The organism is Actinokineospora enzanensis DSM 44649, from assembly GCF_000374445.1.
Lineage (GTDB): Bacteria > Actinomycetota > Actinomycetes > Mycobacteriales > Pseudonocardiaceae > Actinokineospora > Actinokineospora enzanensis.
Map to the genome: position 1 here is coordinate 229693 of NZ_KB894407.1, position 57041 is coordinate 286733.

Consider the following 57041-nt stretch of genomic DNA (forward strand, 5'->3'; position numbering starts at 1 on the left):
AGCGCATCGGCGGGATGCCGTCGGCGAAGATCTTCACGCCGTTCACGTTCAGCCAGCGCGGGTCGCCCTGCGGGGCGGGGGAGCCGAGGCCGCGCTCGAAGTCGGCCAGCGTGCTCGGCCCGTCGAGCTCGCCGAACAGCCGCAGCACGGTGACCCGGGCGCGCAGCAGGCCCTCGGCGGCCAGCGCGGCGTACTCGTCCAGGACCGCGGCGGAGAAGCAGCCGGTCTGCCCGGCGTCCTCGCCTGGGCCGAGGCCCGGTTCGGTGTAGCTGGTGATGCCCAGCTCGGCGACCACGTCGCCGGTGCGCAGGATGGCCGCCCGGCGCGCCTGGGCGTCGGGCAGCAGCGGGCCTGCCGGTGCCTCGCCCTCGATGCCCGCCATGCCGGTGAGCAGCGTGTTCGGCCACATCGCGCCCAACCAGGCGCCGTGCAGGTGCGAGTCGTTGATGCCGGGCAGTACCGTGCGGCCGTAGAGGTCCACCACGTGGGTCTCGGGGCCGACGAGGTGGTCGACGTCACCGACGGCGACGATCTCGCCACTCGCGACGGCGACCGCGGTCGCCTCGGTGTCGCGGTCGTCGAAGGTGAGCACCGTGCCGCCGGTGAGTACGAGATCGGCGGTGGAAGCTGTGACCACGGTGTCCTCCGTCAACGGATGTAGATGATGCGGCCCCAGTATAGGTGCCACGTGGGATATCTCCCGGTTTTTCGTCTATGTATGTAGACTAAACCAATCTCATCACCCACCACTAGCCGGCAAGGAGTGCCCCGTGGGCGATTCCCCTCGCATCCCGGTCCGCCAGCTCGGCCCCGGCGGGCCGACCGTCTCGCTGTTCGGGCTCGGGTCGTGGAACACCTGGGACCGGATGGAGTTCGAGGACGCGGTCGCGCTGCTGCGGCGCGCGGTCGAGGCGGGCGTCACGCTGTTCGACGTCGCGCACTACAACATGGGCCCGCACGCCGAGCAGGCCCGCACCGACATCATCTTCGGCGAGGCCGTCCGCGCGGCGGGCATCGCGCGCGACGACTACCACCTCTGCGGCAAGCTGTGGTTGTGGGAATACCCCACCACCACGTTCGAGCAGCAGATGGTCACCTCGCTGGAGCGCATCGGCATCGAGCGCGCGGACAGCGTCGTGGTCGGCGACTACATGTCCCCGCCGGACATCCCGGCAATCGTCACCGACGTCGCCGAGCAGATCGAGAAGGGCCGCTTCAGCGTCTGGGGCGTGAACAACTGGATCGCCGCCGACCTGCAGACCGCGCTGGACTTCGCCGCGAAGGAGGGGCTGACCCCGCCGAGCTTCGCCCAGCTGAAGTACAGCATCGCCCGCCGGACCATGGCCGAGGGCCCGTACTACCAGCCGCACTTCACCGAGGGACGGCTGGTCATGCAGGCCTCGGACATCTTCGAGGGCGGCATCCTGGCCGGGCGCAAGTTCCCCGAGCGCAAGATCGGCGCCGACCCTGGCGGCATCCGGGACGCCATCCGGGAGGCCGCCGACGTGGTGGCCGAGGTGGCCGCCCGGCACGACGCCAGCGCCGCGCAGGTGGCGATCGCCTTCTGCCTGACCAACCCGGCGGTGGCGAACGTCCTGTTCGGCGTGAGCCGGATCGAGCAGCTGGAGGACAACCTCGGCGCGCTGGAGCTGGTCCGCGACCACGGTGCCGAGCTGAAGGCCGCGCTCGATCCCCTGTGGGCGGACAAGGCGGTCAACGCCGACGGCTCCTGGATGTAGGAAAGCCCGTCGCCGACCGGTGCCCACCGGGAGCCTCCCCTCGTTGTCGGCCCGCGATGTCCGGCCGTTCGTCCTGCCGGAATCCTGCCGGACATCGGGCGGGTCGGCACGGAGGGGTCCTGGGTGGGCGGAGTACCCGCAGCCTCCTCTGTGGAACGCGGGGTCCGAACCTGGCGACCATGTTGTTCTACCCGGGAGACATGGTGTTTACATCGTCTCGCGGGTGTCGCATGGGGACTCGGGGGCAAACGAAACGGGTGGGGTGGTCCGGTGCGGACCACCCCACCCGTTTGCTTCGCCGGTGAGGAACCTCGGAAGTCTTGCCCTGGCGCGGGTTCTTAAGGAAGCGTCATGGCTGCGTGATCCGGTCGAAGAAAGACTCCAGGTGTTGGCGTTGCAGCTTCCGGGTGGAGTAGCGGGGACCGACCAGGCTCATCACGTTGGCACCCACGTTGATCAGCACCATCTCGTCGACTAACTGCTCGTCCGGGGTGTCGGTGTGGATGTCGCCCTCGGTCCGGCCGCGCCGGATGTACTCGTGCAGCAGCGATCGCCAGGACCTCAGGTGTACCAGGTAGCGGTCGTGCAGCCGCTTGTTGGACAGCGACATCTCCCAGAACGCCAGCAGCACCCGGCCCGCGGTGATCCGCTTGGCGTCCAGCGGCATCGTCGCGGTGCACAGCGTGCGCAGCGCCTCCAGGCCGGACTTGCCTGCGGTGACCGCCGTGATGTGCGTGTGCATCATCGACAGCGCGCGCTCGAAAGTGGCCTCCACCAGCAGGTCCTTGCTGGCGAAGTAGCGTTTGAGGGCGCCGTTGGCGAACCCGGCCGCCTCGGCGATCTCGCGCATCGTGGCCGCCTCCAGCCCACCGCGCACGATCAGGCCCCAGGTCACCTCCACGATGTGCGCCCGACGCTCGTCGTGGTCGATGACCTTGGGCATCGTGCTCCTTAGGGTGTAGCGTCTACACGTGTAGTGTATCCGACGAGGTGGGGACGACCGGGCGGAACCATGCCGCCCCGGGCGACCATGATGACGCCTGGGCGCGATCATGGCGATGATTCGCGCGATCGCGTCGGGATTTCGCCGACACTGTGACGGTATCGGGAGAACGTCGTCTCCAACACCCCTTCGCCACTGGTCAGGGCCGGGAGACGGCGTTCAAGGCGGTGCACCTCGGCGGCCGGGATCTCGCCGGTGAGCACGGTGGACTCGCCCTGTGTGGCGGGTGGTCCGGGCACCGCGCGCAAACCGGTCAGCACCGGCAGCACCGCGCCGAGCGCGTCGGTGGGGATGTCGAGTGTGAACCCGTGAACGGGTTCCTCGACCCGCGTCCCGGCCGCGCTTAGCGCGCGGGCCAGCAGCAGCGCGGTCAGACCGCGGAAGTCCCCTGCGGTACTGGACATGCTCTTGTCGAACTTGGCGCCGGAGTGGCTTTGTCTGGCCAGGTAGCCGCACTCGGTCAGCACCACCCGGCAGTCCGGCACCCGCCAGCCGTGCGGGCCGCGGCCGAGGCCCACGCGGACGGTCTCCTCGATCGCGGTGAAGAACGCGGGCGGCATCGAGCCCGGCTCCACTTCCAGGTCGAACCGCATTCCACTGTCCACAAGGGAGGGTTCGACCCGGATCCCGACGCAGGCCAGGTACGGGTTCGTCTCCGCGTGCAGCCGTTCCGCCGCGTGGCCGATGCCGATGAGCCGTTCGATGTGGATGGTGGTGGTCTCCCGGAAAGCGACGGCCACGCCGAACTCCTCGGCCAGGGTGGCCTCGATGACCTCCTTCTGCACCTCGCCATAGAGCGAAAGGCGGATCTCGCCCTCGTCCTGGCGCAGGTCGACCAGCGGATCCTGTTCGGCCAACCGGGTGAGCGCCGCGTGCACCCTGGCCCGGTCGGCCGGGTTCCGGGGCACCACCGCGGTTTCCAGTGTGGGCGGGGCGAAGTGGTGTTCGGCCAGGTGCGGGGGCCGGGCGCCGACGACGTCGCCGACGCGGACATCCCCGAGGCCCCACAGTTTCCCGATCCGCCCGGCATCCAGGGCGTCGCGGCGGGTAGCGGTGCCGCGGTCGAACACGTCTATCCGGGTGACCCGGTTCGGCCGCCCGGGGTGTGGCTCGCCGACGCGGTCGCGGGTGCGCAGTGTGCCCGCGAACAGCCGCAGGTACGCGATCTTCTCCCCGGCGTCGCCGCGCTCGACCTTGAACACCGTGCCGGACAGCGGCGCCGTCGGGTCGCCCGCGGCGGCGGGCAGGAACTCGCGGATGCCCGCGCACAGGTCGTCCACGCCCGCGCCGGTGGCGGCCGAGCCGAAGTACACCGGGTGCGCCGCCGCCGACCGGACCTTCGCGGCGAACCGGGCGCGCAGGTCGGGGTAGTCGGTGGTGCCGTCGAGGTAGTCGGCCAGCAGCGCGTCGTCGGCGAGCACGTCGACCAGGTCGGGGACGAGGTCGTCGAGCGGCCGCGGTCGTCGGTCGGCGCCCGCCGTGCCCTGGGCCTCCGGTACATCGATGGCGACGGCGGCGGGGGTGAGCCGCGCCCGGATGGCGCGCAGCACGCGCTCGCCGTCCGCGCCCCGGCGGTCGATCTTGTTCACGAACAGCAGGGTGGGAATGCCCAGCCTGCGCAGGGTGCGGAAGAGGACGCGGGTCTGCGCCTGGATCCCCTCGACCGCCGAGACGACCAGCACGGCGCCGTCCAGCACGCCGAGCACCCGCTCCACCTCGGCGATGAAGTCCGGGTGGCCGGGGGTGTCGATCAGGTTCAGCACCCGCCCGCCGAGCGCGAACGACACCACCGCCGCCTTGATCGTGATACCGCGCCGCCGCTCCAGCTCCAGCGTGTCGGTGCGGGTACTGCCGTCGTCGACGCTGCCGACCTCGTCGATCACGCCCGCCGTGTACAGCAGGCGCTCGGTCAGGCTGGTCTTGCCCGCGTCAACATGGGCGAGCACGCCCAGGTTCGTCATGCCCATCGGTCCTCGTGTCCAGGATGTTCGAAACGGTGGTCGCGACTGACGCGACAGCCGTGCGGACGCGGTGGATCACAAGGGCAGGACGGCGCATGGGCACTCCACGGAACTGGTCACTGGTCGGTGTATTCCCGACCAGCACAACATTGTCCGCGCGGCGGTGGCAACCCGATTACCGGTCGTGGTCGCCATCCGGGTGTTCGTTAACCTGGCCCGGTGGCGAAATTGGGGTTCACCTGCTCGTGCTGCGGCGAACGGCACGACGACCTGCCGTTGGCGTTCGGGGCGCCCGCGCCCGCGTACTGGATGCCGGAGCACGCGGAGGATCCGCGGTCATCGCTGGATTCGGACCTCTGTGTGATCGAGTGTGAGCATTTCTTCGTGCGGGCCACTATCGAGATCCCGATCCGGGACTCGGCCGAGGTGTTCTCCTGGGGCGTCTGGGTGTCGCAGAGCCAGGAGAGCTTCGAGCGGGTCGTCTCCCGTTGGGAGAGCGAGGGGCGCGAGCACGACGAGTCGACCTTCGGCTGGCTGTCGTCGGTGCTGCCGATGTACCCGGAGACCATCGGTCTGGCGACCCGGCTGCATCAGCGCCCGGTCGGCGAGCGGCCGGTCGTGCAGCTGGAGCCGACCGACCACCCGCTGGCCGTCGAGCAGCGCGAGGGCATCACCCGGGACCGGGTGGTCGAACTCGTCGAACTGCTGCTGCACCCGGCCGGTTCGGCGGCGCCCGACGGCACAGCCGGGAGCTGACCGCCTGCCCGGACCGGCGGCATGGGCTCAGCAGCCGATGCGGATGTCGAGGATGCGGACCGGGTGCTTGGGGGCGCCGTCGGTGGCGCCGTCCGGGGTGATGCCCGCGGCCACGATGCGGTCGAGGACGTCCATGCCGCGGGTGACGTGGCCCATGACCGTGTACACCGGGCTGATGTCGGCGACGGAGTGAACGATGAACCACTCGCTGCCGTTGGTGCCCGGCCCCTGGTTGCCCATGGCGATGGTGCCGCGTGGGTACGTCTCCTTGCCGGTCACCTCGTCCGGGAACTTGTAACCCGGGCCGCCCTCCTCGGCACGGTGGATGTCGCCGCACTGCAGGACGCCGAGGCGGGGGCTGTCGGTCAGGCGCCAGCACTGGGAGTGGTCGTAGAAGTCGGACCGGGCCAGGTGCACCAGGTTGTGCACGGCACAGGGGGCGTTGGCCCGGTCGAGGACGAGCTGGATCGTGCCGTAGTTCGTGCGGATGCCGGCATAGACCGTGCCGCGCGCCTCCGCCTTGCCCCGGGGCGGGTGCACCGGTCGGGCCGCGGGGTTCTCCGGGGTCGGGGTGAACTCGCAGTGGACGTGGTGGTCGCGGGAGGTCTCCTGCGCGCTCGCGGTGGGGGCAGGCAGGGCGCTCGCGGCCAGTGTCGCCGCCGTGCTCAGGAACAGGGTGGTGGACAGTCTGAAGGATCGCCTCATCCCCGCGACGTTAGCGGCTGGTTGCCCGCTCTCCCAAGGGGACGCTAGAGTCGACGTCGTGACTGCCGGGTCGGCCTTGGGCCACGAGCGAGAGAGTCACCCGGCCGTCGCGTGACCGCCGGGCGGGCCCGTGGCCCGCCGCGCACGCGTTTCCGGGACTTTCCCACACCACCGCGTCGAGCGTTCCCGCTCCGCGGTATCCACGCGACTTCCGGCGCTGCCGCGCGTCGCGCACACCACCCACATCCCGCGTCCCACCGCGCGCGTTTCCGCTCGCGGTGCGCTGGACGCTGCCCATGAACGACCCATGACATCAGGAAAGAGCGCATGCCCAACGACTTCAACCAGTCCGTGATCGACGAGTTCCGCGCCAACCGCGGCCGCGTGGGCGGCTATTTCGAGGGAGGCCGACTGCTGTTGTTGACTACCATCGGCGCCCGCACCGGGGAACGGCACACCACCCCACTGGGATATCTCACCGACGAGACCGGTTCGCGGGTGTTCGTCATCGCCAGCGCGGGCGGATCGCCGAAGAATCCCGACTGGTACCACAATGTCCTCGCGGACCCGGCGGTGACGATCGAGGACGGGATCTTCACCCACCCGGCGCGGGCGAGTGTGCTCGCGGGCGCCGAGCGGGACGAGGTCTTCGCCCGCGCGGTGGAGGCCGATCCGGGGTGGCTGGACTACGAGTCCAGGTCCGGGCGCGCGCTGCCGGTCGTGGCGCTGGCCGTGCGGCCGGGGCCGCCCACCGCCGGGTCGCTGGGGGAGACCCTGGTGCTGCTGCACGACTGGTTCCGGCGCGAGCTGGAACTGATCCGGGCCGAGATCGTGCGTTCCGGCGCGGTGCTCGGCGCGCAGCTGCGGATCAACTGCCTGGTGCTCTGCCAGGGGTTGGGCAACCATCACCAGGGCGAGGACCAGGCGTTGTTCCCGATGATCGCCCGGCAGCACCCGGAGCTGGCGGACGTGGTGACCCGCTTGGGGGAGGAGCACGCGAAGGTCGCGGAGACGGTCGACCGTCTCCGCGACCTCCTGCGCGGCCGGGACACCGCGACCCTGCTGCCCGAGTTCGATCGGCTGGCGGCCGAGCTGACCGCCCATCTGTCCTATGAGGAGGAGCAGCTGCTGCCCGCGCTCAGCTGAGCCGCGGCCACACCGGGTCCGGGATCTCGCGGTCGAGCACCGGGGCGACGTCCGAACGGAACAGTTCCAGGGTGTCCCGGTGCTGCCGCGCGGTCAGCCCGTCCCGGTCGGCGCTCAGGTGCAGCACCTGGTGGCCGAACTCCTTGTGGTAGCGGCCGATCTTGTCGATCGCCTGCTGGGGGCTGCCGATGACCGCCGAGCTGCGTTCGACGAAGTCCTCCAGCGTCGGGAACACCGGTTCCACGCCGAGTCGCAAGTGGAGGTTCAGCCTGGCCTCGTAGATCGGCCGATAGGTGTCCAATGCCTCCTGGGAGGTCCGCGCCACGTAGAAGCCCGCCGTGCCCGCTCCCACCAGGGCGTCGGCGGGCTTGTGGCCGTGGAACTCCCAGCGCTCGCGGTAGTACCGGATCAGGTCGGCGTAGGGCTCGATCGGGTTGGTCACGTTCGCCGAGAACAGCGGGTCGCCCCATTTCGCGGCCAGTTCCACCGAGTCCCGGCTGGTCGCGCTGCCGTGCCAGACCCGGATCGGCCGCTGGAACGGCCTCGGCCACACCTCAGCGTCCACAAGCGACGGTCTGAACCGGCCGGACCAGGTGACCCTGTCCTCCCGCCAGAGCCGCCGGAACAGCTCGTAGCCCTCGGCGTTGCGCGCCCACTGGTCCTCGGGCGTGACGTGGAACAGCTCCCGCTGGGCGCTGCCGTTGCCCTTGCCGATGATCAGTTCGAGCCGTCCACCGGACAGGTTGTCCAGGGTCGCGTAGTCCTCGTAGGCGCGCACCGGGTCGAGCAGGCTCAGCGTGGTCACGCCGGTGAACAGCCGGATGCGCGAGGTGCGGGCGGCGATGTGGCCGAGCACGACCGGCGGCGAGGAGGAGATGAACGGCCGCTCGTGCCGCTCGCCCACCGCGTAGCCGTCGAAGCCGAGCTCCTCGGCCAGCACGGCGCTGTCGACCACCTCGCGCAGCCGGTCGTGGGTGCTGGCCTGGATGCCGGTGACCGGGTCGGCGGTGTGCGTGATCAGGCTGATGAGCAGGTACTTCACCGTGGTTCCCCGATTCCCAGGTGATCGCGCAGGGTCGTGCCGGAGTACTCGGTGCGGAACACGCCGCGTTCCTGCAACAGCGGCACGACCTTGTCCGCGAACTCGTCCAGGCCGCCGGGCGTGACGTGCGGGACCAGGATGAACCCGTCGCTCGCGTCGGCCTGGACGAGGTCGTCGATCTGGCCCGCGACGGTGGTGGGGGAGCCGACGAAGGTCTGCTCGCCGTTGACCTGGATGATCAGCTCGCGGATGGAGAGGTTCTTCTCCTCGGCCAGCGCCCGCCACTCGCGGCCCTTGGCCACCGGGTCGCGGTGCATGCGCACGCTGGCCCGGCCGCGGGCGATGGTGTGCTCGCCGACGAGCGGGTCGAAGTCCGGCAGCGGGCCGTCCGGGTCGTAGGCGCTCAGGTCCGCGTTCCACAGCTGTTCCAGCAGCTTGATCGCGGTCGGCCCGCTGACCTGCTGGTGGCGCACCACGTCGGCGCGCTCGCGGGCGTCGGCGTCGGTGTCGCCCAGCACGAACGTGGCCGCGGGCAGCACAACCAGCTGGTCGGGCGTGCGGCCGTACCCGGCCAGCCTGCCCTTGACGTCGGCGTAGAACGCCTGGCCCTGTTCCAGCGACCCGTGCCTGCTGAAGATGGCGTCGGCGGAGGAGGCGGCGAACTCCCGGCCCTCGTCGGAGTCGCCCGCCTGGAGGATCACCGGCCTGCCCTGCGGGGAGCGCGGCACCGGGAACCGGCCCTCGATGTCGAAGTGCGCGTCCCGGTGCCGGAACGCGCCCGCGTTCCCGTCCCGGAGGAACACCCCGGACTCGCGGTCGGCCGCGACCTCGTCGCCGCGCCAGGAGTCGAACAGTTCCGCCGCCGTCGACAGGAACGTCCTGGCCCGCTCGTAGCGCTGGTCCTGTGGCAGGAACCCGCCCCGGCGGAAGTTCTCGCCGGTGAACGCGTCCCACGAGGTCACCACGTTCCACGCCGCCCGCCCGGCGGACAGGTGGTCGAGCGAGGCGAACTGCCTGGCCACCTCGAACGGCTCGTTGAACGTGGAGTTGATCGTCCCGGCGAGTCCCAGCCGCTCGGTCGCCGCGGCGAGCGCGGCCAGCACGGTGAACGTGTCGGGCCTGCCCACCACGTCCAGGTCGTAGATCTCCCCGCCCTGCTCGCGCAACCGCAGCCCCTCGGCGAGGAAGAAGAAGTCGAACTTGGCCCGCTCCGCGGTCTGTGCCAGCTTCACGAACGAGCTGAACTCGATGTGGCTGCCCGCCGCCGGGTCGCTCCACACCGTCGTGTTGTTCACGCCGGGGAAGTGCGCGGCCAGGTGCACCTGCTTGATCGGCTTGCTCATCTCGCCCTCTCCTCAGGCCGCGTAGCGGTTCGCCGGGCGGGACAGGCCGAGCAGCCCGCGCAGGGTGGAAGCCTCGTAGCCGGTGCGGAACCGGCCGCGCCCGCGCAGTTCCTGGACCAGGCCGCCGGTGATCCCGGCCAGGTCGTGCGGGACGGCTCCCGGTCGCAACCGGAACCCGGACAGTCCCGTGGTGTGCCAGTCGAGCACCAGGTCCGCGAGCTCGGCGGGGGTGCCGACGAAGATCTCGGCGTCCGAGGCGTACCCGGCGCCCGCCAGGTCGTCCAGGCGGTTCTTGTGGTCCCGGGCGGCCGTGCCGGTCTCGCCCAGGAAGACCACGAGGTCGGCGAACACGTGCAGGGTCTCGTGCTCGCGTCCGGCGGCGGCCTGCTCGGCGCGGACCTCGTCCAGGATCCGGGTGGCGTCGGCGCGGTCGGTCGGGGTCACGTGGACGAGGTCGGCGGCGCGCGCGGCCAGCCGGGTGGGGATGATCGCGTGCGAGAGGGTGCTCACGATCGGCTGGCCCTGCGGCGGGCGCGGGGTGATCGACGGGCCCTTCACCGCGAACCAGCGGCCCGCGAAGTCGATGTAGTGCAACTTGTCCCGGTCGACGAACCGTCCCGTGGCCACGTCCCGGATCTCCGCGTCGTCCTCCCAGCTGTCCCACAACCGGCGCAACACCTCGACGTAGTCCGCGGTCTCGTCGAACAGGTCCGACAGCGGGCTGGTCTTGTCGCCGTGGTGCGCGTCGGCGAGGTCGGTGGCGCCGATGTCCCGCCTGCCGAAGTGCCGGTTGTCCGCCTGCTCCCAGGCGATGCGCACCCGTACGCCCGCGCGGCCCGAGCTGACGTAGTCCAGGGTGGCGATCGCCTTGGACAGGTGGAACGGCTCGGTGTGCGTGGCGACCGCGGTGGGGATCAGGCCGATGTGCGAGGTGAGCGGCGCCACCCTGGCGGCGAGCAGTACCGAGTCCACCCGGCCCTGCACCCGGTCGGTGTTCCCCCGTTGCGACGGGTTGAACGGGTCGTGCTGCAACGCCAGCGTGTCCTCGAAGGTGACGAAGTCCAGCGCGGCGGCCTCCGCCGCGCGCACCTGTTCCACCCAGTACCGGGCGGTGAGCACCTCGTCGGGGCGAGCCTCGGGCAGGCGCCAGGCCGCCGGGTGCCACCCGGCGGAGTCCAACGCCACGGCGAGATGCGGTCCGGTGGTCACCGGCGGCTCCCTTCCTCGTGATCGGCCGTGACCGGATTGTGCGCCGGTGGACCGGGTCGAGGTCGGGATGGCCAAGTGCTGGGACGGCGCCGAAACCCGGGAATATTCCCGGGGTGGCCGCTCCGCTACAGCGACAGACCTGCGTACAGGAGGGTGCCGGGGCGTGCGGGGTCGGCTACGAGTACGACGCTTTCGCCGGGGCGGGGCACCGAGATGCGCGGGACGGCCGTGCGCAGTCGCACCGGGTGGCGGTAGCCGTCGACCCGCAGCACGAGGTCGACCACCGGGTCGTACTCGATGGCGTGGCCGGTGTCCATGACCCCCTCCACGCGCGCCAGCGTGGCGGGCACCCCGGACGACAACAGCTGTTGGGCGGTCCGGTTCGCGCCCGGCGCGGCCGCGTCGATGGCGATCGCGCCGCCGCCGAACCTGTCCGCTTCCTGTCGCGCGCGGCCCTTGCCCTTGCCGAACAACCCCATGGCTCTCCCTCGACTCGCCGTCCGACCACAGTGGCCCGACCGGGTCTCCCGCCCGGCCGGGCCGTGGTCCGGACCACAGCGCCTGTTCGGCAGCAGCCTACGACGTTCGCGTGGCGAACAGAGGTGGGGTGGTATTCGGTGATGTCCGGCGGGTGTCGTTGTGGTGAACGGGATCCGGGAGTCCCAGTTGGACCCGTCGCCGGTAATATTCCGTACAGCGTCCACCTGGCACGGCAGGCTCAGCCCTTGACCGATCCGGCCAGCCCGCTCACCAGCCGACGCTGCACGAACACGAAGAACACCAGCACCGGGATGGTCATCAGGGTGGCGCCCGCCATGATCGCGCCCCAGTCGTTCTGGTCCGGCCGCACGAACACCTGCAGGGCCAGCGGCAGCGTCTGGTTCTCCGCCGCCGAGATGATGAACGTCTTGGCGAACAGGAAGTCGTTCCAGGCGTGGATGAACGACAGCACGCTGGTGGCCACCAGCCCCGGCGCGACGAGCGGGAACAGCACCCGCCACAGGAACCGGAACCGGCTCGCCCCGTCGAGGGTGGCGGCCTCCTCCAGCTCCTTGGGCACGGCGGCGACGAACCCGCGCAGCATCCAGATGGCGAACGGCAGGCTGAACGCCAGGTGCACCAGCACCAGCGAGCCCAGGTGGTTGAGGCCGAACGCGGGCACCGACTGGCCCACCGAGCGCATCAGGAAGAACAGCGGCACGGTCAGCGCCTCGACCGGGACCATCTGGACCACCAGCAGCATGATCAGCATGGTGGTGCGGCCGCGGAACCGGAACCGGGTCAGCGCGGCCGCCGCCAGGAACGCGACCAGCATGCTCAGCAGCACCACGGCCAGCGCCACGATCACGCTGTTGAGGAAGTAGCGGCCGAAGTTCTGCACGGTCAGTGCCCGCACGAAGCTGTCGAACGTGGGGCGCAGCGTCCACGGTTTCGGGTCGGCGGACAGCACCTCGTCCTCCGGCTTGATCGCCGTCAGCACCATCCAGAACAGCGGGAACGCCACCACCCCGGCGACCACCATGGTGACCGCCTCGGCCCGGCCCCGGCCCGCGTTCCGGCCGTTCCGCCTGTCCCGTTTCGCCTGCGTGTTCCCGGTGCGCACGGCCGTCACAGTTCCTCCCCGGAGCGGCGCAGGGCACGCAGGTAGACCACGGTGATCGCGAGCAGGACGAGCGTGGTCACCACGCCGATCGCGGCGCCCAGCCCGTACTCGGAGGCGGCGAACGCCTGCTGGTAGGCGTACACGTTGAGGGTCAGGTTCCGCCCGGCGATGCCGCCGCCGTTGGTCATCACGTAGATCTGGGTGAACACCTTGAAGTCCCAGATCACCGACTGGATGGTCACCACGGCCAGCACCGGCCGCAGCAGCGGCAGCAGTACCGAGGTGGCGATCCGCCTGGTCGACGCACCGTCCAGGGCGGCCGCCTCCAGCACCTCGCCGGGGATGGCCTTGATCCCGGCGTAGAGGGTGATCATGGCGAACGGGAACGAGCACCAGACCACCTCGGCGGCCACCAGTCCGAACGCCGTCCACTTGCCATAGGTCCAGGAGAAGCCGTCCAGGCCCAGAACGTTGTTCACCAGGCCGAGGTTGGCGTCGAACAGGAACAGCCAGACCGTCGAGCCCGCCACCGCCGGTGTCGCCCAGGCGCCGAGCGCCGCCAGGAACAGGCAGGTCCGCGCCCACGGCCGGACCCGGGTGGCCAGGACCGCGAGGGCGGCCCCGGCCAGCAGCGTGCCCGCGACGCAGACGGCCGCGAACCCGACCGTCTGCGCCAGCACCGCCCAGAACCGGGAACCGGAGAACAGGGTCGTGTAGTTGCCCAGCCCGAGGAACTCCAGCGGGGCGCCGCCGCTGACCTGCTCCTGCCCGTAGTCGTAGAACGAGATGACCACGAGCTGGTAGACCGGGTAGGCCAGCAGCGCGCCCAGCACCAGCAGGGCGGGGGCGAGGTAGGCGAGCGCGGTCCGCCCCTCGCCCGACCTCGCCCGCGCCCGCCGGGTCGCGGTGCTCACGAGCCGAAGGCCGCGTTCATCGCGTCGGCGGCCGACTTCGTCGCGGTGTCCACGTCCTTGGCGCCGCTGGCGATCTCCTGCAACATGGTCGGGATCACCGCCTGCGAGTCGATCTTCGCCCAGGCCGGTGTGTTGGGCACGAACCTCGCACCCGAGGCCAGAGTGGCGGTGAACGGTTGCAGCGCGGGCTCGCTTTCCGCCAGCTCACGCTGCAGGCCCTGGTAGGTGGGCAGGTTGCCCATGGCGTCGAACATCTTGCGCTGGTACTGCTTGCCCGCCAGCAGCTGCACGAACTCGAACGCCAGTGTCCGGTGCTTGGTGCCCGCGAGCAGGCCGAGCAGGTTGCCGCCGCCGAACGCGGGCGCGATCGTGCCCGCAGCCTTGCCGGGCAGCGGGACCACCGCGTACTTGCCCTTGACCGAGCTGGCCTCCACCGACTTGCGGTTGAAGTCGCCGCCGATGGTCATCGCGGCCTTGCCCGCGCGGAACGCCTCCACGCTCGCGTCGCCGCCGTTGCCCGCGCACTGGGCGGGCGGACAGATGTCGTCGCGCAGCAGCTCGGTGTACCTGGCCACGCCCGCGCGCGCCTGCGGGGAGTCGATCGCTGCGCTGAACTTGCCGTTGAGGCTGGTGGCGATCTCGCCGCCCTCGCCCCAGACGAACGGCAGCGCGCCGTAGGTGTACTTGCCGCCGACCGAGATGCCCAGCAGGTCGGGGTGCGCGGCCCGGATCCGGCGGGCGAGCGGGGCGATCTCGTCCAACGTGGACGGTGGCTGCACGCCCAGCTCGGTGAAGACGTCGGTGCGGAAGTACAGCGCGCGCACGCCGATGTACCACGGGATCGCGTAGACCTTGGTGTCCACCTTCGTGGCGTCCAGCGCGGCGGGGAGCATGTCGTGCACGTCCGCCCAGTTCAGCGCCGGGTTGCTGATATCGGCCAGGCCGCCCGCGGCGACGAAGCCGGACAGGTCGGTGTTGCCGAACTCGGCCACGTCGGGGGCGCTGGCCGGGTCGCTGAACGCGGCCTTGAACCGTTCGGCGCGGGTGGCGACCTGGATGTACTGCACGTCCACGGTCACCCCGGGGTGCTTGCCCTGGAACTCGGCGACCGCGTCGGCCACCACCTTCTCCTTGGGCGCGCGGTTCACCTCGTCGAACAGCCACACCCGGACCTGGCCCGTGGTCTCGTCCCCGCTCGACTGGGCGGGCCCGGACTGCACCGGCGCGCATGCCGTCGCCACGACCAGGGAGACCACCGGTAACGCACCGGCCAACCACCGCTTCCGCATCTCTCGACCCCGTCCCTGATGTTGCGCTGTGCGCAACTATCGTTTCATGGAGAGCAACGTGCAGGCGATCGTAGAAGCGCGCCGCGATTGGGGCAAGGGTCCGGCACCTCGGCGCGGACCGGGGTCGGCACCCGATCGAGCACCGCCGACTCGCCCGGTCCGACCAGTCGGCGCGTCTGGTCGCGGGCGCCCCGCCGTGGCACGATGGGAGATCGGGATTGTCGGGTCCACCGGACCCGCGCGCGCCCGCTCGGCGATCCCGGGCACCGCGCGTCCCCGGGCGGCCCGACCGGCGCCGCCCGCGCACCCGGGTGTCGATCCCACCCGGCGAACAGTCGTCGCGAGTCCCCGCGGTGAACCGGGCACCGATTCACCCTGGCCATCGGAAGCCGTGGACTTGACAACTCGCGTTGCCGCAACGGCAAATGGACCGGTGAGCGATTCGGCGAACGACGAGGCCCCCGAACTGGACGCCGTCCTGGACGCGGTCGGCCCGCGGCTGCGGTCGCTGCGCCAGACCCGCAAGGCCACGCTCGCCCAGCTGTCCGCGACGACCGGCATCTCGGTGAGCACGCTGTCCCGGCTGGAGTCCGGCCAGCGCCGCCCCACCCTGGAACTGCTGCTGCGGCTGGCCCGCGCGCACCAGGTGCCGCTGGACGAGCTGGTCGGCGCCCCGGTCACCGGCGACCCCCGGGTGCGCCCGGACCCGGTCGTCCGCAACGGGGTCACCTACCTGCCGCTCACCCGGCGCCCCGGCGGGGTCCGCGCGTACAAGCTGATCTACCCGGCGAAGCCGGAGGCGGCGCCGGAACCGAAGGCGCACGAGGGTTACGAGTGGCTCTACGTGCTGTCCGGCCGGATGCGGCTGGTGCTCGCCGAGCACGACGTGGTGCTGGCCACCGGCGAGGTGGCCGAGTTCGACACGCACATCCCGCACTGGTTCGGCAACCCGGGGCCGGGCACGGCCGAGGTGCTGAGCCTGTTCGGCCCGCAGGGCGAGCGCATCCACATCCGGGCCCGCTCCCGCGGATCCGCCCGCTGAACGACCGCACTGACCCACACACTGAACAGAGGGAGTCGCCTGTGTCGGCGGTGAGCAGCTACACCCGGGACTACGTCGACTCCTGCCGCGCCCGGGTGGATGCCCACGTGGAGACCTACCGCGCGCTGGCCGGGTCCGGTTCGGGCCCGGTGTTCACGGCCGCAGTGGCCGCGTTCGAGCCGGTGTTCTTCAACAACCTGGTGCTGGTCCTGGAGCAGTCGTTCGTGCACCGGCTGCGCGACAAGGAGCTCGGCGACGGCAACCCGCTCAACGAGGTGCGCCTGCTGGCCGCGTCGTTGCTGGGCAACGACGGCAGGCTGGTCAGCGACCCGGGGATCCGGATGAACCCGGCGCGGTCGGTGTTGAAGTACCAGGTGGGCGACGAGATCGCGGTCCGCGAGGCGGCGTTCCAGGAGCTGGCCGCGGCCTTCTTCGCCGATCTGGAACGCAAGTACAGTGTCTAATTCCTCCCACCACCCGCCCCCTCATCCCCACCCGGCATCGTTCCCGGCTTGGCAGTTGGATCGTCCGTCTGGGTGCGGGAAGGTCGAGGGACGTGGTGTGGTGGTTGGCTGTCGCGCTTTCGTGATGAGGCGTAGGTGCTGTGGTTGTAGGTGTCGCTTGCTCGCGCGTGCCTGCCGGGCATCGTTCCCGGCCTGGCGGTCGGATCGCCCGTCTGGGTGCGGGGTGGTGGTGGGGCGTGGTGTGGTGTTCGGCTGGCGCGGTGTGGTGGCGGGACGTGGCGTCGTGATCGATCGGGCGGGCGGTCAGCGCTTGTCGGCGCGGTCGCCGAGGAGTCGTTCCAGTTGTTGTTCGGCCCACCGGTCCTCCTCGATCTCCCTGGCGTTGGAGCCGATGCCCACGGCCAGCAGGGACACCGCGGTGACCACGCCGAGGACCATGGCCAGCGGCCCGAAGAACGAGTAGGCCTCGACCCCGCCGACCGGGGTGGGCTGCCCGTTGAGCGCGTTCACGACCATGGCGGCCATGCCGGTGTAGTGCATGCCGTTGACCGCCACCCCCATGATCAGTGCGGCGGCCACGGTCGCGAGCACCCCGCGCACGTTCAGCGCCGCCCACAGCGCCGCGGTGGCCGCGACGACCGCGATCACCACCGACAGCACCACCAGCGGCACGTCGTAGTCGACCTCGGCGCTCATCCGCATCGCGGAGATGCCCAGGTAGTGCATGGACGCCACGCCGAGGCCGGTGACCGGCCCGGCGACCAGCAGCCGCTGCCAGCCCGCCGAGCCGCGCGAGACCACGGTCAGGCCGAGCCACACGATGCCGACCGCGACGACCAGGCTGACCAGGGTGCGGAGCAGGTCGTAGCGGATGGCCGTGCCGTCCACCGAGAAGCCCATCATGGCCACGAAGTGCATGACCCAGATGCCGGTGCCGCCGATGGACACCGCGCCGAGCGCCAGCCACCGCCGCCGCGGCCACCCGTGCTGGGCGCGGGCGCGCTGCATGCTCAGCAGGCCGAGCGCGCAGCCCAGGCAGGAGATCAGGTAGGACAGCGCGGGCGTGACGGCGCCGACGGAGAAGTGGTGTACGTGGTTCATGGCCCATCCGCGGTCGTCCCTCGACAGTCGAGGGACCTTGCCCGGCAGCAGATCACGCCGGGTGCCCCCGGGCCAATGCCGCGGCGTGAGAGATGAGTCGCACTCGTTTCTCCTTGTCCGGCACGGTGAACAGCGGTTATGGGGAGATCTTTACCTTGCGCGCGCCGGATCGTGTGCGCAGAGTGACCGGTGGCGCGGCTCGCCTTTTTTGATCCGCCGGGCGGGCGGAGTGTGATTTCACCGGATTCGACAGTGTCGAACTGGTGATTTCCCGGAGATTTCCGGAAACGGGTCGTCGATACCGACCGTGCCCACCTCGGATTGTCGGATGCGCACTTGTTGATGGTTCCCGGCGTTGTCCGCGGCGGATTCCGGCCGGCCTTCCCGGTGCGGCTCCGGTCGTCCCGACGTGGGCGGACAGGCCGCGTGTCAAAATCTGTTTGCCTGTTGGCAACGTGGAACGGCACTGCTAGCGTTCGCGGCGCCCGTCGGACGCGCGGCCCTCGGAAAAGCGATCCGACCGGTGAGGAGAACGCCACCCGGCGCGCGTTGCCTCGATTCTCTAAATGTTGTCACGGTGCGTCGGGAGTGGCCGCCGGGCGCTGTTTCCCGGCCGGTTCGGAAAGGAGGACGCGAGGTGCGCGTACCCGCTGCCCGGACTCTCGCGCTGGTGACGACGCTCGGCCTGGTGCTCGGCACCACCGCGGCCGCCGCGACGCTGCGCGGCCTGGCCGACCCGCTGCCGGACGGACCACAGGTGCGCCTGTGCGCGGCGCACCGGGCCAGGCCATCGCTCGTCCCCGGCCCGCCGGTCGCCCGACCGAAGCCGCCGCCCCCGGCCACCGGCACCACCCGCGTGCCGTCCCGCTCCTGACCGGTGGGTCGCACCACCAGGCAGGCGGGCCCGCGCGCCCGCCTCGGATGCAACGCGGCCACACGGATCCCCCGTCCTCCCGGCGTGATCGTCAGATGGCTCGGGGCGGCGGCGACCGCCGTCCTGCTCGCGGGCTGCGGCACCCCGCCCGCCCTGGCGAGCCCGCCCGAGGGACTCGTCCTGCGCCTGGACGAGTACCACGGCCCGGTGGCGGTTCCCGGCCGTGTCGAGCTGCCCCGGTACGCCCTCTACGGCGACGGCACCCTGGTCGCGGCCGTCCCGGGTCCGGTGCTCACCGCCCGCGTCTACCACCTGACCCCGGGCGCGGTGACCCGCCTCTACCAGCGTGCCCTGGTCGCGGGCCTGGGCACGCCGCGCCGGATCGACGCCGACGGCGTGCTGGACGCCTCGGTCTGGGTGGTCACGGTGGGCCGCATGACCGGACCGGCGCGCACGACCATCGCCGCGCCCGACCCGACCGCGGGCGACCAGGGCGGCAGCGCGGCCCGAGGCGCCGACCTCGACCCGGGGTCGCTGGGCGACCGCGACCTCACCGCGCCACCCGCGTCGTACGAGCCCACCCGCTACGCGGTGATCGCGGCGGCCACCTCCGCCCCCGCGACGCGCGGCTGGCCGCTGCGGCCGCTGACCCCGGGCGTCGAGGTCTTCGACGCCGAATGCGAGGTCTACGCCGCCGCGGACATCGCCAAGCTGGGACCGCTGCCGGAGGCCGGATCGGTGTGGAGCACCGGCGGCCAGTCCTACCGGGTGCTGGTCCGGCCCATGCTGCCGGACGAACGGGACTGCGCGGAGCTCAACCGCTACCTGCCCTGACCCAGCACGGTCTTGGTCTCCAGCAGGAAGTCCGCCAGCTCGCCGTCGTGCGGCAGGATCGGGTGGAAGGCCGTGGTGGGCCGGTCGACGTGCACGTTCCGGATCGACGGCTCGCGGGCGCAGCGGTCGACCAGGTCCGGGTCGTCCAGACACAGCCCGAGCACCAGCGTGTCCCGCAACGACTCGACCGTCCCGTCCCACCGTCGCACCCACACGCAGGGGAACGGGACCTCGGTGGGATCGCCTTCGCGGAGCACGGTGGGGTGCAGGACCGCGCTGCCGTCGCCGAGATCCGTGCAGACCTCGGCGCCCAGCCGGGCCGCGTGCCAGCGGGCCTCGGCCAGCGGGAGTCGCGGGAGATCGGCGCGGGGGAGTGCGCGCAGGCGGGCGGCGAGGGCGTCGGCGAGGTCGTCCGGGTCGGCGTCCACGAGGATCGTGGTGGTGTTGAGGCACTGCACGCCGCCGTCGGCGCTGACGGAGTCCACCAGCAGGTCGAGGCGGGACTCCCAGTCGGGGCCGACGAGGATCTTGGCGCGGCCCGGTCCGTAGACCTTGACCGTGCGGCTGTCGCGGTGCCGGGCCACGGTGTCGTCGTCGCCGTAGATCAGGGCGAGGTCGGCGGCGGTGACCAGCCGGTCGGCGGTGTCGTGCGTGGTGGGCAGCAGCACGGCGTGCGTCTCGGGCAGGCCCGCCAGGTGCAGGGCGCGCACCAGCCGGGCCGGGGTCAGCGGGTCGCGTGTGGACGGTCGAACGAGCACGCGGTAGCCGAGCGCGACGGCGATCAGCCATTCCACGTGCGGGAGCGGGTGGTTGCCCGGCGCCAGCACGGCGAGCAACCGTCCTCTCGGGACACGCCGGGTGTCCGGTCCGGTCGGGCGTGCGGCGGGTGGGGTGAACTCGCCCAGCACGCGCAGAGCCCGCCGGGCCGCGTGGACCGGGACACCGGTGAGGTCCGCGTGCAGGCGGGTGTAGTCCGCGGGCGAAAGACTGTCCACAGTGGTCTCCGCGAACAGCTTTCCTGCCGTGGAAACCAGTTCTGCCGCGTTGGGGACGTCCGGGGCCGCGCGCATGGCGCGGGCGACACGGCCCACGAGCAGGGCGGGCGCCAGGCCCAGGTCGATCGCGGCCGCGCCGGTGACGGCGGGGATCACGATCCGGTCGAGCGAGCGATGCCCCGCCGCGCCCGGCCGAATCGGGTCGATGTCGACCGGCACCTCAGTACACGCCCTCACGCACCGGCTCGCCCGCCCGAGGCAGTGGACGCACGTCGGCCAACCCGTCCACCCTGCTTGGTTGACCCATCCCGCCCACCCTGCTTGTTCCACCCATCCCACCCGCCCTGCTTGTTCCACCCATCCCGCCCACCCTGCTTGTTCCACCCATCCCACCCGCCCTGTCCGACCCGGTGGCCGACACCGGCGCGATCCGGAGCGCGGTGTCGCGTTCGACCATGTTGGGCAGGAACAGGTCGAGCGTGATGTGGTGCAGCCGGACCTGTCCGCGTTCGCCGTACCCGACGGGCGCGCCGGTGTCGGGGTCGATCAGCTCGATCAGGCTGTGCGGGTGGAACGGTCGGAACACGCAGCCGTGCTCGTCCCCGGGAACGCGCGGGCGCTGCGGCGCCACACCCATTATCGTGTTGCCGTAGATGCCGACCAGCCGGATGCCCGGGAACACCTCGGTCTCCAGCAGCCGCAGCGTCTCCGGGGTGGCCGAGGTGCCGGACCAGACGATGGTGTGCACGCTCGCGCCGACCCGTGCGAGAAGGTCCGGCCGGTCGGCGAGCGCGACCAGGATCGGCGGCGTCGCCCACAGCACGCCGGGTGCCTGCCCGGCCAGCACCCAGGCCGCCTGGTCGAGGATGTGCGCCAGGTACGGGTCCAGCTGCCCCGGCTGGGCCCGTTTGACCCAGCGCGGGTCGAAGTCGACGGTGAGGCAGGCGCCGCCGCGCAGCGCGGCCGTCATGGCGAACAGGTGCCCGGCCACGTGCGGCCCGGTCGGTCCCAGGTAGAGCCAGTGCCCGCCCGGCACACCGTGCTCGTCCAACCGGGCCGACAGCCAGTGCGCGCTGCGCCGCCAGAAAGTGAGGTCCACGATCCGTTTGGGCGGGCCGGTGGTGCCGCCGCTCTCGAACACGAGCGGCGGTCCTTCGGTCGCGCGGAGTCCGGCGGGGACCATGTCGTCCACCCGGGCCGTGCGCAGCCGGGCGCTGACATCGGGGAAACGGACCAGGTCGGCCGCCCCGGCGATGTCGGCACGCGGGTCGAATCCCAGCGATGGCGCCAGGTCCAGCCAGAACCGGGACCCGGTCGTCGGGTCGAAATGCCACCGCAGCGCCGCCCGCACGAGGGCGTCGGCGTCCGGAGGGGACTCCCATGGACCATCCAGCACCGTGCGCGGATCCACCTAGTCGATCCGCCCGAGCAGCCAGTTGCCGGGTGCCTCCGGGTCCTCGCTGAAGTAGTAGTCGAGCACCGCCCGCGCCATTTCGGCGCGCGTGACATATCCGTCGCCGTCGCGGTCGAGCCTGCGGAAGGATTCGGCGGCGTCGCCCGAGGAGATGCGCATCAGGGCGGTGTACCACTTGATGTGCCCGTCCTCGTCGATGCGCCCGTCGCCATCGCCGTCGGCGATCGCGAGCAGCGAGTCGATGAACGGCTGGTAGTTCGCCAGGAACGTGTCGCGGTCGCGCAGTATCCGTTCTGCGAACACCGCCTTGTACTCGGCCAGGTCGATCCGGCCATTCCCGTCCACGGCCGCCGCCGCGGTCAGCCCGTGCCAGAGCCCGTCCAGGGTCGCGCGCAGCGACACCGCCCGCGGATCGGCCGTGTCCAGGCCGAACATCGCGTTCACCCGGTGCGCGGCGCGCTCGAAGTCGCGCTGCTCCAGTCGCCCGTCGCCGTCCAGGTCGTAGGTGCGGAACCGTCGGTCCAACTTCTTGTCCAGGAATTCCGATACCGCCACGGCAGTCTCCCACTCCGCTATCCGTAAACCGTTTCGACGATATTTCCCGCCGGTTGGCCTGGAATTGGTCGAACCTGCGTCGACAACGTATCGACGGCCCACGCCGCACGCAAGGGGAGATTGTCTTACTACCCGAACAGGTCAGCGGACCACCCTTCTGGACGAGGTCTGTGGCGAAAGTCGGCAACGGCTGGCGATCGGTGGCCGGAATTCGCCAGGAATTCCCGGGGAACCGGTGTCCGGTGTCGACCGTCCACCGGGCGCGCGGGTCCACACGGGTCGCTCGACCGTCCTGATTGGACGATCGAGCCACCCGGGGACCGCGGCGGACCGACGTGATCGGACGCCTGTTCCGACCGCGTGCTCCGACTAGGCGTGCGTCAGGACCGGCTTGTCCGGCTTGCCCTTCCCCGACTCACCCGGCCTGCCCGGCTTGCCCTTGTCCGGCTTTCCGTGTTTCTCCGTGACCTTCCCCTCGGTCGTGCCCGGCTCGCCATCGCAGGCCTGCTGGGCGGCCAGGAACTCGGGGCTCATCGGGTCGATGCCCTGGTCCGAGTCGATCCGGATGCCGCCGTCCGGCTGGGGATCGGGGAACGCGGCGATCCCGTGCTCGCGCATGCACCGCACGAGCTCCCAGGCCTTCTCCAGCGCTCCCGGGCCCGGCTCGTCCTTCGGCAGACCACCGCCGCACGCCTGCTCGGCCGCGTCGATGGTGGCCTTGTCCGCGCCCTGGATCCGGACCTGGATGCGGCCGTCCTCGATATCGGCCTCGATGTCGATGCCGTGATCGCGCATGCACTGCACATACGCCCGCATCCCTGCCTCGTCCCACTTCCCGGGCGCGCCCGCCGCCTGGACACCCGCCACGACCGCCCCCTGGCCGGTCGTGCGCGCCGGTGCGTGCCGGGCCGCGTCCGCCTGGGTGGCGCTGCCCGCCACCGCGACCAGGACGGCCGCCCCGATGATGATCTTCCTTCGCATTCCGCTCCCTCCGGCCGCCGGGATCGTCCCGGCGTCGGCACGCAGTACAGCGGGTGCAGGATTTCGCGGGCGTCGCCGAAAACGTTGACGCCCAGGAAACATGCCCGCCCGCCACCATGGACGCATGCGGATCCTGGTGGTGGAGGACGAGCCGCTGCTGGCCGACGCGGTGGCCCGGTGGCTGCGCGGGGACGCGCACGCGGTGGACGTCGCGCACGACGGCGCCGCCGCGCTGGAGCGGCTGGGCGTGCACGACTACGACGTGGTGGTCCTCGACCGCGATCTGCCGGTGGTGCACGGCGACGACGTGTGCCGGGCGGTGGTGGACGCGGAGTCGACCACCCGGGTGCTGATGCTCACCGCGGCCGCCGAGATCGACGACCGGGTGTCCGGCCTGGTCCTGGGCGCCGACGACTACCTGCCCAAACCGTTCGCGTTCGCCGAGCTGGCCGCCAGGGTGGTGGCGCTGGGCCGCCGGGCCCGGCCCGCCGCACCGCCGGTGCTGCGCCGCGCGGGCATCCGGCTGGACCCGCACCGGCGGGAGGTGTTCCGGGACGGCCGGTACGTCCCGCTGTCCCGCAAGGAGTTCGCCGTGCTGGTGGAGCTGCTGCGGGCCGACGGCGCGGCGGTGTCCGCGGAGCTGCTGCTGGAGAAGGCGTGGGACGAGCACGCCGACCCGTTCACCAACGCCGTGCGGATGACCGTGCTGAAGCTGCGCCGCAAGCTCGGCGACCCGCCGATCGTGCTGACCGAGCCAGGAGTGGGGTACCGCATCCCGTGAGACGCCCGTCCCGACTGACCATCCGCGCCCGCCTGACCCTGGTCCACGGCGGGCTGTTCCTGGCCGCGGGTGTGGTGGTGATCGCGCTGACCTACGCCCTGGTCGCGCAGGCCCTGCCGGTGGCCGACCGTGTCATCTCCACCCGGATGAAGGAGGGCGGCCTGTTCGGCGAGCCCGCGCAGGTGTACGGGCAGCTCGCCCAGGTCGCCGACAGCACCAGGGACGACGCGCTGACCGCCATGCTCACCCAGGGCGCCGTCGCGCTGGTGCTGGTGGGAGCGGTGGCCGTGGCACTGGGCTGGCTGCTGGCGGGCCGCATGCTGCAACCGCTGCATCGGGTCACCGACACCGCCCGCCGGATCGCCCAGGTCGCCGACCGGGGCCTGCACGAGCGGATCGCGCTGGCCGGTCCGCGCGACGAGATCAAGGAGCTGGCCGACACGTTCGACGCCATGCTCGCCCACCTGGACAGCGCCTTCGACGGCCAGCGCCGGTTCATCGCCAACGCCTCGCACGAGCTGCGCACGCCGCTGACGCTCAACCGCGCGCTGCTGGAGGTGGCCGTGCACCGCGAGCCCGCCGCACCGGGCGTGCGTGAGCTGGGCCTGACCCTGCTGGAGATCAACGCCCGGCACGAGCGGCTGGTCGAGGGCCTGCTGCTGCTCGCCCGCGCCGACCGGGCCCCGCTCGAACGGTCCTATGTGGACATCGCGGACATCGTCGAGCACGTGGCCGACCGGACCCCGGCGGCCGCGGTCACCCTGCGGGTGGTCGCGCGGGAGGCGCCGACCAGCGGGAGCGCCGTGCTGCTGGAACGGGTCGTGCAGAACCTGGTGGACAACGGGATCCGGCACAACGTCCCGACCGACGGCTGGGTCAGCGTGACGACCGGGACCGAGGCCGGTCGGGCGGTGCTGACCGTGGCCAACACCGGCCCGGTGGTGCCGCCGTACGAGATCCCGGCCCTGTTCGAGCCCTTCCGCAGGCTGGCCGCCGACCGGCTGGCCACCGGCGGCGCCGGTCTCGGCCTGTCCATCGTGCTGGCCGTGACCAGGGCGCACGGCGGCGACGTGCGCGCGGTGCCGCGGCCGGGGGGCGGGCTGGTGGTGACGGTCGCGCTGCCCGCTACCGCTTCTCCGCCATCGACTCGACCAGGCTCGTTGGCCGCATGTCCGTCCAGTTCTCGTTGACGTAGTCGAGGCAGGCCTGTCGCGTGTCCTCCCCGTGCGCGACGGTCCACCCGCCGGGCACCTCGGTGAACGCGGGCCACAGCGAGTGCTGCCCCTCGGCGTTCACCAGTACGAGGAACCGACCGTCTGGGTCGTCGAACGGGTTGCTCACGGCTCGGCTCCTCACGGTGGACGGCCCTGTCGGCGGCCGGGGCCCCAAGTCTGGCCGGACGCGGAGGGTGTCGGCAAGGTCGCGCACGGTTCTCCCACCTTCGTCGGCCGTCGCGGACCGACTTTCGCTGGTGGTGGGCGGTAGGCGGATATGCGTGACTGGAGCCACACACCAGGGGGAACTGTGTTGAACAACGTCGTTCTGGAAGATACGTCCACGGATACCTGTCACCTCCGCTTCACCGCCGCCGACCTCGCGACGGTCCGCGTGGTGCCGAGCCTGGGCCGCGCGCCGGAGACCGCGCTCGCCCTTGAGCTCCTCGCCCGCACCCGCTGCCGCACCGGCTTCGAGGCCTGGCAGCGCGCCGTGCACGGCGCCCTGACCGACCGGTCGCCCGGCCTGCTGCGAGAGATGCTCACCATCGGCCGCCAGCGGGCCACCATCGACGCCCTGCTGTCCGGGGGGCTGACGGACTCGCGGGTCGTGACGGTGGTCCGGGAGTTCCACGAGGTCGCCGTCGCGCCGTACTGGGCCGGGTTGATGGCCGAGATGGAGACCGAGCGCGACACCCGGTGCCGGGTGCTGCCGACCGGGGGACTGGCCGGGATGCTGGAGTCGCTGCACCCCCGGATGGAGTGGTGCAGCCCGGACCTGGCGGTGCCGTGCTCCCGGGCCTCGGTGGACCTGGACGGTCGGGGCATCCTCGTGGCACCGTCACCGTTCCTGACCGGGACGCCCCGGGTGATCGTGCCGGTGCGCGCGGACCGGCCGGTGGCCCTGGTGTACCCGGTCACCCTCGACCGGGCCCTGCTCGGCGGGATCTGGTCCGGGGGGACGGCGGAACAGCGGTCCCTGGGGCCGTTGCTGGGGCGGACCCGGGCCGCCGTCCTCGCCGCGTTGACCGACACCCGCGCCTCGGTGGAGCTCAGCCGCGCCCTGGACATCTCGTCCGCGGCGGTGTCGCAGCACACGTCGATCCTGCGGGCGGCCGGATTGATCTCGTCCCAGCGCACGGTCAACGCGCTGCTGCATACGTTGACGCCATTGGGGGCGGCGTTGTTGCGGGGCAGTGCCCGGGGTTAGGCCATCGGTATCCGGTGGTGGATCGTTGCCGATCACCGACTGTTCCGGCGGTCATCCGGGTGATTATCGACCCGACCGGCCCGGTGTCGGGATCGTCGAGACGTTCGGCCGAATGTTCGTTTGTCGGGTCGTTGTTGCGCTGAGTGCCGGTTCGGCTCGCCCATCGGGGGGAATGCCGGTTGGGCGGGGTGGTGGGACTGTTGTGGAAGAAGGTGTTTCAGGTAATCATGTCGCCGGGAACCCGATGTCCGCGGGCGTCGGTCCTGTCGCGCGTCTCCGGGTGACGTGCGGCCTTCCCGGCGACAACGGCGTCCCCGGGAACCGTGACCGGCGCTCGCGCTTCGTCCACAAGGGACACCGCGGGCCTCGGGCGGTGGATCCGTGCCGGTGACGCGAATGCCCGAGCGCGTTGGTCGTGGCCTGAGACCTGGAGCTGTGCGGTGGATGTGTCCCGTGATCTCGTGTCGAGCGAGTTGCGCAGGCAGTGGGCCGTTCGCGGGCTCAGCGCCGGTCTAGGGGTGTATCGGCTGTTCGCGGAGCGGGTGGCGGAACGGCCGGACGCGTGCGCGGTGGTCGAGGACGACGAGGTCCTGACCTATGCCGAGCTGGACGCGCGGGTGCGCGCGACGGCGGTAGGGCTGTCGGCGCTGGGTGTCCGGCCGGGGGAGGTCGTGGCGACCGCGTTGCCCAATGGCGTGGCGGCGTGCGTCGCGGAGTTGGCCATCGCGGCCGCGGGAGCTGTCGCGCTGCCGTTCCTGGTCGAGAAGTCGGCCCAGGAAGGACGGGGTGTGCTGCGCAAGGCGCGGGCGGTGGTTCTGTTGACCATGCCCGAGTCGGTGCCTGCCCACGCCGCATTGGGAATATTCCGACATGTTCTGGGCGCGCTGCCGCAGGGGGACCCGTCGGCGTTCCACCCCGCCGAGGTACGGCCGGACGGACCGGCGCGGATCCTGGTGGCCGACGGGCAGCGGCTGGTCTTCTGCTCGCACAACGCCCTCACGCGTGGGCGCGGCGCGTACATGGCGAGGTTGGCGCCGGAGGGCGACGAGCTGCGGGTGTTGTTCCTGCTGCCGTTGGCGTCGCCGTTCGGGGGCAACGGGATCGCGGTCACGATCGCGCGGCACGGCGGGAGTCTGCTGTTGTCCCGCTGCGGGAGCGCGCGGGGGCTGGTGGAACGGCATCGGCCGACGCATCTGGTGGCATCCAGGGAGATGTTCCGGGAGCTGCTCGCCGTCGGCGCGGACCTGGCCGCCGTACGGGTGATCACGCCCGGGTCCGCGCAGGTCGACGCGCCCGCGGCGGCGAACTGCGACGCGGTGCTCGACGGGTACGGGACGGGGTTGCCGCTGCCGCGGAAGGCACTGATCCCGTTGGAGGCGGCGGAAACCGCGCGGCCGTAGACTGCGCCATTCGGGCGAGCAGGGGCCCGGCCGATATACCGTTCGGGGACCGCGAGGACAGGTCAGGTGCTCGGCGCCAGGTCGGCCACCAGATCCTCGAACAGCGTCCGCGCGCGGAGTTCCCGGTCACCGCCCGCCGCCAGGTCCGCGCGGTTCGGCAGTACCGCGGTCAGGCCCCAGCCACGGCCCCTGGCCCAGGTCGCGTCGTCGACCTGGAGCAGTTCCCGCAGCCGGAGCCGCGCGGGCCCGTCGAGCCAGCTCCACGCGGCGATGCCGATGTCGCAGGCGGGATCGCCGACCGCGAGCGTGCCGAAGTCGATCACCGCATCGAGCCGCCCGTCGGCGGCGAGGAGATTGCCCGCGGCCGGGTCACCGTGCACCCACACCGGCGGGCCGTCGAGTACCGGCGCCGCCAACGCCGACTCGTACACCGCGGTGGCCGCGTCGGCGTCGATCAGGTCGGCCCGGTCGGCGATCCGCGCCCGGATCCAGCTCTCGACGAGCGGCGAGTCCCGTTCGTCGGCGATCGCGCAGCCGCGGAAGCCGTTGTCCCAGCGCGGAGGTGGGCCGTCGGTGGTGTCGATCGACCACAGCGCGGTCAGGAAGGCGGCCAGGTCCGCCGCCATGAGCATCGGGTCGAGATCCTCGCGACGCGCGCGATCGCCCGGCAGCCAACGGTAGACCGACCACGGGAACGGGTATTCGGCCGTGGGCTCGCCCTGGGCCAGCGGCTGCGGGATGGTGAACGGCAGGTGTGGGGCCAGCGCGGGCAACCACCGCTGCTCGCAATGGACCTGGCCCACCCAGCGCTCGAACCGGGGCAGGCGCACCGACATCCCGGACCCGAGCCGATAGGTGGCGTTGTCCACACCGGGTTTGGCGACGGGGGTGACCGGAAGGTCCGCCCACGCGGGGAAGGAGTCCGCGACGAGCCGCGACACCACCCCGACATTGATCGTGACCTCGGTGGACGACATGTCGCCTGCGGACACCGGCACCCTCCTGGCGGCTCGGGACTGCTGCTCGGACTGGCACCGAGGTTGGCAGACACCCGCCAGGAGGGTCAAACGCGTTTACCGGGCCCGTTCCCGGCGGGGTGCGCCCGCCGGGAACGAGCCGGGAGATCAGTTGAAGGAGACCGGGATGTCCCCCGCGACACCCCACTGCCTGGACCACTGCGCGCCGCTCACGCTGTCCTTGATGTACCAGTACCCGTTGGACGGGCGGAAGACCGCGTAGTCCGCGCGGCCGTCGTCGTTGAAGTCGCCGGAGACCGGGATGTCGCCTGCCACGCCCCACTGGGTGGCGGTGGCCGTGCTGGTCGCGCTGTTCTTCACGTACCAGGTCCCGTTGCTGGGCCGGTAGACCACGTAGTCCGCCCGGCCGTCACCGGTGAAGTCGCCCTTGACCGGGATGTCGCCTGCCACGCCCCACTGGGTCGCGGTGGCCGCGCTGGTCACGCTGTTGCGTACGTACCAGGTGCCGTTGGACGGGCGCCATACCACGTAGTCCGCGTGCCGGTCGCCGGTGAAGTCCTCGGCCACCGGCACATCGCCCGCGACTCCCCACCCGCTGGTCGCGGTGCCCCCGTTCGCGGGGTCGAGCACGTACCAGGTGCCGTTGCTGGGCCGGAAGACCACGTAGTCGGAGCGGCCGTCGGCGGTGAAGTCGGCCGGGTCCGGGATGTCGCCCGCGACGCCCCAGCCGGTCGCGGAAGTGGCGCCGTTGACCCGGTTGTCGACATACCAGGTGCCGTTGCCGGGCCGCCAGACCGTGTAGTCGGAGCGGCCGTCGCCGGTGAAGTCGCCTGGGACCGGCACGTCGCCCGCGACGCCCCAGGCGACACTGCTGGTGGTGGTCCCGTTGTTGCGGTACCAGACGCCGTTGCTCGGTCGCCAGACCACGTAGTCGTTCTGCACCACGGTGGGACCGGGTATCGCCGCGCCCGACGGGACGGAGCCGAGCGCCACCACCCCCACCGTCAGGACCAACGCGCCGATGCCCGAGATGGATCTCAGTCTTCTCATTGCTCGCTCTCCGGTGCTCGCGAAGTGTCCGGTACTCCGGAACCAGGCGAACATAGGACGGCCCGTTCCCGTTTGGACAGCGAGGAAACCCGCTCCCACACCACCGTGACGGGCGAACCGCTCGTCTTCCGCAGTGCCGTCACTCTGGGTCTGTCCGCGTACCCGGCACTCGGGTGGCGTACGCGTGCCTGCGGACCACGACGATCCGCGCGCGGCCTGGTTGATCCTCAGTGGACGGACAGGAGACCGGTGACGACATCGGACAGCCCCTGGTCCTGGTCGTGCGTGGCGGGCCACCGCGCGCACAACTCGGCCAGCCGGGGATGGATGTCCGGGTCCACCTCGGTGTCGGTCCGGCGCGGATGGCCGCACAGACGACCCGCTGTGTGGCACCAGATGACCCGATAGGCGTGGATCGCCCGCTCCGGAGCCAGTCCGCGGGCGATCGCCGCGTCCAGGATGTCCTCCACGACCCACCGCGCCGACGGGGTCACCAGGTCGTCGGCGGTGAGTACCCCGGCCGCCGCAGGCCAGTCCACCAGCACCGCGTGCAGGGTCCGCGCGGCGGCAGGCAGCCGGGCGCGCGGCTCCGCCGGGTGCCGCGGGCGGGGGAAGGCGCGGGCGTGCTCGTCGAGCAGGAGCAGCAGCAGCTCGTCCTTGTCCCGCACGTGGTAGCGGGCCATCGGTGTGGAGTCGAGCTTCCTGGCCGGCTTGCGCATCGACAATCCGGCGACGCCGTCGGCGCGGACGATCGTCATCGCCGCCGCCACGATGGCGGACACGGACAGTCGTGCCGGGCGTCCGACCCTGCTCGCCATCGCGGTTCTCCCGTCCTCCGTCCGGCGGCACGCCGATGCCGCCGAACGGATGGTCCGGCGTCGGCCGCGTCGGGCGTCATCCCCAGTGCGGAGGTCCGGATCGACCCCCAGATCGATCCGGACCGTGACCGGCCCGCCGAAACGGTACCGATCAGTTCCGTCATCGAGACGGTACTGATCGGTACCGATCATCGTCAAGCCGCGTATCCTCACCCCGTGCCGACCCAAGCCCGCGAACGCCTCCTCCGCGCGGCCGAGGAGCTCTTCTACGCCGAGGGCATCCGGGCCGTCGGCGTCGAACGGCTGCTGACCGTGTCCGGCGTCGGCCGGGCCTCGTTCTACCGGCACTTCGATGGCAAGGACGACCTGGTCGTCGCCACCATCCGCAGCTACAGCGCGCACCGCCTGGCCTGGCTGCGCGAGGCCGTGGCCGCCGCCGACGGCGACCCGCTGGCCGCCTTCGACGCGCTGGCGGCGAGCTTCGGCGCCCCCGACTACCGGGGCTGTGCCTCGATCAACGCGATGGTGGAGGCGGCCGACCCGGCCAGCGCGGCGCACCTCGCGGCGGCCGACCACAAGATCGCCCTGACGACCTTCCTGCGCGACCGGCTGACCGCGCGCGGCCACACCGACCCGGGGCTGGCGGAGAAGCTCGTCCTGCTGCTCGACGGCGCCACCGTCACCGCCCTGCGCGAACGCTCCGCCCGGCCCGCCCGGCAGGCGCGCGAGCTGGCCGAGCTGATGCTGGCCCGCGCCTGATCGGCAGCGCACCTGATCAGCTGGTCACCGACAGCGACGCGCCCGGTCGGCGGTACCGGGTGGTCCGCGGTCCGGTGATCAGCACACCGATGCCCCGGCTCGGCGGCGGATGTTCCGGCCGGACCCGGCTCCGGACGAAACACCACGCTCCGTATCCGCGATGTCACCGGCATGCGGAGGCGGGAACGGTGACCGGTGCGGGCGTGATCACGGTCGCCGCGGTCGACGACCACGACACCTTCCTCGAAGGCGTCCGGTCCGTCGTGTCCCAGCAGGACGACATGACGTTCGCGCACGCCCACCCGTCGATCGCCGCGTGGGTCGCCGCCGGGCGGCCGCGCGCGGACGTCACGCTGCTGGATGTCCAGCTGCCCGGCGAGATGGACGTGGCGGCGAACGTGACGGCGTTGCTCGCGGCGGGTTCGAAGGTCGCCCTGCACACCCACGAGGTCCGGGTCGGGCTGCTGGGCATGGGCCTGGCGGCCGGGGCGACCGGGGTCGTGCTCAAGGGCGACCCGTCCCACCGGGTGGTGGAGGCGGTGCGCGCGATCGCGGCGGGGGAGACCTACCACTCCAGCACCACCGCGCTCGTGCTGTCGTCCGACCCCAGGGCGCACCTGAAGTTCGCGCCGCGCGAGCTGGAGACGCTCCGCCTGATCGCCAAGGGGCTGCCCCGCGCGTCGGTGGCCCGCCGTCTCAACATCACCACCGCGACCATCCGCACCTACCTCGACCGCGCCGCCGCCCGCTACGCGGAGATCGGCGTCTCGCTGTCCGGGGCCATGGCGCTGACTGCCGAGATGGAACGCAACGGCTACATCGTGGACGACGACGACCCGGGCGATCCCGCCCGGTGACCACACGCGGCACCCACACGCAGGCCGTCGAACTCGGGATGCAGCGCGCGTTCGCGTTGATGAGCCTGGTGTTCGTCGGGATCACCGCCGTCCAGCTCGTGCCCAAGACCGATGTCTACGCCCCGGCCGTGCTGGTCACCAGCGGCGTGTTCCTGCTCTTCCTCGTCGTGCTCGTGGTCCGGTCCTGGACCGCCCGCCTCAGCCCGCTCGACGGGATCGCGGGCACCGTGGTGGCGGTGGGCTGCCAGCTCGCCCACCTCGTCCCGGCCGAGTCCGTCGCGCCCGCCGCGACCAGGGCGAATCTCAGCACGGTCGGGGTGATCCTGGTCGCGGGCTTCAACCAGGGCTTCGGCCGGGTGTTGCTGCTGGCCGCGGTGCTGGCGTCGACGTTCGTGGTGAACGTGCGGATCGACGGCTGGGGCGCCGGGCCGCAGGACATGTGGATCGTTCTCGGTTCCGCGTTCGCCGTGTACTTCCTCGCGCCCTACCTGCGGGAGGCGGGTGGGCGGGCCGATCTGGCGCGCGGACGGTTGCACCGGGACCGCGTGCGTGCGGCCGAGGACGAGGCGCGCCGGACCGCGCACCGGCAGTTCCGGCGGGTGCTGCACGACGATATCGCCGCCGCGCTGCGGGCGGTGGCCACCCCGGACATCGACCAGGGCCGGGTCCGGGCCGAGGCCGCGCGGGCCATCGAGCACGCCGAGACCATGCCGGAACCGCCGACGGGGGAGCCGGTCGAGCTGTGGCCCGCCGTGCTCGCGCACACCGACGGCACCGGCGTCCGCGTGCGACACATCCAACTCGACCGGGTGCTCGTGCCGCCCGACGTGGCGGAGAGCATCGGCCTGGCCGTGCGCGAGCTCCTGTCCAACACCGCCCGGCACGCCCGCGTGGCCGAGGCCGACGTCGAGCTGCGCGCCCGGGACGGCGGATTCGTCCTGCGCGTCAAGGACAAGGGGATCGGGTTCCGGCCCGCGCTGGTGCGCCGGTCGGCGCGCGGGCTGCGGGACTCGGTCGTGGCCAGGGTCGTCGAGGCGGGTGGCTCGGCGGTGATCGAGTCCCGGCCGGGTCGGGGGACCACGGTGCTGCTGTCGTGGGCACCGGCCGCGGCCGCCGGTCCGTCCCGTTGGGAGACGCGCCGGGACCGGGCGCTGCGGGCCGCCGTCGCCGACATCCGCGTGCCCGTCCGGTCGGTGTGCCTGCCGCTGCTCGCGAGCCTGTTCATCCCGGCCGTGCACAACCTCGGCGCGAGCCCGGCGATGCCCTGGCTGCTGTCGTGGCTCGGGCTGCTGGTGCTGGGGACCATCGCGCTCACCGAACTGGCGCGCGAACCCGTGAACGCCGTGGTCGGGTGGGTGACCGCGGGCGTGCTGGCGGGGAGCGCGGTCGGGACGCAGCTCGCCCTGCCCGCCGACAGCCTGTACACCTACGTGTCCTGGCCGATCGGCGCGATCAGCCCGGTACTGGCCCTGCTGGCGGCGATCCGGCCGTGGTGGGAGTCGGCCGCGGCGCTGGCGGTGGCCGAGATCAGCCTGGGCACATTGGTCCTGACCGGTCACTTCACCGTCACGCACGTGGTGGACGCGGTGCCCGCGGCCGTCTCACCGGCGATCGGCGTGGTGATGGGCCTGGGCATCTCGGTGACCATCGCGCGATACGGCGCGATCGTGCTGCGGCTGGACGAGCGGCGGGCGGCGCTGGCAGGCCGGGTGGCGGCGCGGGCGAGCAGACAGGCCACGCACACCGCGCGGCTGGCCGAGATCGGCCGGGAGATCCTGCCTTTCCTGCGCGAGGTCGCCCGCGCCCGCGCGGCGGGCGCCGGGCAACGGGACCGCGCGCGGGAGCTGGAGCACATCGCCCGCGACGAGATGCACATCCCGGGCGTGCTCGACGACACCGCGCGGGCGGCGCTGAGCCGGGCCCGCCGGTCCGGGTGCCTGATCACCACCCAGGCCGACCTGGACACGATCGAGCCGCCGCCGGTGGTCGGGGCCGTGCTCACCACCGCACTGTCCACACCGGACGCCCCGGCCCAGGTCGTGCTCACGGTGTCCGCCCGCGACGAGACCGACCTGGTCAGCCTGGTCTGCGTACCCGGCGACCCGGTCCGCGCGGCCGCGCTGGCCGCGGCGTTCCCGGCGCACGCCGAGCTCAGCGACGACCCCGACGCCACCCTGCTCGACCTGGTCGTCCAGCGCGACGGGTGACCGTGTCGCCAACTGTGGTGACGCCAACACTGGTGGCAGCGGACGGATGGCGTGGTGACCGAGGATTCTCCTGGGCGGATCTCCCGCCGCGGCACGATATCCGAGGTACGTCATGAGAATCCGAAATCGCCCGAGGGGCCGTTCCGTCGTCCACAGCCTGCCCGTCGGACCCGCTGTCGCCACCGGGTGGACGTCATGACCGGTGGGCTGTCGAGGGCCGTGGCCACGTTGCTGATCGGCGTCGCCGGGGCGGCGATCGAGTGCGCGTCGGAGTTCGCGGGCGGCGCGGTGCCGACCTGGGGCATGGCCGACCCGGCCGCGCGGCCGACCGGCGACCAGGCGCGACGGGAGGCGCGGCGCGCGGTCCTGGTGCGGAACGTCGAGCGCCTGCAGGCCGAGCTGGACCGCGCGGACACTCCCACGACGATGCCGCGCCAGGTCGATATCGGGACGCGCGATCCCCATGCGCGCCCTCGGACCGGACCGGGCCTTTCCGCGTCGCGCATCGGTCTGGCCGCGTTGAGCCTGGCCGTGCGCCGGGACCTGCTCGCGCGCCCATGAACCGTGGGCGGTGCTACTCCTCGATGGCGCCGCCGACGGACCGGAGGTGCCTGCGGAAGGTGAGCCCCGGGTTGCCCGATCGGGCAGCCAGGTAGCCGGGGAAGTCCACCTGGGCACGCAGGTTGTCGCCCGCGCGGATGCGGTCGGCCTGGGCGCGTTCGACGTCGCGGATCTTCTCGGCGAGGTCGAACAGGGCCGCGGCCTGGTCGGCCGGGAGGAACACGGCACCGTCGTCGTCGGCGAGGACCAGGTCGGCGTCGGTGACGGTCCACGGTCCGACGGTGGCCGCGGCGAGGGCGTCGGGGGCGCGGTCCTCGGGCACCAGCGGACCGGTGGGGATGGCGCCGAGGCTGAACACCGGTAGGCCGATGGCGTGGATGTCGGCGGTGTCCCGGTGCAGACCCCAGATCACCACACCCGCCAGCCCGGCGTCGGCGGCCTCCAACACGACCAGGTCGCCGACACAGGCGTGGTCGAGGCGGCCGCCGTTGTCGACCACCAGCACGTCACCGGGGTCCGCGCCGGTCATGGCCTCCAGGAACACGTCCACACTGCCCGCGTGCCGGGCGGGCAGCACCCGGCCGACCAGCCGGTCCCCGGGCGTCACGGCCCGCACCGACACGGTGCGCACCTCGACCCCGGCGCGCACGCAGGCGTCCGTGAGGTGGGCGGTGGTCAGGGTGGCGAACCGCTGCGCCAGGTCCGCGGTCGACTCGGTGGTCATGCCCCCATCCTGGCAGGCATCCCCCCGACCCGAACCCCGGCCCGCGCCGTCAAGAACCCGCCCGCGGGCAGGCCGCCCCTGTGGACAACTCCGTGCCTCGCCGCACCGACCCCCGATAGGATGGAAGCCGGGGGTCCCCCGGGTGGTTGTCCACGGGGCGGGGGATTCATCCCCAGGCGCGCACCCGGGGCTTGACGGACCACTGGCGCGGCAGGCGTCGGAGTGTCGCCGGTGGCCTGCGGTCGGGATGGGGATCTCGCCGACCGTTCCCGCCGGTGTCCGGTCGCGACCACGGCGAACCGATTCCCGGCCGAGGTGGACCGACCGATGGTCGGCGGCCGCGCGGACCGAGCCGGGGTGATCCCGGCGAGCGCACCGGGCGGCAAGGCGCGCGGTGCTCCACCGGCGGGGCGCGTTCCCGCCGACGGCCTTGCGCATCTCTTGGTCCAGACCACTGGTGATATGGTCCAGACGATTTCCGCTGGTCTGGACCATGCCCGGCCGCTGTTCAGTCCACTATGGACAAGCCGGGACGGGCTCCGGGGCGACGGGTGGCGTGCCCGCGGTCGTAGGCGGCGTTGGCGCGGGAGATCTCGTGCCAGTGGCCTTCCGACCAGTCGCGCAGGCGGTCGATGAGGTCGACGAGGTCGTGGCCGAGCGGGGACAGCCGGTACTCCACCCGGGTCGGGTCGCTGAGCGGGCCGAGGACGAAGCCGTCGCGTTGCAGCGAGCGCAGGGCGTCGATCAGGACTTTGTGGCTGATGCCCGGCACACTGCGGCGCAGCTCGTTGAAGCGGGTGTTGCCATGGTCGATCGCCTCCACGATGGCCACGCCCCAACGGGTCGAGAGCGTGCCCAACACGTGGCCGATGGGGGATGACTCATCGGTGGTCTCGGTGCGCAGCGTCCCCCGACGGTGTTGTCCCATGGCGATCCCCTTCTCCGACCCGGCCCGTGCCCACGCGAGGCACACCGGTCGACCGCCCGGGGGAGCCGGTCGGACAGGCTCCTCTGGTCCGCGTGCCGCGCTCCCCGGGCGACCGTCGGACGCGGAAATGATACCCAGCGGCCGGTCGGTCCGCCCAGGACGCCCGGTGTCGAAACGGGCAACGCGGCTGCCCGATGTACTCGCATGTACACAGAAGACCCAGGGAGATCGGGGTGTGGTCGGCGCCACGGTGCGCCGTGCTTGATCCACTGGGAACCTGGAAGTACCTACGCACCTTGAAGTTCCTACTTCCCCGACGGGTGCGGTTCATGTCAGCGTTGGTCCCGCAGGGGCGCTGCCGCGCGCTCCCGGACCGGTGGCGGTCCCACCAGGACGCCATGCCGTCGGAACGTCCATTCCGGACCCCAGCCAGCACCGCGAAGTGAGTCATATGTCCAGTGAGTCGCCCCTGTTCCCCGCCGCCTCGCCGCTGCCCTACCGCAGCGCGGACGCCGACACCTACCAGGCGCCCGCGCAGCTGCGCGACCTGGCCAAGACGGTGCCGCTGCGGGTGCTGTCCGCCGAGGACTTCGCGCACTGGCAGACCTACGGCTACGTCGTGGTGCGCGAGGCCATCCCGGCCGAGTCGGCGCGCAAGCTGCTCGACTTCGCCTGGGAGTTCCAGGGTCTCGACCCGCACGACCCCGGCACCTGGTACCCGGAGCGGGAGTACCGTTCCGACCTCGACCGCGACCTGCACGTCTACGGGTTCGTCGAGGCCTACCAGCACCAGCTCATCTGGGACAGCCGCCAGGCCCAGCGGGTTTACGACGCGTTCGTGGACGTCTGGGACTGCGCCGAACTCTGGGTCACGCTCGATCGGCTCAACCTCAATCCGCCGAACGTCGGAAACCGGTCGCGCGAGCTGATCGCGCCGACCGAGCGCGGGTTCGACATCGACCTGCACTGGGACGTCGACACCACGCTGGCCGACCCGCCGCAGCGCGTGCAGGGCATCATCGCGCTCAACGACACCGAGCCCGAGCTGGGCGGTTTCCAGTGCTGTCCCGAGCTGTTCCGCCGCTTCGACGAGTGGAAGAGCACCCAGCCCGAGGACCGCGACCCGATCCGCCCACGCGTCGACCGCGCCGAGTACCCGGTCATCCGGCCCCGGCTGTACGCCGGTGACCTGCTGATCTGGAACGGGATGGTGGCGCACGGCGTGGCGCCCAACACCTCCGCCGACGGCGTGCGCGCCGTGCAGTACCTGGCGATGATGCCCGCCCTGGAGGCGCACGAGGAACTGCGCCGCTCGCGCGTCGAGTCCTGGCGCACGCTGAGCACGCCCACCTGGAACGCCACCCTGCTCGGCGACGCGGCCCGCCCCGAGGCCGACCGCTACGGCCCGGCCGGGCTGACCGAGCTGGGTGAGAAGCTGCTGGGACTGCGGTCCTGGAACGACGCCGGGGAGGCCTGAGTGCGTGCCGTCTGCCTGACCCTGCCGACGAACCGCGAGTGCGCCGCGACGATCACCGCGCTGGTCGCCGAGGCCGCCTACGCCGTCGAGAAGTTCGACGTTCGAGTCGATCTCCTGATCCTGGACTCCTGCGGTGCGGCCGAGTTCACCGCGCACGCCGAGGCCGCGGCCGCGGCGAACGCGCTGCCGAACGTGGCCGTGCACCACCCCGACGAGGCGCGGCAACGGGAACTGCTGCGCGAGATCATCGCCCGCTCCGGAATCGACCGGCCGGAGTACGTGCTCGACCTGATGCTGCCCGAGCGCCTGTCCTACGGCGCGTGCACCAACCGCGCGTTCCTCATCGCCGCCGCGCTCGGCTGCCGGTCCGTGCACCGCCGCGACTCCGACAGCCGCTACCAGGAGTTCGACGGCGAGCCGGTGTTCCCCATCCACCACGAGCTCGCCGCCATCGGTCTGCGCGCCCGCGAGGTGACCGAGGTGACCGAGACCGCGCTGGACCCGGCGCACGGCGACAAGCCGGTGGTGCTGGTGGGCGCGTCGTTCATCGGCGACCTGTCGGTGGACATCGCCGAGATCCGCGAGCTCGACCCCGACGCGTACTACGAGATCGTCAGCCAGTGGGCCAACGGAACCACCACCGAGGCGGAGAAGCGCGAGCTGGTCGAGGAGTCGTTCACCGGCGCGGGCACCGACCCGTTCACCGGCGACCACTCGGTCCTCACCCACGTCGACCCGATGCGCGTGGACATGTGCAACATCGCCTTCCACGACGTGCAGGAACTCGTCCCGCTGCTGCCCGCCACCGACACCGTCGGCAGCGACTACTTCCTGTTCCACCTGATTTACGATGCGAAGCTGCCCGGCGTCCTGCACAACCGGCACATCGTCAACTTCCACACCCCGGACCGGAAAACCGACGCCAACTTCGCGAACTACCACCTCCGGCTGGCCAAGTTCTTCCTGTCGATGCTCTACCTGCACTTCGTCTACGACCGGATGGCCGAGGCCGGGGAAACCCTTCTGGACGAACGGAACCGCGTCCGTCCGGACGCGATCGCGGCGCTCGTCCGGCAGAGCACCGAGCTGGATGTCGCGGACAACGTGCGCCGCCTGGACCACCTCGATCACGCCTACCGGGGCCTGGGCGGCAGGTATGCCCACTTCGCCGACTCCCTCGCCGCGCGGCGCGACCGGCTGCTCGACGAGGCGCGCCGGGACATGGCGGACTTCGCGCTGCTGATCGACGTGTGGGGCGCGCTGGTCGGCGCGGCCGCGCGCACGGGTGTGGGGCAGCCCGCCGGTGGCTGACGAGAACAGGCTCACCGCCGCGCTCGCGGCCGCGTCCAGCGACCGGATCGTGCTCGACCTCGCGGGGATCGAGGAGCGCTACCGGGACCTCACCGAGCGGCTGCCCGGGGTGTCGGTGCGGTTCGCGATGAAGGCGTGCCCGGTGGACGAGGTGATCGCGGGCCTCACCGCGCACGGCGCCGGGGTCGACGCGGCCAGTCCCGGGGAGATCGCCCAGGCGGTCTCGGCCGGTGTGCCGGTGCGCGACATCCACTTCGGCAACACGATCAAGTCCGACCAGGACATCGTGACGGCGCACCACCTCGGGATCCGCGACTTCGCCACCGACAGCGTGGAGGACGTCGCGGCGATCGCCCGGCACGCCCCGGGCGCGCGCGTGTTCTGCCGCCTGGCCGTGGACGGCGAGGGCGCGCTGTGGCCGTTGAGCCGCAAGTGCGGCTGCTCGGTCACCGACGCCGTGCGAGTGCTGGAGCTGGCGCGCGAGCTGGGCCTGGTGCCCGCGGGGCTGTCCATCCACATCGGCTCGCAGCAGATGACCGCCGGGGCCTGGCGGGCCGCGTTCGGTCGGCTCGCGGACGCGATCGTCGCGCTGGCCCGGCGCGGCATCGCGCTCGACCACGTCAACCTGGGTGGCGGCCTGCCCGCGCAGCACTACCTCGACCGGCGCGGCGTCGCACTGCGCCCGCCGATGGGCGAGATCTTCGAGGCGATCCGCGCGGGCACGCGGTTGTTGCGCGCCGTCGCCCCGGGGCCGCTGGACTTCGTCATGGAGCCGGGCAGGTACCTGGTGGCCGACCACGGCGCGATCCGCGCGCACGTGTCCCGGCTGACCACCCGGCAGCTGCTCGACGGCGAACGCGCGCACTGGCTGTACCTGAGCTGCGGCAAGTTCAATGGCCTCTACGAGACCGACCAACTACGCTACCGGCTGGTGTTCCCGACCCACGCTGACCTGGACGCCGTGGATATCGCAGACCCCGCGGACACCGTGCCTGCCGTGATCGCCGGGCCCACCTGCGACAGCGACGACGCGTTCGGTCAGGAGGGCGGCCTGGTGCGCGTGCCCCGCAACCTGCGGTCCGGCGACCCGGTGTGGATCCTGGCCTGCGGCGCCTACTCGGTCAGCTACCTGACCCGTGGCTTCAACGGCTTCAGCCCGCTGCCCTGCGAGGTGGTCGGCGCCCGCGAGCCCGAACCATGTCCGGCGTGACCCGGCTGCGGCACCCGCGCGACGACGACTGGGCGGAGATCGCGGCCCTGGAGGCCGGTGCTTACGGGGAGCTCGCCGAGGGCCGCGCCGAGCTGGAGTCGCGCGCGGCGATGTCGCCGTCGACCTGCTTCGTGCTCGACAGCGGCGACGGCATCGCCGCCTATGTGCTGACCCTGCCGTACCCGTTCCACGAGTTTCCGGACCTGCTGCTGCTGGAGCGGGAAACGCACCCGTCGGCGAACCTGCACCTGCACGACCTGGTGGTGGCGCCGGGGTTCCGCGGCCGCGGGCTCGGCGTGTACCTCGCCGATCGAGTGGTCCAGACCGCGCGGGAACAGGGCTACCAGCGGATCTCGCTGGTGGCCCTGGACGGCCTGGCCCCGTTCTGGGCCGCGCGCGGCTACCACCCCCTGCCGGACATCGTGGTCGACGGCTACGGTTCCGGCGCGATGTACATGTCCAGGGTGATCACCGAGCAGCCGCCGGGCACCAGCGCGACACGGAGGTCACAGTGACAAGTCCGGCCACCACCGGTCGGTTCCACCGGCAGCTGTTCGCCATCGCGGCGCTGTTCTGCCTGCTGGGCTTCCAGTATTCCACCTGGGCGTCGCGGATCCCGGACCTGGCGGAGCGGATGTCGTTGTCGCCCAGGGAGGTCGGCGTGCTGCTGCTGGCCACCGGCATCGGCGCGGCGGGCTCGTACCCGCTGGTGACCTACCTGATGCGCACGCTCGGTTCGCGCGACCTGGCGTGCCTGTCCGGTCTGGGCCTGGCCGTGGTGCTGGTCGCCCTGGACCTGACGCCGAACTTCGCCGTGACGCTGGTGGTCATGGCGGTGGACGGGGTGGTCGTGGCCTGCCTCAACGTGGCCATGAACGCCCAGGGCGCGGCACTGGAGGAACGCCACGGCCGCACCGCCATGGCCCGGCTGCACGCCACGTTCAGCGGCGGGTCGCTGGTGGCCGCGCTGCTCGCCTCCGCGATCACGACGGCCACCAGGTCGCTGTGGGTCCACTTCGGCATCGCCCTGGTGCTCGTGCTGGCGTTGGTCGCGTTCGCCCGACCCGGGCTGTCGACCGAGGACCTGGCGCCCGAGGCGAAGAAGAAGGAGAAGCGCCGCTTCACCTTGCCCGCGGCGGCGACGCTGTGGCTGGGCGCGGCGATGGTGTTCGGCACGATCACCGAGGGCGCCATGAACGACTGGTCGGCCCTGTACCTGCAGGACGTCGTGCACGCCGCGGCTTCGCTGGCGCCGATGGGGATCGCGGTCGTGTCGGCCATGATGGTGCTGGCCCGGTTGTTCGCCGATGGTTGGCGCACCCGCTTCGGTGACGCGCTCGTGGTCCGCGCGGGTGCGGCGTTGGCGGGCGTGGGACTCGGGCTGGCGCTGTCGGTCGGGGGAGTGGTGCCCGCCCTGATCGGCTTCGCCTGCGTCGGCCTGGGCATCGCGGCGGTGACCCCGTGCGTCTACGTCGCGGCGGCCCGACAGGGTCCGGACGCGCTGACGTTGGTCGCGGCGATGGGCGTCACCGGGTTGTTGGGCGGCCCGCCGGTGATCGGGTTCGTGGCGGACGCGGCCGGGCTGTCCTGGGGCATGGCTGTCGTGGCGTGCTCGGCCCTGCTGGTGTCGTTGTGCGCGTTCAGGATCCACTGGAAGTCGCCCGCCGCGGAGTCCACTCCGGAGGTGGCTCCGGTTGCGGACTAGAGGCGCGCCCCGGAACGTCGAGTGGGCGGGACCTGGTCGACGTTCCGGGGCGCATCGCTAGCGGTCGATGCGGGCGATGAGGTCGTCGACGGTCAGTTCGCCGGGTTTGCGGCCCAGGCGCACGGATTCGTGGGCGGCGGTCAGGAGTGTGTCGTTGACCGGGGTCGGCACGCCGTGGGTGCGGCCGAGCAGGACGATCTCGCCGTTGAGGTAGTCGGACTCGACGGTGCCCGTGCCGCGCACGATGCTCTGCCAGGACGAGCTCCGGCGGCCGCCGTCCATGTTCCGCGGGACCACGTTGGTGCCGCGCATCTCGGCGAACTCGTCGTGCCCGGCGCAGTCGATCCCGGCCGCGGCGAGGACGGCGCGGCCCTCGGTGATCGCGCGGTGGCGCAGGACCGGGCTGTCCTCGCCGCACACCGCGTCGACGGCGTTGGCGAGGTTGTTGAGGAGCTTGGCGTACTTCCAGCGCATGACGTCCGGGACCACCGGCGCCAGGAAGTGCGAGGTGCCCAGGTCGCTGGCGATCTCCTCGACCGGGCCGTCGGTGCCTGCCGGGTAGCGGCCCATGATCAGCAGGCCGGTGTAGGGGCCGCAGGGGGCGATGACCTCGCCGGGGGTGAGGTAGGTCGACGGCAGGATCACGCAGGTGCCGTAGACGCGGCGGAAGCGGCGCAGGGCCATGCGCTCGTTCGCCACGCCGTTCTGGGCGGTGACGACGGGGAGCTTGTCGCTCGCGGTGCCGCCCGCGACGGGGCGGTGGCTCCACTGGTCCAGGGCCGCCACGGTGTCCTGGGTCTTGGTCGCGAGGACGAGCACGTCGTCCGCGCGCAGCTCGATGTCCTCGGGGCCGGTGACGACCGGGATCGGCAGCCGCTGCGGGCCCTGCGGGGTGACCAGGCGGAGCCCGTCCTGCCGGATCGCCTCCGCGTGCGCGCCGCGAGCCACCAGGACGACGTCGTGGCCGCCCTCGTGCAGCCTGCCGCCGATGGAGCCGCCGATCGCCCCCGCGCCGATGATCACGTACCGCATCGTTCCGCCTTCCCCCGAGTGTGCCCCGACGGTAGCGCGCGGCGGACGGGGAGTGCCGACCGGCCACAGTGGTCGCCGGATCGTCGATGCGTGGCGGCTTGTGCGGACCGGATCCGGCTCCCACCATGCGGGAGCACGGGTTTGCGTCCGCGGGCGTTGTCGCTCCGCGAGCCGTGTGGGGTCGGTGGACCGGCTACTGGATGACGGTCGTGGTGCCGTCGGGCCAGACGACGAGGGCGTCGCGGTCGGGGCGGGTGCGCAGCCAGTCGGCGGCGGCCGGGCCGTGCGCGTATGCGGCGGTGGCGTCGATGTCGGCCCAGGTCAGGGAGTCGGCGATGACGGTGACCGAGGCGACGCCGTACGGCGGCAGACCGGTGCGGGCGTCGACCAGGTGGGCGCCGCGGTGCGTGGTGCCGGAGGTGGCGACCGCGCCGGAGTGGACCGGGATCACGGCGACGAGGCGGGTCGGGTCGATGGGGTGCTCGACGCCGATCCGCCAGGGGTCGGCGTCCGGGTCGAGCGTGCGGCAGACCAGGTCGCCGCCCGCGGACAGGCAGAAGTCGGTGGCGGGCAGGGCACGCAGGTGCACGGCGGCGCGCTCGGCGGCCCAGCCCTTGACGACACCGTCGGTGTCCAGGACCGGCTCGCCGTCCATCCCGGGCCGCCACACCCGGAAGGCGCCACCGGACTCGCGGTCGGCCCGGTCGCCCAGCGCCAGCACCTCGGCCACCTCGGGCGGGCAGTCGGTCACCGTGATCTCGCCGCGGCCGAGCCGGGAGACGAACGAATCGGCGCGGTAGGTGCTGAACACCCGGTCGACCTCGCGGAGTTCGTCCAGCACCGCCGCCCATGCCGACCGGGCGGCCGTGTCGTCGGTGTGCCTGCCGCGCAGGGCGAGGCTGATCGGCATGCCCATGACGTGCTCGACATGGCGGGTCGGCGGCTTGGTGATGATCATCGTGCGTCCTTTCCGGTCAGGACAGGCCCGCCTGGTCGATGGCGCCCTGGAGGGACTCGACATAGCCCTCGCTGGTGACGGTGGCGCCGGAGACCATGTCGATGTCGGCGCTCTGGGCGGCGAGGGTCTCCTGGGTCAGGATGGGCAGCGCGCGGGCGTTGATCTGCTGGTCCTTGCGGTTCTCGGTCGGGTACTGGACCACGTCGACGTTCGTGATCTTCCCGTCGGCCACGGTGAGCCGGACCTGCACCGGTCCCCACCGGGTGTCGGCGGCGGGACCGGTGACGGTGGTACCGCCGGTCGTCGTACTCCCCGAGGTGCCGCCGGATGCACCGCCGGAGGTGGAGCCGCCTGCGGTGGTCGGTCCGGTCGCGACGGTGGTGGCGTTCGTCGCGCCCGAGGTGGAGGTGTGGTAGCCGAACAGGAGCACGAGCGCGGTGAGCGTGCCGAGGCCCCACATGGCGATGCGTTTCATGGCTTCCCTTTCACCACGCGAAGTTCTCGATGTGCAGCCGCTCGTTCGGCACGCCCGCGGTGACGGCCGAGCGGCGGACCGACTCCGCCCAGGCCTCGGGCCCACAGACGTAGACGTCCCGGTCGGCGATGTCGGGGATCCAGGCGCGCAGCGCGGTCGCGTCGGAGAACTGACCCGCGCCCGCGCCGAGCCAGGAGTCGGGGGCGCGGCGGTGGCCGGGGGAGTGCACGACCCGGAGGCCGCGCCGGTGGGCCAGCGCCTCGAACTCGGCGTCGAACAGCGGTCGGTCGGCGTAGCGGTGGATCACGACGGCGTCGCCCGGGGCGTAGTCCAGGCCCTCGGCCAGCGCGCGCAGCGGTGTGATGCCGACACCGGCGCCGATCAGCGCGACCTTGGGCCGGGTCCGGGCGCGTTCGGTGAGTCGGCCGTGCGGGCCCTCGAACAGCACCCGCGTACCGGGGCGCAGCGACGCGATCCGGGCACTGTTGTCGCCCAGCGCCTTCACGGTGATCCGCAGGCCCCGGCTCGTGGGCGTCGCGGACAGCGAGTACGGGTTGCCGCGCGTCCACCCCGGACGGTCCAGGAACCGCCAGCCGAGGAACTGGCCGGGCAACGCGGGGAAGCGGCCCAGGTCGTGGCCGGTCAGGTACACCGAGTACACGCCTTCGGCCTCGGCGACGACCGCGCCGACCCGCAGCCGGTGCCGCAGGTTCCGCGCGATCGGCTGCCCCAGCCGCCACACCAGGACCGCGCCCGCCGAGGCCGCCCACAGCGTCCACCAGAAGACGGTGGTCGCGGTGGAGGCGAGGAACTCCTGCCCGGTCCACAGCTGGTGCGGCAGCGCCAGGCCGACACCGAGGTAGGCGTAGAGGTGCAGCAGGTGCCAGGACTCGTAGCGGATCCGGCGCCGGGCCGCCTTGACGCTGGTGACCACGGTCATCACCAGGCACACCGTGCCCGCGACGGCGAGCAGCATGCCCGGATAGTCGACGGTGAGCTGCCAGAACGTGCCGGGGGTGGCGGCGAGGTCACCGGCGGCGTAGCCCCAGGTGATCAGGACGATGTGGGCGAGCATCAGGTTGAACGAGGTGAACCCGACCAGGCGGTGCTGCCGGGCCAGCCGGTCCTGGCCGAACGCGCGCTCCAGGAGCGGGATCCGGGCCATGAGCAGCACCTGGGCCAGCAGCAGGACCGAGGCGACCAGCCCGGTGAGCCGCCCGGTCGACATCAACGCCGACTCCCACCCGGTCAACGCCTGGACACCGCCGCCGGTGACCCACCAGTACGAGACCAGCAGCAGACCCAGCCAGAGCGCCGCGCCTGCCGAGAGCCGGACACCCGCGTCGAACCGCGCCCACCCGCCCGCGGTCTGCGGTCGGGTGTTCGGGTGCCGCGTGTGGGGCTCGGCGAGCGCGGTCACGCCTGCCGCCGCTGGTGGTCGGTGGGGTGGGGGTGTCTGGTGATGTGCATGCCGATCCTCCGTTTCGGACACTGGAAGGATCGAGCAGCAGCCTGGGACCGGGGTGGGAACTGGCTGTGCGCCTGCTGTGAGCGGATCGGCCGTTGTCAGGTCGGCCGGTCGGATCTCCGACCCTCGTACGACCGAACCGCCCCGCTCGGTCACGTCGAGTGGGGCGGTTCCTGGTCAGGGGCCGAGTTCGGTGGGGTGGCAGGTGACCGGTGTGCGTCCGGGCACGGCCGCACACGTGTGGTCGGTGCTCTGGCGTGGTGGGGGCGTCGGCGGGTGGGGTCAGACGTGGGCGGGGGCGAAGAAGTCGGTGGCGCGGGCCAGGGCGTCGGTGTCGCGCTGGATGTCGCCGGGGCGGCTGCCGTTGCCGAGGAGCAGGCCCGCGTGGCGCATGTGCAGGTACTCGGCGGTGAGGCGGAGGGTGCCCGCGACCGGGTCGGCGTGGCCGGGGTCGTCGTCGGCCAGGACGCTGATGCCCCAGAGGGTCTTGGCGGACATGCGCTTCTTGAAGTCGAGCCGGGGGACGCGCAGCCAGGCCGACCAGTAGTCCAGGTAGTGCTTGGTGGTGTAGGAGACGCTGTACCAGTAGACCGGCGTGGCGATCACGATGTCCGTGGCCGCCAACGTGGCGTCGAGCAGCAGCTTCTCCGTCCCGGACGGCGGCGGCAGCGGGTCGTCGTGCCGGGTGTCGGCGAACGGGTTGAGCGGGTGGTCGCCCAGCCACAGCCACTGCTGCTCCACATCGGCGGGCAACCGCCGCGCCGCGTGCCGGGCCAGCTGCTCGGTGTTGCCGTCGCGGCGGGAACTGCCCAGCACGAACAGGAACCGACTCATCGGTGAGGTCCTCCCGACCAGTTGAATGCACGTACATGTAATGCATGCACATGCAGATATTGCAAGTGCAGGTATCCTGGTGTCAAGACCGCACCGGGGAGTGGACATGCCAACGTCATGGGACCGCTTGGTCGCCCTGCACGGCCGGGTCGAGCAGGAGCTGACCCGCGCCCTCGCCCCGCACACACTCGGTCTCTCCGAGTACCGCGCGCTCACCAGGCTCACCACCGCCCACTGCGGCGAGCTGCGCATGCAGAACCTGGCCGAGGCCCTGGGCCTGAACCAGAGCTCGGTCAGCCGCCTGGTCGCCCGCCTCGAACAGACCGGCCTGACCGCCCGCAGCATCTGCGCGGAGGACCGACGCGGCATCTACACCGCGATCACCGACCACGGCCGCGCCAAACAGGCCGCCGCCACCCCCGACTACGAGTCCGCCCTGCGCGCCGCCCTGGCGGGCGCGTCCGAGGACCCCGACCTCGCCGACCTGGTGGCCCTGGTCCGCTGACCGCCGACGCGTTCACCGAGTCCGGCCCGCGCTCCGTGCCGGTGATCACGCATGGGCTCACCGCGCCGGGAGACCGCTCCGGCGGCGGCTGCCCCGTGGGCTGGGAGTGGGTGCGGTGGTCGAACCCCAGCCTGCGACCACCGCCTCCCCCTCGGCTGTATGCCGTGCAGTCATGCTAGCAAGCTAGGTCAGCGCGGTGTCGGGAGGCCCCGGGTTGGCGGAGTGGGCGGATGAGGCCGGGTCGGCCCGGGAGTGGGCGTGTCCCGCATGGTGGCGTTGGCGGTCTTGATCGTGGCGGCGCCTGCCGCGAGTGCGGGAGCCGCGGCCGCGCTGAGGGAGTTCGTTTCGCATGTGGACGACGATGCCAGGGCGAGCGGTCCACCGAATCGGACCAGGGGAGTCACTTCCGGGTCGGACCTGGGTCCTACATCGAGCCGACATAGGACCCAGGTATGACCCCTAGCGCAGCGTGATCGTGATCAGATCGGCCGCCCGGTCGGCGAGTTTCAGGGCGGCACCAGGGGTTTCCGCCTCCACGTAGATCGCCCCCGTGCGGTCCCACGAACTCCGCAGCGGCGGCACCTCCTCACCGACCTCCCGCAGATGCACCCGGTACACCCCCGGCAACGCCTCCGCCTCGGCCGCCCCCGAGACCGACTCCACCCGGCCACCCGAACACGCCAGGAACCGCACGGCGGTGGCACGGGCGGCGGTGGCGGGCAGTGCGGGAACCTCGTCCCCGCGCATGATCGCGTAGTACGCCGTGGCCAGGTCGATCGGATACGCGCGTTCGATCAGGTCGGGAATGCCGTCCCCCGGCATCCGACCGGCGCACTCCACCAGGTGCGGCACGCCGTCCTCGACGATCCACTCGCAGTGGATCACGCCGCTGCCGAAGCCGATCGCGGTCAGGACGGCGGTCGTGCCGGAGCGCAGCGCATCCGCCAGTTCGGGGGGCACGTCCGCCGGAACGACGTGCCCCTGCTCGACCGGACGCGTGCCGGGGAACAGCGACTTCGCCGTGATGTTGGTGAACAACGGGATCCCGTCGCGCACCAGCATCTCCACGCTGTACTCCGGTCCGTGCATGCACCGCTCGACCAACACCTGCACCGGCATCGGCCGATCCGGAACCAGGACCCCCTCGTCCACGCGAACGCACTCCGCCCAGGCCCGGTCGACCTCGGACGGGGAGTGCAGCACCTGCGTGCCCAACGACGCCTGCCGGTTCGACGGCTTCAGCACCACCGCCCCCGGATGCGCGGCCATGAACTCGCGCACCTCCTCCGGCCCGGACACCGCAACCGACGCCGGATTGGGCACCCCCGCCGCCCGCGTCACGCGGCGAAGGAGTTCCTTGTCGCGCAAGACAGTCGCGACAGCACTACCCGCCCCCGGCAGTCCGTACCGCTCCGCCAGCCGGGCCGCGAACGGCACCGCGTACTCCACCAGCGGCACCACCACGGACGGGTCCAGATCCGGATACGTGTTGAAGAACTCGTCCGCCGACGCGGGCAGCTGGTACTCCCACTCGATCAGCTCGCGCATCCGCTCCACGCCCGCCATCACCCCGACCAGGTCGCGCTTGCGGACCACATCGGGCTCCTCGACCAGGATCATCCCGTTCACCGGGAAGTGGTCCAGGTGCGGCAGCACGTTGACATACCCGACGATGAGCATCGGCCGTGGGGACATCGGATTTCTCCCGGGTGGTCAGAGGGCCTGGTGGGACCGGAAGAACCGGTCCGGGTCGTAGCGGCGCTTCACCTCGACGAGCCGGGCCAGGTTCGGCCCGTGGTAGGCGGTGCGCCAGTCCGCCAGCTCGGGGTCGGTGAAGTTCAGGTAGGACGCGCCGGACGCGTACTCGCCCATGTCCTCGTACAGCGCACCGATCCAGTCCAGGTTGTCCCGCATGACCTCCGGACCGTCGTCGACGGCCCACGAGGTGTCGAGCGAGACCAGGAACAGCGTGTTCCGGTGCGGGAACGCGGTGGCCTCCACCGGAACCCGGTTGATCGCCCCGCCCCACCCGAACAACGCTGCGCCCGCCCCGTCCGGGTTCCGGCTGCCGGGCCACTTGTCCACGGCCGCCACGAGCGTGCGGACACCCGCCTCCGACAGCGGTACCGGTGTCGTTCGCGTGCGTCCCGCGAACGAGCCGCCCGCCGTCTCGTGTTGCACGTACTCCTTGGCTTCCCAGAACGTCCGGTCCGCGATGTCCGCGCGGAACGGTCGCGCGACGGCCAACGCGGGCGCCAGCAAGGAGCGCAACTCCTCGGCGCTGCCCAGGTGCCAGCCGACCACCGACACCATCGGCGGCCCGTCCGGCGCACGGCTGAGCCCGATCCGCACCGACAACCCGTCCGGCGCGTCCCGCTGCACCTCCTGCATGCACATCACCACCTCGGTGGCGTGCGACCACTCCCACAACAGCAGACAGGTCGCACTGGGACGCACCGCCTGCGCCTGGAACGTGAACGAGGTGTTGACCCCGAAGTTGCCCCCACCCCCGCCCTGACAAGCCCAGAACAGGTCGGGGTTCACGTCCGCGCTGCACGTGACAGTCGTACCGTCGGCGAGCACGACATCCGTGGACAGCAACGCGTCGCACGTCAGCCCGTACCCGCGCGAGACCGCCGCGACACCACCGCCGAGCGTCAGTCCCGCGATACTCACCTCGTCGGAGTTACCCAACGAGAACACCAGATCGTGCGGCTGCACCCCGGCGTACAGGGCCTTCATGCGCGCCCCGCCACCGGCGGTCACCAACCCGGAATCCGCGTCCACCGACACGGAGTCCAGACGACGCAGGTCCAGAACCAGACCACCGGCGGTGACGGACGCGCCGGAGTAACTGTGCCCACCGCCCCGCGCCACCAACGGCACGGAGTTCTCGCGCGCCCACGTGATACCCGCCGCGACGTCCTCCACCGACGCCACGCTCAACACGGCCGCCGGGATCACGTCCGCGTACCGCGAGTTGAACGGCCGACTGCCTTCGGTGAACCCGGTGTCCCCCGGCTCCAGGACGGTTCCGCGCACCCGCGCGCGCAACCCGGCCAGGCTCACTGGACGACACCTGTCAGCTGGGCCTTGCGCATGATGGCTTCCCGGTCCCGCCAGTGCGACCAGAACGCACCGGTGTAACCGAGTCCGGACAGGCTGGTCAGGAACGGGTTGTCCGCGTAGTTGTTGTCGAAGTCGCTCATGCCCGCCAGCGTCGGCAGCATCACCCGGTGGTAGTCGGACGGGTCCACCAGGTCCCACAGCAACTGCACCGACCGCGCCCACCGACCGTTCGGGTCGGTGTTGGTGCCCACGTCCTCCAACAGGTCGGGGGAGAAGTAGCAGACCAGTCGGAAGTCGCCGTCCTCGTCGAACATGAACTGCCGCTCGTACTCCGCCATGCTCGCGCACTGAGACCGCGGCTTGAGGATGATCGGTCCCTTCGCTGTGTTGGACTGCAACCCCGGCATGGTCCGCACGCCGTCGCACTTCTCCGCCATCTCGATCCCCAGCGGGATGTGCGGGAACAACCGCAGCCCCAGAGAGAAGCCGGTGACGGTCGCGTCCAACGCCATGAACGCCTCGACGCACTCGCGCATGGTCTCGTGCGTCTCGCCGGGCATGCCGAACAGCGCCTCCACCATGGTGAGGATGCCGTTCTCGTGGCAGAGCCGGACGAGCCGCTCGGTGTCGGCGAACGTGTAGTACGTGCTGCCGCCACCGGTGATCTTCCACTTGCTCAGCAGGTCGGCCCGGATGTGGTCGCTGCCCACGTTCACGCCGAGGCAGCCTGCCTCGGCCAGCAGCCCGGCCAGCTCCTCGTCGAACGGGGAAGGCTGGCAGTAGACCCATAATCGCAGGTCGTTGAGCGCGTTCGCGGAGTCGCGGCGGCGCCGGACGATCTCCCGCAGCAGGTTCTTGGCGTGCGCCACCGACAGGTTGAACTCGCTGTCGGTGGTGTGCTGGTCGAGGATGCCCTGCTCGGCCAGCGACTGCATCTCGTCCACCACGGCACTGATGTCCCGCTTGCCGACCCGGCCGCCCTTGGCGTTCGGTTCCACGCAGTGCGCGCACCGGTAGGCGCAACCGTTCTTGGTCAGGATTCCCGCGAGCCCACCACGCCGGTAGTACTCCGCGTTGTCCACCTTGGTCGGATCGCCGGACCGCCGAACGTACGAGCTGACCCCGTCGACCTGCCAGGTACCCACGCTGTTGGGGATCACCAACGGCAGGGCGACCGTGCCCGGCACGGGCTTCGGCGAGGTCAGCTCCACCCCCTCGGGGGTGCTGCGCAGCAACCCGGTCACCGTTCCCGGGTCGCGGCCGGTGGCCAGCGCGTCCGCCAGGTCGCACAGGATCCGCTCGCCCGGCCCCTTCACGCCGAAGTCCACGCCGAGGTACTCGACCAGCGCGTACGGCATGGTGGAGAACCCGATGCCGCCTGCCGCGACCGGCGCCGGGGTCAGCCCCCGGATGGCGGTGATGATCTCCTTGTGCTCGCCGACGAACGGCCGCTGCTCGAAGGCGTAGACCGTGTCGGTGTTGCGGACGGTGATCCCGACCAGCATCGGCTGCCGCCGGGCGAAGTAGTCGGTCAGGCAGCGGCCCCAGTCGTCCCGCCGGAAGGTCAGGTCCACCACCTCGACGGTGAACCCGGCCTCCTCCAGCGCGGTGGTAAGCACGTCCAGCGCGTACGGCGCGATCGGCGGGTGCACCTTGTTCGGGTTCACCAGCGTGACCAGGCCTCTGGAATCCGGCTTGTCGAGTGCCTGGTGCAGCGCGTTGTTCATCGAGTTCCCTCCCCGGAGCCCGTGTGCGGGCGGTCGACCCGCTGCGGCCCGCGGTTCGGCGCAGCGTGTGCAGAAGAAAGCGAGAGCGTCAGAGGATGCCCAGGCAGATCCCGAACTCGGGCTTGGCGCCGAGCAGGTACGCGCCCGCGGACTGCAGGATGCGGTCCTGCGCGGCGAGGTGCTGGACCATGGTGGTGGTGTCGCGCAGCCATCGCTCCATCGGCGCCGAGCGGTGGATGGACGCGGTCTGCAACAGGTCGAACAGCGTGTTCACGATCGTGCGCGCGGACCGGAACGCGTGCACCCACGACAGCGGGCAGGCCGCGCGCTCGTCGGGGGTCAGGTCGTCGAAGGTGCCGCCCGAGGACAGCACCTCCCACTGCCGGTTCATGCTCTCGTACACGCCGTGCCGGGCCGCGTTGTACGCCGCCTCGCACTTGGCCAGCGTCAGCTGCACGCGGAACGTGTCCGCCCACGCGGTCCCGGTCATCCGGTCGACCTTGTCCAGGATCACCTCGCGCGCGTGGTCCAGCGCGGCCCGTGCCACGCCGAGCGGCACGCCGCACATGCTGCGGGTGAACGCGTCCGGCTGGGCCAGCGGTCCCGGCGTGCCGAGCACGCGGTCGAAGCTGAGCGTGTGCTCCTCGGGGACGAACACGTCCGTGATCACGTAGTCGCAGCTGCCGCTGCCGCGCAGGCCCACCGGGTCCCAGTTGTCGATGACCTCGACCTGGTCGCGGCGCACCAGGAACTGGCGCGACTCGTGCGGGTTGCTGCCGTCCGGGCTGGCGTAGGGCTCACCGTTCTGGTAGATGAACGCGCCCGAGGTCACCCAGTCGGCGTGCGTGATGCCGCTGCCGAACGTCCAGCGCCCGGACAGCCGGTACCCGCCGGACACCTTCTCCGCCTTGCCCGCCGGTTGCAGCAGACCGGCGGTGATCATGTCCGGGTGCGGGAACATCTCCCGCGCCACCGCGGGCTCCAGGAACGCGCTGTAGATACCGGTGTTCGCGCCGATCATGGCACACCAGCCCGCCGACGCGTCGCCGTAGGCCAGCGCCTCGACCACCTCGGTCTGCTCGGTCGAGGTCATGCCGGGACCGCCCCACTCGGGGCCGAAGCACATCCGGAACACGCCCGCGTCCCGCAGCAGGTCCACCACGTCCGCGGGCAGCCGCCCGGCCTGCTCGATCTCCGCCGCCCGCGCGCGCAGCACCGGGGCCAACGCCCGCGCCCGCGCCAGGATCTCCGCGCCCGTGCGCGGCTCGTTCGACACCAGCGTGCCGGTCATCGTGATCTCCAAGCTGTCGTGTGGGTCAATCGACTATGCCGAGGAAGAAGCGGAACTTCGGTCTGCGGCCCAACATGTACGCACCGACCGACTCGAAGACGACGTCCTGGGCGCCGACGTTCTGGCACATGGTCGAGATGTCGCGCAGCCACCGCTCCATCGGTCCGGTCTTGTGGATGGACGCCGTCTGCAGCAGGTCGAACAGCCGCTGCACGATCGACTTGGACACCCGGAACGCGTGCACCCAGGACAGCGGGCTCGCCGCGCGGTCCACCAGCGACAGGTCGTCGAGTTTCCCGCCCGCGGCAAGGACTTCCCACTGCTTGCGCATGCTGCCCAGGACACCGGCGCGCATGGCGACGAAGTCGGCCTCGCACTCGGCGAGCGCGACCTGCGCGCGCCAGCTGTCCTTCCAGTCCACTCCGGTCAGTCGGTCGGTGCGGCCGAGGATCACCTCGCGCGCGTGGTCCAGCGCCGCGCGCGCGACGCCCATCGGCACGCCCGGCAGGCTGCGCAGGTAGGCGTCCGCGGTGACCAGCGGTCCCGGTGGGACGCGCGGGTTGTCGAAGGTGAGCGTGTGGCCCTCGGGCACGAACACGTCGGTGACGGTGAAGTCGCCGCTGCCGGTGCCGCACATGCCGGTGGTGTTCCACCGGCCGCCGATGACCTCGACCCGGTCCTGCGGCACCAGGAACAGCCGCGACTCGTGCGGGTTGCTGCCGTCCGGGCTGGCGTAGGGCTCGCCGTTCTCGAAGATGAACGCGCCGCAGACCACCCGGTCGGCGTGCGTGATGCCGCTGGCGAAGGTCCACTGGCCGGACAGCCGGAACCCGCCGTCGACCTTGTCCGCCCGGCCGACCGGGGCGAGCACGATGGTGGTGATGGCGTCCGGGCTCGGGTAGACCTCCGGCACGCACTCGGGGTCGAGGAAGTTGGCCATGATCCCGCTGATGCCGTTGATCGCGGCGCACCAGCCGGCCGAGGCGTCGCCGTAGGCCAGCGCCTCGATCACCTCGACCTGGGTCATCGAGGTGGCCGCCGGGCCGCCCCAGCGCTCGGCGAAGCCCATCCGGTAGACGCCGGTGGCCCGGATCAGCTCGACGATGTCGGCGGGCAGCTGCCGCGCCTGCTCGATGTCGGCGGCGCGTGCGCGCAGCACGGGGGCCAGCGCCTTGGCTCTGGCGAGGACCTCCGCGCCGGTGCGCGGTGGGTCGGAGACCTCTGGTCTGGTCGTCGTGGCGGTCATGCGATGACTCCTCGTGTGGTTCGGGGTGCTCATTCGTCGTGCTCAGTGCTCATTCGTCGACGTCGAGCAGGCCCGCGGGCATCTCGAATGGCGCGTCCGGCGCGGGCGGGCCGAGCGGCGTCGTGGTCAGTTCGACCAGGTCGGCGGCGATGTCCAGGCGGGCCAGGCAGGTCTCGGCGTCCGCTGCCTCGCACACCACGAAGGAATGCCTGGCCAGGTAGCCGCCGGGCGGCAGCCGCAGCGAGGTGCCCGGCTCGGCCATCGGCGAGGCCGCGACCAGGCCGGGTGCCTCGGTCGGCACCCGCACGGACTCCAGTCGGCAGTCGTGGTCCGGGCAGCCGAACCGGATCCCGGCCACGGCCCGCCTACCGGGGGTGATGTCCGGGCGGCGGCCGACCGAGACGTCGAAGAGCACCTCGCCCGGCTCGATCCCGGTGGCGGTGCGGCCGAGGAACGGGATCAGGTCGCCGCCGAGCCTGCCGTTGATCTCGATGATCAGCGGCCCGCGCGGGGACAGCCGCAGCTCGGCGTGCGTGATGCCGTACTCGACGCCGAGCGTGTGATGCGCCCTGGCCAGCACGTCGACCAGCTCGTGGTCGCGCAGCAGCGGGTCGTCGGCGTCGACCAGGTGGCCGATCTCCTCGAAGTACGGCTCGTCGCTGCTGTGCTTGCGGGCCACGAACATGGGCAGGTACTCGCCCTTGTGCACGGCCCCGTCCACGCTGATCTCCGGGCCGGACACGTACTCCTCGACGATCACGCTCGCCCGGTACGGCCCCGGGTCGACCTCGCTGGCCGCCCGCGCCACCCCGAACGCCGTGACCAGCTCGGCCTCGTCCGCGGCGAACACGACGCCGATGCTGGCGCCCATCGCCCGCGGCTTGACCACGACCGGGTAGCCGATGCGCGCGGCCGCCGCCGTGGCCTCCTCGACGGTGGTGGTCAGCGCGAATCCCGGCTGCGGCAACCCGGCCGCGGTCAGCGCGGCGCGGGTCAGCTCCTTGTCGCGGCAGCCGCGCACGCCCGCCGCCGACAGGCCCGGCACGCCGAACTCGGCGGCCAGCAGACCCGCGTCCAACACCAGCGGCTCGTCCCAGCACATCAGGCCGACGACGGTGCGCCTGGCCACGACCTCGCGGGCCGCCGCGCCCATGACCTCGCCGTCGAAGACGTTGGCCACCACGATCTCGTCGAAGTAGCGGTGCTGCCAGGTCGGCTTGAGGTTGTTGATCAGGATGAGGTCGAGCCCGTTCTCCTTGGCCCGCCGGTGGATCGGCGCGACGAGGTACTCCCGGTAGACCTTCAGGCCGCTGCCGATGACCAGCAGGACGTCGTTCTCCCGGCCGCTCATGCCTCGCTCCCCGCCACCTCGGGCGCCACCGGTCCGGCCTGCTTCCCGTGCTTGGCGGGCTGCTTCGGCGTGGGCTCCTGCTTGGGACGACGCAGACCGGCCAGGGCCAGCGAGCCCGCCACCACGTTGGTGACCGCGATCAGCACCCAGAACCCGCCGCCGAGCAGTGACCACAGGGCCACGCCGATCAGCGGACCGGCCGCCGAGCCGAGCCCGGTGACCGCGTGCATGGTGGCGATGTAGCGGGCCTTGCGCCCGGCCGGGAAGGAGGCCGGGTGGGCGAACATGCTGGGCGCGCCGATCATCAGGCCGCTGACCACCAGCACCGCGCCCGCCAGCACGAACGCCGTGGAGTGCGGGGCGAACGCGTAGCAGAGCAGGCCGACCGAGTTGACCACGTGCCCGGTGAACACGGCGAAGTGCACGGGCAGCCGGGCGATGTAGGTGGTGATCTTCAGCTCGCAGGTGATCAGCACCACCGAGGAGATGGTCAGCACCAGGCTGTACAGGCCGGTGGAGTAGCCGTCGCCGACGACCTCCAGCGGCAGCGCGATGTTGGACTGCAGGTAGACGATCGTGCCGAGGAACACCGCGCCCAGGTAGAACAGGAAGTGCCGGTCGCGCAGCATGGCCCGGTACGCCGAGCCGGACGCGGGCGCCGCTGTGTCCGCTGTGTCCTCTTCGGACTCCTCGGCGTGGTCGGCGTGCTTGGCGGTTCGCGCGGGCAGCAGCGACATGACCAGCACCGCGTAGACCAGCGCGGTGCTGGCGTCGATCCAGTACAGCAGGTCCCAGTTCACCAGGATGACGCCCGCGGCGATCAGCGGCGCCAGCGCGGCCCCGGTGTTCAGCGCGATCCGCATCATGGAGAACGCCATCACCTGGTACTTCTCCGGCATCAGGTCGCTCAGCAGCACCGCGGCGGC

55 protein-coding genes (2 of these 55 only partly in view) are annotated in these 57041 nt (G+C 71.8%); 21 read left to right on the forward strand and 34 right to left on the reverse strand.

Annotated elements, in window-relative coordinates:
- On the reverse strand, window positions 1-637 hold the start of the coding sequence (locus tag C503_RS0109245) for an amidohydrolase (protein WP_018681912.1). It extends 704 nt beyond the left edge of the window; only the first 637 of its 1341 coding nucleotides appear in the window; it begins with the start codon at window positions 635-637; the stop codon falls past the left edge of the window.
- A 133-nt stretch (window positions 638-770) separates the two neighbouring features.
- On the opposite strand from C503_RS0109245, the gene C503_RS0109250 reads away from it, so the two are divergent.
- On the forward strand, window positions 771-1739 hold the full coding sequence (locus C503_RS0109250) for an aldo/keto reductase (RefSeq protein ID WP_018681913.1): 969 nt from the start codon (window positions 771-773) through the stop codon (window positions 1737-1739).
- Window positions 1740-2088: 349 nt separating this feature from the next.
- Here the strand turns inward: C503_RS0109250 and C503_RS0109255 are convergent, their stop codons facing one another.
- Both C503_RS0109255 and C503_RS38760 read right to left on the reverse strand, forming a co-directional pair.
- Window positions 2089-2682, reverse strand: a complete 594-nt coding sequence (locus tag C503_RS0109255) for a TetR/AcrR family transcriptional regulator (protein ID WP_018681914.1) — start codon at window positions 2680-2682, stop codon at window positions 2089-2091.
- Window positions 2683-2789: 107 nt separating this feature from the next.
- Window positions 2790-4703 carry a GTP-binding protein gene (locus C503_RS38760; RefSeq protein WP_342663373.1) on the reverse strand — a complete coding sequence of 638 codons (1914 nt, stop codon included), beginning with the start codon at window positions 4701-4703 and terminating at the stop codon, window positions 2790-2792.
- Between the two features lie 219 nt (window positions 4704-4922).
- Between C503_RS38760 and C503_RS0109265 the strand changes: the two genes are divergently transcribed.
- Complete coding sequence (locus tag C503_RS0109265) at window positions 4923-5459, forward strand: DUF2199 domain-containing protein (protein WP_018681916.1); 537 nt, start codon at window positions 4923-4925, stop codon at window positions 5457-5459.
- A gap of 27 nt (window positions 5460-5486) precedes the next feature.
- On the opposite strand, the gene C503_RS0109270 is transcribed toward C503_RS0109265, so the two are convergent.
- Window positions 5487-6164, reverse strand: a complete 678-nt coding sequence (locus tag C503_RS0109270; protein ID WP_018681917.1) for a peptidylprolyl isomerase — start codon at window positions 6162-6164, stop codon at window positions 5487-5489.
- 327 nt (window positions 6165-6491) lie between these two features.
- Here C503_RS0109270 and C503_RS0109275 point away from each other — a divergent pair, with 327 nt between their 5' ends.
- Complete coding sequence (locus tag C503_RS0109275) at window positions 6492-7310, forward strand: nitroreductase/quinone reductase family protein (protein WP_018681918.1); 819 nt, start codon at window positions 6492-6494, stop codon at window positions 7308-7310.
- On the opposite strand, the gene C503_RS0109280 is transcribed toward C503_RS0109275, so the two are convergent.
- From C503_RS0109280 to C503_RS0109310, 7 genes are all read right to left on the reverse strand, one after another.
- Window positions 7303-8352 carry an LLM class flavin-dependent oxidoreductase gene (locus tag C503_RS0109280; RefSeq protein ID WP_018681919.1) on the reverse strand — a complete coding sequence of 350 codons (1050 nt, stop codon included), beginning with the start codon at window positions 8350-8352 and terminating at the stop codon, window positions 7303-7305. The two genes, C503_RS0109275 and C503_RS0109280, sit on opposite strands and share 8 nt — an antisense overlap.
- The gene (locus tag C503_RS0109285) at window positions 8349-9695 is read right to left on the reverse strand and encodes an NtaA/DmoA family FMN-dependent monooxygenase (RefSeq protein WP_018681920.1); all 1347 of its coding nucleotides are present in this window, start codon (window positions 9693-9695) and stop codon (window positions 8349-8351) included. The genes C503_RS0109280 and C503_RS0109285 overlap by 4 nt, the downstream gene beginning before the upstream one ends.
- Window positions 9696-9707: 12 nt before the next feature.
- Window positions 9708-10904 (reverse strand): LLM class flavin-dependent oxidoreductase, encoded by a 1197-nt coding sequence (locus tag C503_RS0109290; protein WP_018681921.1) that lies wholly within the window; start codon window positions 10902-10904, stop codon window positions 9708-9710.
- A 125-nt stretch (window positions 10905-11029) separates the two neighbouring features.
- Window positions 11030-11383, reverse strand: a complete 354-nt coding sequence (locus C503_RS38765; protein WP_018681922.1) for a hypothetical protein — start codon at window positions 11381-11383, stop codon at window positions 11030-11032.
- Window positions 11384-11622: 239 nt separating this feature from the next.
- A complete protein-coding gene (locus C503_RS0109300) occupies window positions 11623-12426 on the reverse strand; it encodes a carbohydrate ABC transporter permease (protein WP_051114789.1) in 804 nt (267 codons plus the stop codon).
- Window positions 12427-12512: 86 nt separating this feature from the next.
- Entirely contained in the window at window positions 12513-13421 is a 909-nt protein-coding gene (locus tag C503_RS0109305) for a carbohydrate ABC transporter permease (protein WP_018681924.1), read from the reverse strand.
- Complete coding sequence (locus tag C503_RS0109310; protein ID WP_018681925.1) at window positions 13418-14710, reverse strand: extracellular solute-binding protein; 1293 nt, start codon at window positions 14708-14710, stop codon at window positions 13418-13420. The genes C503_RS0109305 and C503_RS0109310 overlap by 4 nt, the downstream gene beginning before the upstream one ends.
- A gap of 433 nt (window positions 14711-15143) precedes the next feature.
- On the opposite strand from C503_RS0109310, the gene C503_RS47775 reads away from it, so the two are divergent.
- Entirely contained in the window at window positions 15144-15752 is a 609-nt protein-coding gene (locus C503_RS47775) for a helix-turn-helix domain-containing protein (protein WP_018681926.1), read from the forward strand.
- Window positions 15753-15793: 41 nt separating this feature from the next.
- The gene (locus C503_RS0109320; RefSeq protein WP_018681927.1) at window positions 15794-16216 is read left to right on the forward strand and encodes a hypothetical protein; all 423 of its coding nucleotides are present in this window, start codon (window positions 15794-15796) and stop codon (window positions 16214-16216) included.
- Between the two features lie 303 nt (window positions 16217-16519).
- On the opposite strand, the gene C503_RS0109325 is transcribed toward C503_RS0109320, so the two are convergent.
- Window positions 16520-17317, reverse strand: a complete 798-nt coding sequence (locus tag C503_RS0109325; protein ID WP_018681928.1) for an MHYT domain-containing protein — start codon at window positions 17315-17317, stop codon at window positions 16520-16522.
- Window positions 17318-17954: 637 nt separating this feature from the next.
- On the opposite strand from C503_RS0109325, the gene C503_RS0109330 reads away from it, so the two are divergent.
- Window positions 17955-18191, forward strand: coding sequence for a hypothetical protein (locus tag C503_RS0109330; RefSeq protein ID WP_018681929.1), 237 nt, complete (start codon window positions 17955-17957; stop codon window positions 18189-18191).
- Between the two features lie 84 nt (window positions 18192-18275).
- Window positions 18276-19025, forward strand: coding sequence for a hypothetical protein (locus C503_RS0109335; protein WP_018681930.1), 750 nt, complete (start codon window positions 18276-18278; stop codon window positions 19023-19025).
- On the opposite strand, the gene C503_RS0109340 is transcribed toward C503_RS0109335, so the two are convergent.
- The 4 genes from C503_RS0109340 to C503_RS43145 form a co-directional block, all read right to left on the reverse strand.
- A complete protein-coding gene (locus C503_RS0109340; protein ID WP_026316116.1) occupies window positions 19013-20257 on the reverse strand; it encodes an aldehyde dehydrogenase family protein in 1245 nt (414 codons plus the stop codon). The two genes, C503_RS0109335 and C503_RS0109340, sit on opposite strands and share 13 nt — an antisense overlap.
- Window positions 20241-21431 (reverse strand): acyl-CoA synthetase family protein, encoded by a 1191-nt coding sequence (locus tag C503_RS45790; RefSeq protein WP_018681932.1) that lies wholly within the window; start codon window positions 21429-21431, stop codon window positions 20241-20243. Before C503_RS45790 ends, C503_RS0109340 begins: the two co-directional genes overlap by 17 nt.
- Window positions 21432-21989 carry an EF-hand domain-containing protein gene (locus tag C503_RS0109350; protein ID WP_018681933.1) on the reverse strand — a complete coding sequence of 186 codons (558 nt, stop codon included), beginning with the start codon at window positions 21987-21989 and terminating at the stop codon, window positions 21432-21434.
- Window positions 21990-22358: 369 nt separating this feature from the next.
- On the reverse strand, window positions 22359-22970 hold the full coding sequence (locus tag C503_RS43145; protein WP_018681934.1) for a hypothetical protein: 612 nt from the start codon (window positions 22968-22970) through the stop codon (window positions 22359-22361).
- Between the two features lie 124 nt (window positions 22971-23094).
- On the opposite strand from C503_RS43145, the gene C503_RS0109360 reads away from it, so the two are divergent.
- Together C503_RS0109360 and C503_RS38775 are read left to right on the forward strand one after the other, a co-directional pair.
- Entirely contained in the window at window positions 23095-23751 is a 657-nt protein-coding gene (locus C503_RS0109360; RefSeq protein WP_018681935.1) for a response regulator transcription factor, read from the forward strand.
- A complete protein-coding gene (locus C503_RS38775; protein ID WP_018681936.1) occupies window positions 23748-24941 on the forward strand; it encodes a sensor histidine kinase in 1194 nt (397 codons plus the stop codon). The genes C503_RS0109360 and C503_RS38775 overlap by 4 nt, the downstream gene beginning before the upstream one ends.
- Here the strand turns inward: C503_RS38775 and C503_RS38780 are convergent.
- Complete coding sequence (locus C503_RS38780; RefSeq protein WP_018681937.1) at window positions 24877-25092, reverse strand: MbtH family protein; 216 nt, start codon at window positions 25090-25092, stop codon at window positions 24877-24879. The two genes, C503_RS38775 and C503_RS38780, sit on opposite strands and share 65 nt — an antisense overlap.
- Before the next feature lie 186 nt (window positions 25093-25278).
- Here C503_RS38780 and C503_RS43150 point away from each other — a divergent pair, with 186 nt between their 5' ends.
- Both C503_RS43150 and C503_RS38790 read left to right on the forward strand, forming a co-directional pair.
- The gene (locus C503_RS43150) at window positions 25279-26175 is read left to right on the forward strand and encodes a winged helix-turn-helix domain-containing protein (protein WP_169514519.1); all 897 of its coding nucleotides are present in this window, start codon (window positions 25279-25281) and stop codon (window positions 26173-26175) included.
- Window positions 26176-26636: 461 nt separating this feature from the next.
- Complete coding sequence (locus C503_RS38790) at window positions 26637-27575, forward strand: AMP-binding protein (RefSeq protein ID WP_169514520.1); 939 nt, start codon at window positions 26637-26639, stop codon at window positions 27573-27575.
- A 62-nt stretch (window positions 27576-27637) separates the two neighbouring features.
- On the opposite strand, the gene C503_RS0109380 is transcribed toward C503_RS38790, so the two are convergent.
- From C503_RS0109380 to C503_RS47780, 3 genes are all read right to left on the reverse strand, one after another.
- Complete coding sequence (locus C503_RS0109380; RefSeq protein WP_018681940.1) at window positions 27638-28567, reverse strand: aminoglycoside phosphotransferase family protein; 930 nt, start codon at window positions 28565-28567, stop codon at window positions 27638-27640.
- A gap of 132 nt (window positions 28568-28699) precedes the next feature.
- Window positions 28700-29602, reverse strand: coding sequence for an FG-GAP-like repeat-containing protein (locus C503_RS0109385; RefSeq protein WP_018681941.1), 903 nt, complete (start codon window positions 29600-29602; stop codon window positions 28700-28702).
- A gap of 227 nt (window positions 29603-29829) precedes the next feature.
- The gene (locus C503_RS47780; protein WP_033400445.1) at window positions 29830-30420 is read right to left on the reverse strand and encodes a TetR/AcrR family transcriptional regulator; all 591 of its coding nucleotides are present in this window, start codon (window positions 30418-30420) and stop codon (window positions 29830-29832) included.
- Window positions 30421-30636: 216 nt separating this feature from the next.
- On the opposite strand from C503_RS47780, the gene C503_RS47785 reads away from it, so the two are divergent.
- The 4 genes from C503_RS47785 to C503_RS0109410 all read left to right on the forward strand — a co-directional run bounded on the left by C503_RS47785 (window position 30637) and on the right by C503_RS0109410 (window position 34804).
- Complete coding sequence (locus C503_RS47785) at window positions 30637-31179, forward strand: TetR/AcrR family transcriptional regulator (RefSeq protein ID WP_018681943.1); 543 nt, start codon at window positions 30637-30639, stop codon at window positions 31177-31179.
- Window positions 31180-31367: 188 nt separating this feature from the next.
- Complete coding sequence (locus tag C503_RS0109400) at window positions 31368-32036, forward strand: LuxR C-terminal-related transcriptional regulator (RefSeq protein ID WP_018681944.1); 669 nt, start codon at window positions 31368-31370, stop codon at window positions 32034-32036.
- A complete protein-coding gene (locus C503_RS48470) occupies window positions 32033-34243 on the forward strand; it encodes an ATP-binding protein (RefSeq protein ID WP_026316118.1) in 2211 nt (736 codons plus the stop codon). Before C503_RS0109400 ends, C503_RS48470 begins: the two co-directional genes overlap by 4 nt.
- Window positions 34244-34438: 195 nt before the next feature.
- Window positions 34439-34804 carry a hypothetical protein gene (locus tag C503_RS0109410; RefSeq protein WP_018681945.1) on the forward strand — a complete coding sequence of 122 codons (366 nt, stop codon included), beginning with the start codon at window positions 34439-34441 and terminating at the stop codon, window positions 34802-34804.
- 13 nt (window positions 34805-34817) lie between these two features.
- Here C503_RS0109410 and C503_RS0109415 read toward each other — a convergent pair whose 3' ends face one another.
- Window positions 34818-35528 carry an RraA family protein gene (locus C503_RS0109415; protein ID WP_018681946.1) on the reverse strand — a complete coding sequence of 237 codons (711 nt, stop codon included), beginning with the start codon at window positions 35526-35528 and terminating at the stop codon, window positions 34818-34820.
- Between the two features lie 508 nt (window positions 35529-36036).
- Window positions 36037-36456 (reverse strand): winged helix-turn-helix transcriptional regulator, encoded by a 420-nt coding sequence (locus C503_RS38800; RefSeq protein ID WP_063710786.1) that lies wholly within the window; start codon window positions 36454-36456, stop codon window positions 36037-36039.
- 451 nt (window positions 36457-36907) lie between these two features.
- Here C503_RS38800 and C503_RS0109425 point away from each other — a divergent pair, with 451 nt between their 5' ends.
- Genes C503_RS0109425 through C503_RS0109445 form a run of 5 tightly spaced genes read left to right on the forward strand, consistent with a single transcriptional unit; the run spans window position 36908 to window position 42159 of the window.
- Window positions 36908-37933 carry a phytanoyl-CoA dioxygenase family protein gene (locus C503_RS0109425; protein WP_018681948.1) on the forward strand — a complete coding sequence of 342 codons (1026 nt, stop codon included), beginning with the start codon at window positions 36908-36910 and terminating at the stop codon, window positions 37931-37933.
- Window positions 37934-39244 carry a DUF6271 family protein gene (locus tag C503_RS0109430; protein ID WP_018681949.1) on the forward strand — a complete coding sequence of 437 codons (1311 nt, stop codon included), beginning with the start codon at window positions 37934-37936 and terminating at the stop codon, window positions 39242-39244. It begins immediately after the preceding gene.
- Entirely contained in the window at window positions 39237-40454 is a 1218-nt protein-coding gene (locus C503_RS0109435) for a type III PLP-dependent enzyme domain-containing protein (RefSeq protein ID WP_026316119.1), read from the forward strand. Before C503_RS0109430 ends, C503_RS0109435 begins: the two co-directional genes overlap by 8 nt.
- Window positions 40451-40969 (forward strand): GNAT family N-acetyltransferase, encoded by a 519-nt coding sequence (locus C503_RS47795; RefSeq protein WP_245572436.1) that lies wholly within the window; start codon window positions 40451-40453, stop codon window positions 40967-40969. The genes C503_RS0109435 and C503_RS47795 overlap by 4 nt, the downstream gene beginning before the upstream one ends.
- Complete coding sequence (locus C503_RS0109445) at window positions 40966-42159, forward strand: MFS transporter (RefSeq protein ID WP_018681952.1); 1194 nt, start codon at window positions 40966-40968, stop codon at window positions 42157-42159. The genes C503_RS47795 and C503_RS0109445 overlap by 4 nt, the downstream gene beginning before the upstream one ends.
- A gap of 57 nt (window positions 42160-42216) precedes the next feature.
- Here the strand turns inward: C503_RS0109445 and C503_RS0109450 are convergent, their stop codons facing one another.
- The 5 genes from C503_RS0109450 to C503_RS0109470 form a co-directional block, all read right to left on the reverse strand.
- Window positions 42217-43191, reverse strand: coding sequence for a ketopantoate reductase family protein (locus C503_RS0109450; protein WP_018681953.1), 975 nt, complete (start codon window positions 43189-43191; stop codon window positions 42217-42219).
- Between the two features lie 193 nt (window positions 43192-43384).
- Complete coding sequence (locus C503_RS0109455; RefSeq protein ID WP_018681954.1) at window positions 43385-44149, reverse strand: FAD:protein FMN transferase; 765 nt, start codon at window positions 44147-44149, stop codon at window positions 43385-43387.
- A gap of 16 nt (window positions 44150-44165) precedes the next feature.
- Entirely contained in the window at window positions 44166-44624 is a 459-nt protein-coding gene (locus C503_RS0109460) for an FMN-binding protein (protein WP_018681955.1), read from the reverse strand.
- A gap of 10 nt (window positions 44625-44634) precedes the next feature.
- Window positions 44635-46044, reverse strand: a complete 1410-nt coding sequence (locus tag C503_RS0109465) for a ferredoxin reductase family protein (RefSeq protein ID WP_018681956.1) — start codon at window positions 46042-46044, stop codon at window positions 44635-44637.
- A 330-nt stretch (window positions 46045-46374) separates the two neighbouring features.
- Window positions 46375-46926, reverse strand: coding sequence for a flavodoxin family protein (locus tag C503_RS0109470; protein ID WP_018681957.1), 552 nt, complete (start codon window positions 46924-46926; stop codon window positions 46375-46377).
- A 106-nt stretch (window positions 46927-47032) separates the two neighbouring features.
- Here C503_RS0109470 and C503_RS0109475 point away from each other — a divergent pair, with 106 nt between their 5' ends.
- Window positions 47033-47431, forward strand: a complete 399-nt coding sequence (locus C503_RS0109475; RefSeq protein WP_026316121.1) for a MarR family winged helix-turn-helix transcriptional regulator — start codon at window positions 47033-47035, stop codon at window positions 47429-47431.
- A gap of 459 nt (window positions 47432-47890) precedes the next feature.
- Here C503_RS0109475 and C503_RS0109480 read toward each other — a convergent pair whose 3' ends face one another.
- The 7 genes from C503_RS0109480 to C503_RS0109510 all read right to left on the reverse strand — a co-directional run.
- Entirely contained in the window at window positions 47891-49126 is a 1236-nt protein-coding gene (locus C503_RS0109480) for an ATP-grasp domain-containing protein (protein ID WP_026316122.1), read from the reverse strand.
- Window positions 49127-49144: 18 nt separating this feature from the next.
- The gene (locus C503_RS0109485; protein WP_018681960.1) at window positions 49145-50500 is read right to left on the reverse strand and encodes an FAD-binding oxidoreductase; all 1356 of its coding nucleotides are present in this window, start codon (window positions 50498-50500) and stop codon (window positions 49145-49147) included.
- Complete coding sequence (tsrT, locus tag C503_RS0109490) at window positions 50497-52227, reverse strand: tryptophan 2-C-methyltransferase (protein WP_018681961.1); 1731 nt, start codon at window positions 52225-52227, stop codon at window positions 50497-50499. The genes C503_RS0109485 and tsrT overlap by 4 nt, the downstream gene beginning before the upstream one ends.
- Window positions 52228-52315: 88 nt before the next feature.
- Entirely contained in the window at window positions 52316-53518 is a 1203-nt protein-coding gene (locus tag C503_RS0109495) for an acyl-CoA dehydrogenase family protein (protein WP_018681962.1), read from the reverse strand.
- A 25-nt stretch (window positions 53519-53543) separates the two neighbouring features.
- The gene (locus C503_RS0109500; protein ID WP_018681963.1) at window positions 53544-54764 is read right to left on the reverse strand and encodes an acyl-CoA dehydrogenase family protein; all 1221 of its coding nucleotides are present in this window, start codon (window positions 54762-54764) and stop codon (window positions 53544-53546) included.
- A 49-nt stretch (window positions 54765-54813) separates the two neighbouring features.
- The gene (locus C503_RS0109505; RefSeq protein WP_018681964.1) at window positions 54814-56115 is read right to left on the reverse strand and encodes an ATP-grasp domain-containing protein; all 1302 of its coding nucleotides are present in this window, start codon (window positions 56113-56115) and stop codon (window positions 54814-54816) included.
- Window positions 56112-57041, reverse strand: partial view of an MFS transporter gene (locus C503_RS0109510; protein ID WP_018681965.1) — the 3' portion only. It continues 384 nt past the right edge of the window; 930 of the gene's 1314 nt are visible here — the last part of the coding sequence; its start codon lies off the right edge, out of view; its stop codon occupies window positions 56112-56114. The genes C503_RS0109505 and C503_RS0109510 overlap by 4 nt, the downstream gene beginning before the upstream one ends.

Bases quoted from the DNA above. Each gene is read 5' to 3' on its own strand.
- C503_RS0109475 (WP_026316121.1), top strand. From the start codon at position 47,033: ATGCCAACGTCATGGGACCGCTTGGTCGCCCTGCACGGCCGGGTCGAG.
- C503_RS0109310 (WP_018681925.1), bottom strand. From the start codon at position 14,710: ATGCGGAAGCGGTGGTTGGCCGGTGCGTTACCGGTGGTCTCCCTGGTC.
- C503_RS38765 (WP_018681922.1), bottom strand. From the start codon at position 11,383: ATGGGGTTGTTCGGCAAGGGCAAGGGCCGCGCGCGACAGGAAGCGGAC.
- C503_RS0109270 (WP_018681917.1), bottom strand. From the start codon at position 6,164: ATGAGGCGATCCTTCAGACTGTCCACCACCCTGTTCCTGAGCACGGCG.
- C503_RS0109505 (WP_018681964.1), bottom strand. From the start codon at position 56,115: ATGAGCGGCCGGGAGAACGACGTCCTGCTGGTCATCGGCAGCGGCCTG.
- C503_RS38800 (WP_063710786.1), bottom strand. From the start codon at position 36,456: ATGGGACAACACCGTCGGGGGACGCTGCGCACCGAGACCACCGATGAG.
- C503_RS0109480 (WP_026316122.1), bottom strand. From the start codon at position 49,126: ATGTCCCCACGGCCGATGCTCATCGTCGGGTATGTCAACGTGCTGCCG.
- C503_RS0109460 (WP_018681955.1), bottom strand. From the start codon at position 44,624: ATGAAACGCATCGCCATGTGGGGCCTCGGCACGCTCACCGCGCTCGTG.
- C503_RS0109275 (WP_018681918.1), top strand. From the start codon at position 6,492: ATGCCCAACGACTTCAACCAGTCCGTGATCGACGAGTTCCGCGCCAAC.
- C503_RS0109255 (WP_018681914.1), bottom strand. From the start codon at position 2,682: ATGCCCAAGGTCATCGACCACGACGAGCGTCGGGCGCACATCGTGGAG.
- tsrT (WP_018681961.1), bottom strand. From the start codon at position 52,227: ATGAACAACGCGCTGCACCAGGCACTCGACAAGCCGGATTCCAGAGGC.
- C503_RS0109450 (WP_018681953.1), bottom strand. From the start codon at position 43,191: ATGCGGTACGTGATCATCGGCGCGGGGGCGATCGGCGGCTCCATCGGC.
- C503_RS0109300 (WP_051114789.1), bottom strand. From the start codon at position 12,426: ATGGTGGTCGCCGGGGTGGTGGCGTTCCCGCTGTTCTGGATGGTGCTG.
- C503_RS0109415 (WP_018681946.1), bottom strand. From the start codon at position 35,528: ATGACCACCGAGTCGACCGCGGACCTGGCGCAGCGGTTCGCCACCCTG.
- C503_RS38760 (WP_342663373.1), bottom strand. From the start codon at position 4,703: ATGACGAACCTGGGCGTGCTCGCCCATGTTGACGCGGGCAAGACCAGC.
- C503_RS0109360 (WP_018681935.1), top strand. From the start codon at position 23,095: ATGCGGATCCTGGTGGTGGAGGACGAGCCGCTGCTGGCCGACGCGGTG.
- C503_RS0109410 (WP_018681945.1), top strand. From the start codon at position 34,439: ATGACCGGTGGGCTGTCGAGGGCCGTGGCCACGTTGCTGATCGGCGTC.
- C503_RS0109385 (WP_018681941.1), bottom strand. From the start codon at position 29,602: ATGAGAAGACTGAGATCCATCTCGGGCATCGGCGCGTTGGTCCTGACG.
- C503_RS0109285 (WP_018681920.1), bottom strand. From the start codon at position 9,695: ATGAGCAAGCCGATCAAGCAGGTGCACCTGGCCGCGCACTTCCCCGGC.
- C503_RS0109500 (WP_018681963.1), bottom strand. From the start codon at position 54,764: ATGACCGCCACGACGACCAGACCAGAGGTCTCCGACCCACCGCGCACC.
- C503_RS0109425 (WP_018681948.1), top strand. From the start codon at position 36,908: ATGTCCAGTGAGTCGCCCCTGTTCCCCGCCGCCTCGCCGCTGCCCTAC.
- C503_RS43145 (WP_018681934.1), bottom strand. From the start codon at position 22,970: ATGCGAAGGAAGATCATCATCGGGGCGGCCGTCCTGGTCGCGGTGGCG.
- C503_RS0109325 (WP_018681928.1), bottom strand. From the start codon at position 17,317: ATGAACCACGTACACCACTTCTCCGTCGGCGCCGTCACGCCCGCGCTG.
- C503_RS47780 (WP_033400445.1), bottom strand. From the start codon at position 30,420: ATGGCGAGCAGGGTCGGACGCCCGGCACGACTGTCCGTGTCCGCCATC.
- C503_RS0109455 (WP_018681954.1), bottom strand. From the start codon at position 44,149: ATGATCATCACCAAGCCGCCGACCCGCCATGTCGAGCACGTCATGGGC.
- C503_RS0109495 (WP_018681962.1), bottom strand. From the start codon at position 53,518: ATGACCGGCACGCTGGTGTCGAACGAGCCGCGCACGGGCGCGGAGATC.
- C503_RS0109470 (WP_018681957.1), bottom strand. From the start codon at position 46,926: ATGAGTCGGTTCCTGTTCGTGCTGGGCAGTTCCCGCCGCGACGGCAAC.